This is a genomic window from Aliiroseovarius sp. ABM4_368 (assembly GCF_056161205.1).
This window is the reverse complement of record NZ_JBSWYR010000006.1, coordinates 55,754-113,424: the sequence shown is the minus strand read 5'-3', so window position 1 is coordinate 113,424 and position 57,671 is coordinate 55,754. Positions and strand designations below refer to the sequence as shown.

General features: G+C 56.2%; 46 protein-coding genes, 2 pseudogenes and 1 riboswitch (2 of these 49 running past the window's edge). Of the genes and pseudogenes, 21 read left to right on the top strand and 27 right to left on the bottom strand.

Annotated elements, in window-relative coordinates; translation table 11 throughout:
- Window positions 1-352, top strand: the 3' portion of a protein-coding gene (gene bfr, locus ACXAH3_RS15490) for a bacterioferritin (protein WP_474863056.1). The gene continues 134 nt to the left of window position 1, outside the view; 352 of the gene's 486 nt are visible here — the last part of the coding sequence; its start codon lies off the left edge, out of view; its stop codon occupies window positions 350-352.
- Between the two features lie 40 nt (window positions 353-392).
- On the opposite strand, the gene ACXAH3_RS15485 is transcribed toward bfr, so the two are convergent.
- The 8 genes from ACXAH3_RS15485 to ACXAH3_RS15450 all read right to left on the bottom strand — a co-directional run bounded on the left by ACXAH3_RS15485 (window position 393) and on the right by ACXAH3_RS15450 (window position 7,841).
- A complete protein-coding gene (locus tag ACXAH3_RS15485; protein ID WP_474863054.1) occupies window positions 393-1,388 on the bottom strand; it encodes a sterol desaturase family protein in 996 nt (331 codons plus the stop codon).
- Between the two features lie 44 nt (window positions 1,389-1,432).
- A complete protein-coding gene (locus tag ACXAH3_RS15480) occupies window positions 1,433-2,836 on the bottom strand; it encodes a DUF4856 domain-containing protein (protein WP_474863052.1) in 1,404 nt (467 codons plus the stop codon).
- A 142-nt stretch (window positions 2,837-2,978) separates the two neighbouring features.
- Window positions 2,979-3,794, bottom strand: a complete 816-nt coding sequence (locus ACXAH3_RS15475; protein ID WP_474863050.1) for a TonB family protein — start codon at window positions 3,792-3,794, stop codon at window positions 2,979-2,981.
- Between the two features lie 4 nt (window positions 3,795-3,798).
- Complete coding sequence (locus ACXAH3_RS15470; protein ID WP_474863048.1) at window positions 3,799-4,221, bottom strand: ExbD/TolR family protein; 423 nt, start codon at window positions 4,219-4,221, stop codon at window positions 3,799-3,801.
- Window positions 4,218-4,601, bottom strand: coding sequence for a biopolymer transporter ExbD (locus tag ACXAH3_RS15465; protein ID WP_474863047.1), 384 nt, complete (start codon window positions 4,599-4,601; stop codon window positions 4,218-4,220). Before ACXAH3_RS15465 ends, ACXAH3_RS15470 begins: the two co-directional genes overlap by 4 nt.
- On the bottom strand, window positions 4,591-5,241 hold the full coding sequence (locus tag ACXAH3_RS15460) for a MotA/TolQ/ExbB proton channel family protein (protein WP_474863046.1): 651 nt from the start codon (window positions 5,239-5,241) through the stop codon (window positions 4,591-4,593). Before ACXAH3_RS15460 ends, ACXAH3_RS15465 begins: the two co-directional genes overlap by 11 nt.
- Entirely contained in the window at window positions 5,241-5,702 is a 462-nt protein-coding gene (locus tag ACXAH3_RS15455) for a hypothetical protein (protein ID WP_474863044.1), read from the bottom strand. The genes ACXAH3_RS15460 and ACXAH3_RS15455 overlap by 1 nt, the downstream gene beginning before the upstream one ends.
- Before the next feature lie 9 nt (window positions 5,703-5,711).
- Entirely contained in the window at window positions 5,712-7,841 is a 2,130-nt protein-coding gene (locus ACXAH3_RS15450) for a TonB-dependent receptor domain-containing protein (RefSeq protein ID WP_474863043.1), read from the bottom strand.
- A 185-nt stretch (window positions 7,842-8,026) separates the two neighbouring features.
- On the opposite strand from ACXAH3_RS15450, the gene ACXAH3_RS15445 reads away from it, so the two are divergent.
- The 7 genes from ACXAH3_RS15445 to ACXAH3_RS15415 all read left to right on the top strand — a co-directional run bounded on the left by ACXAH3_RS15445 (window position 8,027) and on the right by ACXAH3_RS15415 (window position 15,070).
- On the top strand, window positions 8,027-9,076 hold the full coding sequence (locus ACXAH3_RS15445) for a hemin-degrading factor (protein WP_474863042.1): 1,050 nt from the start codon (window positions 8,027-8,029) through the stop codon (window positions 9,074-9,076).
- A complete protein-coding gene (locus ACXAH3_RS15440; RefSeq protein ID WP_474863041.1) occupies window positions 9,073-9,984 on the top strand; it encodes a heme/hemin ABC transporter substrate-binding protein in 912 nt (303 codons plus the stop codon). The genes ACXAH3_RS15445 and ACXAH3_RS15440 overlap by 4 nt, the downstream gene beginning before the upstream one ends.
- Before the next feature lie 6 nt (window positions 9,985-9,990).
- Entirely contained in the window at window positions 9,991-11,079 is a 1,089-nt protein-coding gene (locus tag ACXAH3_RS15435) for a FecCD family ABC transporter permease (protein WP_474863039.1), read from the top strand.
- Between the two features lie 6 nt (window positions 11,080-11,085).
- On the top strand, window positions 11,086-11,868 hold the full coding sequence (locus tag ACXAH3_RS15430) for a heme ABC transporter ATP-binding protein (protein WP_474863037.1): 783 nt from the start codon (window positions 11,086-11,088) through the stop codon (window positions 11,866-11,868).
- A 222-nt stretch (window positions 11,869-12,090) separates the two neighbouring features.
- Window positions 12,091-13,203, top strand: a complete 1,113-nt coding sequence (locus ACXAH3_RS15425) for a CobW family GTP-binding protein (RefSeq protein WP_474863035.1) — start codon at window positions 12,091-12,093, stop codon at window positions 13,201-13,203.
- A gap of 14 nt (window positions 13,204-13,217) precedes the next feature.
- Entirely contained in the window at window positions 13,218-14,429 is a 1,212-nt protein-coding gene (locus tag ACXAH3_RS15420; protein WP_474863034.1) for a GTP-binding protein, read from the top strand.
- Window positions 14,429-15,070, top strand: coding sequence for a DUF1826 domain-containing protein (locus ACXAH3_RS15415; RefSeq protein ID WP_474863033.1), 642 nt, complete (start codon window positions 14,429-14,431; stop codon window positions 15,068-15,070). The genes ACXAH3_RS15420 and ACXAH3_RS15415 overlap by 1 nt, the downstream gene beginning before the upstream one ends.
- A 16-nt stretch (window positions 15,071-15,086) precedes the next feature.
- Here ACXAH3_RS15415 and ACXAH3_RS15410 read toward each other — a convergent pair whose 3' ends face one another.
- The 4 genes from ACXAH3_RS15410 to ACXAH3_RS15395 are packed head-to-tail and all read right to left on the bottom strand — an operon-like array spanning window position 15,087 to window position 18,271.
- Window positions 15,087-16,112, bottom strand: a complete 1,026-nt coding sequence (locus ACXAH3_RS15410; protein WP_474863032.1) for a FecCD family ABC transporter permease — start codon at window positions 16,110-16,112, stop codon at window positions 15,087-15,089.
- 4 nt (window positions 16,113-16,116) lie between these two features.
- Window positions 16,117-17,070, bottom strand: coding sequence for an ABC transporter substrate-binding protein (locus tag ACXAH3_RS15405; protein ID WP_474863031.1), 954 nt, complete (start codon window positions 17,068-17,070; stop codon window positions 16,117-16,119).
- Between the two features lie 14 nt (window positions 17,071-17,084).
- Window positions 17,085-17,867 carry an ABC transporter ATP-binding protein gene (locus ACXAH3_RS15400; RefSeq protein ID WP_474863029.1) on the bottom strand — a complete coding sequence of 261 codons (783 nt, stop codon included), beginning with the start codon at window positions 17,865-17,867 and terminating at the stop codon, window positions 17,085-17,087.
- A complete protein-coding gene (locus ACXAH3_RS15395; RefSeq protein WP_474863028.1) occupies window positions 17,864-18,271 on the bottom strand; it encodes a DUF1636 family protein in 408 nt (135 codons plus the stop codon). Before ACXAH3_RS15395 ends, ACXAH3_RS15400 begins: the two co-directional genes overlap by 4 nt.
- Before the next feature lie 102 nt (window positions 18,272-18,373).
- Window positions 18,374-18,587, bottom strand: a riboswitch (cobalamin riboswitch).
- Between the two features lie 192 nt (window positions 18,588-18,779).
- Here ACXAH3_RS15395 and xylB point away from each other — a divergent pair.
- The 3 genes from xylB to ACXAH3_RS15380 are packed head-to-tail and all read left to right on the top strand — an operon-like array spanning window position 18,780 to window position 22,455.
- On the top strand, window positions 18,780-20,240 hold the full coding sequence (xylB, locus tag ACXAH3_RS15390) for a xylulokinase (RefSeq protein WP_474863026.1): 1,461 nt from the start codon (window positions 18,780-18,782) through the stop codon (window positions 20,238-20,240).
- A gap of 8 nt (window positions 20,241-20,248) precedes the next feature.
- A complete protein-coding gene (locus tag ACXAH3_RS15385; RefSeq protein WP_474863024.1) occupies window positions 20,249-21,160 on the top strand; it encodes an aldose epimerase family protein in 912 nt (303 codons plus the stop codon).
- Window positions 21,157-22,455 (top strand): cytochrome-c peroxidase, encoded by a 1,299-nt coding sequence (locus tag ACXAH3_RS15380; RefSeq protein WP_474863023.1) that lies wholly within the window; start codon window positions 21,157-21,159, stop codon window positions 22,453-22,455. Before ACXAH3_RS15385 ends, ACXAH3_RS15380 begins: the two co-directional genes overlap by 4 nt.
- 7 nt (window positions 22,456-22,462) lie before the next feature.
- Here the strand turns inward: ACXAH3_RS15380 and ACXAH3_RS15375 are convergent, their stop codons facing one another.
- Both ACXAH3_RS15375 and ACXAH3_RS15370 read right to left on the bottom strand, forming a co-directional pair.
- The gene (locus ACXAH3_RS15375) at window positions 22,463-23,983 is read right to left on the bottom strand and encodes a CRTAC1 family protein (RefSeq protein ID WP_474863022.1); all 1,521 of its coding nucleotides are present in this window, start codon (window positions 23,981-23,983) and stop codon (window positions 22,463-22,465) included.
- Window positions 23,980-25,212 (bottom strand): ROK family protein, encoded by a 1,233-nt coding sequence (locus tag ACXAH3_RS15370; protein ID WP_474863020.1) that lies wholly within the window; start codon window positions 25,210-25,212, stop codon window positions 23,980-23,982. Before ACXAH3_RS15370 ends, ACXAH3_RS15375 begins: the two co-directional genes overlap by 4 nt.
- Window positions 25,213-25,335: 123 nt before the next feature.
- Here ACXAH3_RS15370 and xylF point away from each other — a divergent pair, with 123 nt between their 5' ends.
- From xylF to xylA, 4 genes are all read left to right on the top strand, one after another.
- Window positions 25,336-26,355 (top strand): D-xylose ABC transporter substrate-binding protein, encoded by a 1,020-nt coding sequence (xylF, locus tag ACXAH3_RS15365; RefSeq protein WP_474863018.1) that lies wholly within the window; start codon window positions 25,336-25,338, stop codon window positions 26,353-26,355.
- Window positions 26,356-26,419: 64 nt separating this feature from the next.
- Window positions 26,420-27,712: a sugar ABC transporter permease gene (locus ACXAH3_RS15360; RefSeq protein WP_474863016.1), complete on the top strand. Its 1,293-nt coding sequence runs from the start codon at window positions 26,420-26,422 to the stop codon at window positions 27,710-27,712.
- Complete coding sequence (locus ACXAH3_RS15355) at window positions 27,712-28,479, top strand: ATP-binding cassette domain-containing protein (RefSeq protein WP_474863015.1); 768 nt, start codon at window positions 27,712-27,714, stop codon at window positions 28,477-28,479. The genes ACXAH3_RS15360 and ACXAH3_RS15355 overlap by 1 nt, the downstream gene beginning before the upstream one ends.
- Window positions 28,479-29,753 (top strand): xylose isomerase, encoded by a 1,275-nt coding sequence (gene xylA, locus ACXAH3_RS15350; RefSeq protein WP_474863013.1) that lies wholly within the window; start codon window positions 28,479-28,481, stop codon window positions 29,751-29,753. The genes ACXAH3_RS15355 and xylA overlap by 1 nt, the downstream gene beginning before the upstream one ends.
- 128 nt (window positions 29,754-29,881) lie before the next feature.
- Here xylA and ACXAH3_RS15345 read toward each other — a convergent pair whose 3' ends face one another.
- Complete coding sequence (locus tag ACXAH3_RS15345) at window positions 29,882-30,454, bottom strand: TetR/AcrR family transcriptional regulator (protein ID WP_474863011.1); 573 nt, start codon at window positions 30,452-30,454, stop codon at window positions 29,882-29,884.
- Between the two features lie 100 nt (window positions 30,455-30,554).
- On the opposite strand from ACXAH3_RS15345, the gene ACXAH3_RS15340 reads away from it, so the two are divergent.
- The gene (locus ACXAH3_RS15340; RefSeq protein ID WP_474863009.1) at window positions 30,555-31,121 is read left to right on the top strand and encodes a carboxymuconolactone decarboxylase family protein; all 567 of its coding nucleotides are present in this window, start codon (window positions 30,555-30,557) and stop codon (window positions 31,119-31,121) included.
- Window positions 31,122-31,139: 18 nt separating this feature from the next.
- On the opposite strand, the gene ACXAH3_RS15335 is transcribed toward ACXAH3_RS15340, so the two are convergent.
- Together ACXAH3_RS15335 and ACXAH3_RS15330 are read right to left on the bottom strand one after the other, a co-directional pair.
- Window positions 31,140-31,835, bottom strand: a complete 696-nt coding sequence (locus ACXAH3_RS15335; protein WP_474863095.1) for a hypothetical protein — start codon at window positions 31,833-31,835, stop codon at window positions 31,140-31,142.
- Window positions 31,836-32,083: 248 nt separating this feature from the next.
- The gene (locus tag ACXAH3_RS15330; RefSeq protein WP_474863007.1) at window positions 32,084-32,995 is read right to left on the bottom strand and encodes a LysR family transcriptional regulator; all 912 of its coding nucleotides are present in this window, start codon (window positions 32,993-32,995) and stop codon (window positions 32,084-32,086) included.
- A 210-nt stretch (window positions 32,996-33,205) separates the two neighbouring features.
- Between ACXAH3_RS15330 and ACXAH3_RS15325 the strand changes: the two genes are divergently transcribed.
- From ACXAH3_RS15325 to ACXAH3_RS15315, 3 genes and pseudogenes are all read left to right on the top strand, one after another.
- Window positions 33,206-34,873 (top strand): GMC family oxidoreductase, encoded by a 1,668-nt coding sequence (locus ACXAH3_RS15325; RefSeq protein ID WP_474863094.1) that lies wholly within the window; start codon window positions 33,206-33,208, stop codon window positions 34,871-34,873.
- 126 nt (window positions 34,874-34,999) lie between these two features.
- Window positions 35,000-35,432, top strand: a pseudogene (locus ACXAH3_RS15320) (CoA transferase); the annotation flags it as partial.
- Between the two features lie 48 nt (window positions 35,433-35,480).
- Window positions 35,481-35,990 (top strand): annotated as a pseudogene (locus ACXAH3_RS15315) (cytochrome c peroxidase); the annotation flags it as partial.
- Between the two features lie 150 nt (window positions 35,991-36,140).
- Here the strand turns inward: ACXAH3_RS15315 and ACXAH3_RS15310 are convergent.
- The 4 genes from ACXAH3_RS15310 to ACXAH3_RS15295 all read right to left on the bottom strand — a co-directional run bounded on the left by ACXAH3_RS15310 (window position 36,141) and on the right by ACXAH3_RS15295 (window position 48,083).
- On the bottom strand, window positions 36,141-43,601 hold the full coding sequence (locus tag ACXAH3_RS15310; protein ID WP_474863006.1) for a calcium-binding protein: 7,461 nt from the start codon (window positions 43,599-43,601) through the stop codon (window positions 36,141-36,143).
- Between the two features lie 32 nt (window positions 43,602-43,633).
- A complete protein-coding gene (locus ACXAH3_RS15305) occupies window positions 43,634-44,161 on the bottom strand; it encodes a hypothetical protein (RefSeq protein ID WP_474863004.1) in 528 nt (175 codons plus the stop codon).
- 376 nt (window positions 44,162-44,537) lie between these two features.
- Window positions 44,538-45,089 (bottom strand): recombinase family protein, encoded by a 552-nt coding sequence (locus ACXAH3_RS15300; protein ID WP_474863002.1) that lies wholly within the window; start codon window positions 45,087-45,089, stop codon window positions 44,538-44,540.
- Window positions 45,090-45,194: 105 nt separating this feature from the next.
- Complete coding sequence (locus tag ACXAH3_RS15295) at window positions 45,195-48,083, bottom strand: Tn3 family transposase (protein WP_474863001.1); 2,889 nt, start codon at window positions 48,081-48,083, stop codon at window positions 45,195-45,197.
- Between ACXAH3_RS15295 and ACXAH3_RS15290 the strand changes: the two genes are divergently transcribed.
- Window positions 48,082-48,807, top strand: a complete 726-nt coding sequence (locus tag ACXAH3_RS15290; RefSeq protein WP_474862999.1) for a cytochrome-c peroxidase — start codon at window positions 48,082-48,084, stop codon at window positions 48,805-48,807. The two genes, ACXAH3_RS15295 and ACXAH3_RS15290, sit on opposite strands and share 2 nt — an antisense overlap.
- A gap of 64 nt (window positions 48,808-48,871) precedes the next feature.
- Here the strand turns inward: ACXAH3_RS15290 and ACXAH3_RS15285 are convergent, their stop codons facing one another.
- The 4 genes from ACXAH3_RS15285 to ACXAH3_RS15270 are packed head-to-tail and all read right to left on the bottom strand — an operon-like array spanning window position 48,872 to window position 55,058.
- Window positions 48,872-49,828 carry an ABC transporter substrate-binding protein gene (locus ACXAH3_RS15285; RefSeq protein WP_474862997.1) on the bottom strand — a complete coding sequence of 319 codons (957 nt, stop codon included), beginning with the start codon at window positions 49,826-49,828 and terminating at the stop codon, window positions 48,872-48,874.
- Window positions 49,829-49,861: 33 nt separating this feature from the next.
- A complete protein-coding gene (locus tag ACXAH3_RS15280; protein WP_474862996.1) occupies window positions 49,862-51,685 on the bottom strand; it encodes an ABC transporter permease in 1,824 nt (607 codons plus the stop codon).
- Window positions 51,682-52,737: a quaternary amine ABC transporter ATP-binding protein gene (locus ACXAH3_RS15275; RefSeq protein WP_474862995.1), complete on the bottom strand. Its 1,056-nt coding sequence runs from the start codon at window positions 52,735-52,737 to the stop codon at window positions 51,682-51,684. Before ACXAH3_RS15275 ends, ACXAH3_RS15280 begins: the two co-directional genes overlap by 4 nt.
- A complete protein-coding gene (locus ACXAH3_RS15270; protein WP_474862993.1) occupies window positions 52,734-55,058 on the bottom strand; it encodes a DUF1989 domain-containing protein in 2,325 nt (774 codons plus the stop codon). Before ACXAH3_RS15270 ends, ACXAH3_RS15275 begins: the two co-directional genes overlap by 4 nt.
- Before the next feature lie 103 nt (window positions 55,059-55,161).
- On the opposite strand from ACXAH3_RS15270, the gene ACXAH3_RS15265 reads away from it, so the two are divergent.
- The gene (locus tag ACXAH3_RS15265) at window positions 55,162-56,202 is read left to right on the top strand and encodes a LacI family DNA-binding transcriptional regulator (protein WP_474862991.1); all 1,041 of its coding nucleotides are present in this window, start codon (window positions 55,162-55,164) and stop codon (window positions 56,200-56,202) included.
- 66 nt (window positions 56,203-56,268) lie between these two features.
- On the opposite strand, the gene ACXAH3_RS15260 is transcribed toward ACXAH3_RS15265, so the two are convergent.
- Window positions 56,269-57,063 (bottom strand): ABC transporter substrate-binding protein, encoded by a 795-nt coding sequence (locus ACXAH3_RS15260; protein WP_474862989.1) that lies wholly within the window; start codon window positions 57,061-57,063, stop codon window positions 56,269-56,271.
- On the bottom strand, window positions 57,060-57,671 hold the 3' portion of the coding sequence (locus ACXAH3_RS15255) for an ATP-binding cassette domain-containing protein (RefSeq protein ID WP_474863093.1). The gene runs 66 nt beyond the window's last position; the window shows 612 of its 678 coding nt (coding positions 67-678); its start codon lies beyond the right edge, outside the window — the gene reads right to left on this strand; its stop codon occupies window positions 57,060-57,062. The genes ACXAH3_RS15260 and ACXAH3_RS15255 overlap by 4 nt, the downstream gene beginning before the upstream one ends.

The following is a 57,671-nucleotide window of genomic DNA, read 5'->3' as shown; positions in this document are numbered from 1 at the left end:
CGAAGAAAGCATCGAAGAGATGGAACACGCGGACAAGCTGATCACGCGGATCATCACATTGGGCGGCCACCCGAATCTGCAAAAACTGGACCCGCTGCGCATCGGACAGAACGTTCAGGAAACGCTCGAGGCTGACCTTGCGGGCGAAGAGAGCGCGCGTGCGCTTTACAAAAAGGCGCGAGATATTTGCAACGATGCTGGCGACTATGTGTCTATGAAGCTGTTTGAAGAGCTGATGGCGGACGAAGAGGGCCACATCGACTTCCTTGAAACCCAGATCGAGCTTTATAACAAGCTGGGCGAAGCCAACTATATGCAATTGAACGCGTCGACCTACGACGAAGCCGAATAATCCGGAATGCGCGGGGCAAATTGTCCCGCGCGCTCAGGGTCTATTCTGCTGGGGTGGTCGTCTCAGGGGGGGCAAATCGGCGGCGCAATTTGCGATAGCGACGGCGCAACACACGGCCCATATCTGCAAATGGACGCAGATAGATATCCAGAATATTGGTAGCGCTGGCTTCGGTTTCGGGCAGGCCGAATTTGAGCTCTTTGTTGTGCTCGGACAGGTGGAGCGAGCCAAACAACCAATCCCACACAGCCAAGGCGGCCCCGAAATTCTTGTCGAAATGTTCTTCGGCGACCGAATGGTGCAACTGGTGCTGTGCAGGCGAAATCAGGATATGCTCAAGCCACGGCCAATAGCGAATGTCGATATGCGAATGTCTTAGGTTTGACCCGGTCACGTGGAAGACAAACACCAGCACATTCACGCCAAGCACGGTGTAAAGGTCCACCGAATCCCCAAAGAAAAACACGAAGGGCGCCATGACAGCGCCTTGGGCAAAGGCACTGCGCAGGCCATAAAGCACCCCCTCAAGCGGGTGGACGCGATAGACGGTGACGGGGGTTAGGGTCTCGGCCGAGTGGTGGACTTTGTGAATGGCCCACAGCATCGGCCAATGGTGCATCCAGCGATGAACCAAGTACTTGGTCAGGTCGTCGACCATGAACATCACTATGGAAAACAGCGCGACGATGGCGGTTTTGCCAATGATGGATGCAGACCCGGGTGACACGAAATCCAACCCGTGCAGGAAGTAATAGATCGCAGTCGCGATGGTCAGTTGGGTGATCAAAAGCGGTGAGATGAACAGCGAGAAGGCGCGGTTTATCACGAAGATCTTATAATCAGCCCGGGCAGAGCCAGAAAAGAAAATCCGCTTGCTAAACAGCTTGGCCAAGGTATGGCGCAGGCCTTCGCGGCGTACAATCAAAAGCCAAAGAAAGGCGATCAACAGAGACAGGAAAAGATAGCCGACAAAGATGCGTTTCTTTGGATCGGCGAAGTCGGAAAAGACCGTGGATATGTAGTCAAAGATTTCCAACGGAAGGATGCGGGCGGCATGTGAAACGCCGCCCGCCCAGTATCTTAGTCGGTTTCAGCGTTCGCCGCGGCACCCAGCTTTTCGGCCAGACCTTCAAGGTCAGCCAGCTGGTCGTTGGCGCGGGCCTCAAGGCCGAAGGTGTCCGACAGAAGCTGCTGAACTTTCAGCATGTTCAGCTGATAGTCGCTCCAGGTCATGCGACGCTCTTTGACGAAGTTGCCGTCGGCATCGACACCGGTGACATAGCTGTTGTCCAGCGTGACCGGACCGAACAGAGTCAGGTCGTTCAGCTTGACAGCGGTTTCGCCCAGATTGTTCTTGCCGGTTTGCAGCGCCATGACAAAGCCTTTCAGCTCGCCCCAGTGCTTGGCATAGTTGCGGAACGCCTTGGTTTTGGCTTCATCGTCAGCCGCTTCTTGCAGGGTGTTGATGTCCTTATAAACCGAACCGGCATATTTGAATGCTGCCTCGGCCAGCACTTTTTCCCAGTTGTCGGCGATGACAGCAGCGTAACCTTGCAACTGAGCCAATTGCTCGGCGGTCAGGTTTTCGCCCGCGGCTGAGGTGATCAGCTTACGACCGTCAACGAATGCGTTGAAGATGGTCGGCAGATATTGCGTTTTGTCGCCCTTGTCCGCACCAGCAGCATAGTAAGCCGGGCCAAACACGTACTCGGTTTTCAAGTCGATCATCCCGTCGCCATTCGCGTCGCCCAGCGACCCTTCAGCTTGCTTGGCAACGTTATAGTTGTCGTCAGCGCTCAGCTGGATCGAATGTGCAGCCGCACCCCAATAGCCAAATGCTTCGTCCCACGAATGTTCTTTTCCGGTATAATGCGCGCCGTCGCTATAGGGGGCGCCGTTCGGCTTGTTGTCGGCTTCCATCTTTTCATCAAGATAGTTGTCGACAGCTTGGTGGTAAGACACTGCGCCCATCGTGAATTTCGAGATCAGCTGACCCCAGTCATAACCTGTCTCGGCGTCAAAGCCGCCATTCGATTTGGCAGCGTGGGCGATCATGTTCTTGATCACGTCTTTGCCCGTCAGGTTGCCCGGCCAAGCCGCCATCGCACCGTTATAGAACTTGCCGTCCAGGTTTGCGCTGCCCGAAATTTCGCCCAGGGTGGACTGTTTGACGTCGATCGGGTCTTTGTCGGCAGGGGCGATAATCGCCAGATCAGGATTGCCGCCCATGAAATAGGCCAGCATCTGCGCTTCCAGATCAGCAGCGTTTGCGCCGCCGTCACCCTTGCCTGCCAGTTTTTTCAGGCTGTCATGCAGCACGTGGCGCGCGATTTGACCCGAATAAGAAACCGAGTTCGTCTTGTCGCCTTCATAGCCTTTCAGGGTTACTGGATACGGGCCATATGCGCTGTCCGCATAAGCGGCACCGGCAAGCATCATGCCCGCGATAAGGAAGGTGGTTTGTTTGAATTTCGATGTTCGCATCTTGGTTTCTCACTCTATCCGACAAAAAGTGTCGGGTTATATCCGAGTTATTTACTCGGTTAATGAGAGCGTGATGTCAAGGAAGCATTGCCAAGAGCCTCAAATATAGCCGCGCCGAACTGTGCGCACCCAGCCAAACGACTTACCTTCCGACATATTCAAAAGAATACTGACGCCGTGCCCCTTTCGGAGGCGGCGGGAAGGGGGCCGCCCGATGGACATGTTTCAAGGCGGCAGCATCCAGTTTGGCATTTCCAGACGATTGGACCAACCACACTTTGGCCACGCCTCCAGACGCCGCAACGGTGAACCCGACAACCGCCTTGCCGCGCCCTTTGCCTTGCTTTCTGGTTCGGTTCAGTTTGCGCCAAACTTTGCCCGGATAATTCGCCACGGCGGCGTTTCCAGCCTGCGCGTTGTTCCCTTTCGCCTGACCGCTAGTTTCCCGTTTGGCATCGCTGCGCCCATCACTTTGCCCTTTTCGTCCGGACTGATCCGAGTTTCCACGCGGTGTCGGTTTGGCGTCTGGTTTCGGTTGCTCGGTTCGCTTTGGCCGCTCGACTTTCGGCTTGGGACGTTCCTTTGGCACAGGTTTTGCAACTGGTTTCTGTACGGGTTTTTGAACCGGCGTTACCTTACGGGGCGTTGGTCGTACTGCGGGTTGGTTCTGAACCGGTGAAGGCGGGGTTGTCACCGGCGTTTGTGCCACCTCTGGTTCAACTGGTTTTGCATCTGTCTGATCAGACTTAACAGGCGTTGTGACATCGGGCGTAGCACTGGTCGGAGAGACCATTCCGGCGGCCATATCTGCGAAGCTGTTGCCCAGCATGGCGACTTGTTCGGGTGCCCCACCTGCCAGTTCGACGGGCTGCTCGCCTGCTCCCACTCCGAACCCGATCCCATGCACCCCGGCCGAGATCACGACTGTCACAGCTGCGAAAATGTGCTTGCGCGTCATCGGCTTAACCCTCGGCTTCCAGCCCGTGCTGGGTTACGATCCAAATGTCGCGGGCGCCCAGGCTGCGCAGTTCGTTGGCCACAGCCAGAAGGTCTGCGGCGGGTACGCGGCGATCAGGAACCAGACGCAGCCGGTCTGCGGGCGGCACATCGTCGTCGGCATCTAAGGCGGATTGGGAATGCTGCTGCCAATACGCATCCAATTCGATGACGCTGCCCTGATACGTCAGCGTGCCGTCCTCTGCGATCACCAGCGCGTCGGGCGCTTGGGCGGGGGACAGGTTTTTGACCTCGGGCAGCTCGATATCCCGATCAATCGGTGGGCTAAGCTGGCCAGCGATCAGGAAGAACACCAACAGAAGAAACACCACATTGATCAAAGCAATCGTGGGTTCGGATTTCCTGCGTTCGGGGCGTGGGCGTCTCATTGCAGCACCACAACTGTAAACTTGGGCACCGCCTGCATTCGCGCAAGAGCGTCCACGAAAAGTTGCGCCTGAACTTCTGGCCCCAAGGCCAACAGCCCGCGGCCCGGCTCGTCGCCCACGGCTTTGGTCAGGTCCGGTGTCAGGTCGGCGAAATCAATGGGGACGCCGTTCAGCGTAACCCCGTGTTGGGTCAACCGCACAAACTGCGTTTTGGTGTCTGCATCGGGCTGCACGTTCCCTGATCCAGATTGCATCAGTTGCACCTCTGCAAAGCGCGAAAAGGTCGAGCTGAGCATGAAGAAAAGCAACAGCAAGAAGATCACGTCAATCAAAGGGGTCAGGGTCAACCGCCCCCGGTTGAACCCCGCGTTACGCCGCATGATCCTGGGCTTTCACCTTGTATAGAACCGAATGAATGGCCTTATCAGCAAAGATACGTTCGTCCGAAATGCGCGTCTCAAGCCATGTCAGGAGAAGCTGCGTCGGCATGGCTACAGCCAGCCCAACAGCGGTGGTCATCAAGGCGACCCAGATCCCACCTGCCAGCAGGCTTGGATCCACCGACGACCCAGCATCCTGCAAGTTCTGAAAAGCTTCGATCATGCCCAGAACGGTGCCAAAAAGTCCCAGCAATGGGGCCACCTGCGCGATGGTATCCAGCAGGCGAAACCCTTTTTCCAATTGGGTCAGGCTTTCTTCGGACCGCGCGATAAGCCGTTGGGCCAAAGCGTGATTGTTGCCGTGATTTACGTTCTCTAGCGCTTCACCGACAAAGGTTTTCAGGTGGTTTCGGCTGGCGCTGACATCCTGTCTGGCCACATCCGGCTGGCTGCGATCCCACGCCTGCAAGGCAGTCTCAAGTGACTTGCGTCGCCCGACTCCGCGCGCGCGAAATTGTGCGACTTTGTAGATAACTGTCGCCAGCGACACGACCGACATCAGCAAGAGCAGCGCCACCACTGGCCCGCCAAGGGCCACGAACTCGGCAATCCGAGATTGGATGTTCAGAAGAAATTCCATCAGCCCAGTACCTCAAGCTTGGTTCGGCTGCTCAGCGTCAACGCATCCTGACATGCCGTAGGCGTGCTGCCATCGCATGTGGCAACGCCGTTGATCAGGATTTGCCCGATGCTGTCGCACGTGGTCCCAGCCATATCGAACTGGCGGACGCGCGGCTTGCTGGTGGGGAGGTCCTGAAAATCAAATAAGGAAAGAGTGATCACTGCGCCGTCGGGCCCGAACAACACGGTTTCCAGCACCACGGCGCTGAGATCCTGTTCGCTGCTGTTCATGGCGGTGAAGGTCAAACGACAAGCAGTATCGAGCTGCTCAGTGCTGTTCAACTCGATCGCCAGCGTGGTTTTAGAGTTTGGCGCCGGCACCGAGGTTTCCCCCAATGCCGGCCCTGCCACAGCGCTCCACAATATGGTTGTGGATACAAGCGCATTCTTGAAAACGGTCGATATGCTGTGGCGTTTCATGTTGTCCTCTTAGAAAGTTTTCGAGATGCCGAAGCTGATCTGGCGACCCGCGCTTTTCGCGCTGCTGGATGCAAGGTGGGTCTTGTAATCAAGGTCAAAGACGTTGTGTACACCGACGCGCAGCTCTGCCCCCTCCAATGCGCCATCATCGGGTTTCCAGCTGGCAAAGATGTCATGCACGGTATGTGCGTCCGAGGTCACAATGGCGGATGCGCCGGTGAAAGGATCAACCGTGGTATAGCTTGCATCGGTCGAATGCGACACGCGCCAGCTCAGCTCGACCGTATCCACGGGGCGATAGCCCAGCGTCAACGATATGTTGTCCGCCGGAAGGACGTTGGCAAGGTCGGCATTGATCGCGGTGGGGTCCGACAGGTTCTGACCGTTCAGCTTCGAATAGGCCAACGACCCGAAGACCTTTTCGCTGTCATAGGCGGCTTCCAGTTCAAGACCTTCGATGCGGGTTGCACCAAGGTTGATTTTGCTGGGAATGCGTCCGTTCACGACCTCAAGTCCCGAGTTCGTAGCGATTTGGCCAAGCATGTTGTTGCGGAATGCCACAGCCTTGAAGCTCAGCTGATCGCCCGAGGTGAAGACGTCATGGTTTTGGTAGGACAGGCCAATCTCGAAGTTCTCCGAGGTTTCGGTGTTCAAGTCGAACGAGGCCAAACCGTTGTTCGTGTCATAGATCTCATCCACGGTGGGAAGGCGTTCTGTGTAAGACGCAGATCCGAAGACCGCCCAGCTGTCGTTCAGCTTGTAATGCGCGGCCAAAGTTGCGGACGATCCGGTCTTGCTGGTGTCTTCTAACGCCGCAGCAGCCACTGTGTCTGCATTCGGAGAGGTGTCTTGCTTGTCCACACGACCACCGGCGATCACAGTCAGGCGATCATTCCAGATAAACTCGTTCTGTGCATAGAAGCTAATCGTTTTGGTTTCAGCTTCGGGATGGTACGAGAAGCCGGTTCCCGGAAGTGTCGGGATTGGCACAAACGGCGACACCCAAGTTTCCGAGATTTCCGCCGAACGAGTTTGCGTTGCGTGGCTCATCCCGAAGGTCAGGAAGTTCTCATAGTTTGCACCGCTCCATTCCGCGGTGTTCTCGACCTTCACCGTCACAGTTTCATAGGCATAGTCAGCAGGCGCGATGAAAGTGCCCTGAGCGTCGCTCATGTCTACGGCGGTGTTCGAGTACGACAACTGGACCGACAGGTCGATCAGATCGTTGGTTGCGGAATCAAAGCCATATTTCAGATAGGCTGTGGTGTCTTCGATATCGCGATCCGTGGTGCCCCAGCTGAGGGTTGAGTCCACCAAGTTATAGGGCTGATCATCCACAAACGAACGGGTCGTCAGATACGAGGCTTCCAGCGAATGCTCCATGGCATCGCCGAAGGTGTATGTCCCCTTGGCGATAGTGGTTTCCAGCGTTCCTTCGGTACCCGGAATGGCGACGCCGTCGCCATCTTCAAGCTCGGCGCTGTCTTGATAGTTATAGCCCGCCATGAACTCGAGATTCTCGGACGGGCGGAATGCCATAACCGAGGTCGAGGATTTGCCGCTGCCATTGGTCTTGTATTCAAGTTTCTGGAAGAAAGAGAACGTGTCATCCGGATCTTTAATAAAGTCCGACGCGTCCTTGGTTTCCATCGCGACGACGCCCGCGATTGCTCCTGCCCCATAAAGGGTCGAGCTTGCCGGCCCACGCAGCACTTCAACACGTTTGAAGAAGGACGGGTCGGTAAACATCGAGCCCATGCGGTACTGTTCATAATACTTGCCGACGCCATCAATGGTCATGACAATTTTCGGCTCGTCCGCCGATCCACCGGCGCCAATGCCGCGGATGTTCAGACTTTCCCCAAAGAAGCTTTCTGAACCCACGGTGGTCACGCCCGGCACGTTTTTGACGATGTCACCAATGGTGTCAGGAGATTCTTTCTCGATCTCATCTTCGTCGATCACGGTCACGGCTTGTGGCACGTCTATAGCCACTTTTTCAGCACCAGCGCCAAAGATGATCTGCCCCAAATTGGTCAGATAACCCGCGCTTTCTTCTTCCTGTGCATATGATGGTGTTGCCAGCACAGCGGCCAAAGCGACTGTGCCAAGCAAGACTGTGTTACGCGAAATCCTCATCGCAAACTTCCCCTTAGTTTTTCTTTAAAGCCGAGTCGCTGGCAGGAAGCTTGCGTCGAATTTGTCCTCGTGCTGCGGCAATTATTTAACTTGACTAAATTTGTCAACTAAAAGAGAACGTGCCGAAATCACAAATGCTCAGCCACGGTATTCCCCAGCAAGAAGCGCAACCACTAGGAACGCACATGCTGGATACCCAAAAGCCGTCCCCAGAACAGATCCGCCAGAAACGGGCGGATAATCCGAAAACCCGTGATCGGGACTTTGCCGAAAACCTTGGCATTACAGAAGCCGACCTGGTGGCTGCCTATGTCGGAAACGGTGTCACAGCGATCGAAGCGCACCCAGACAAGATCATGCCCGAAATCGAAAAGCTTGGGGACGTATTGGCTCTGACACGTAATCCGTCTTGCGTGATTGAACGTGTCGGCACCTACAATAACTACCACACTGGCCGCCACGCCGCGATGATCCTTGATCCCGAGATCGACCTGCGCATCTTCCCGAAGTTCTGGGAACATGCTTTCGCGGTCGAGAAAGAGACCGACAAGGGCATCAAACGCTCGATCCAGATTTTCAACGGAGTGGGCGACGCGGTGCATAAGATCCATCTGCGTGACGAATCGAACCATGACGCGTGGGATGGTATTGTCGCCACTCTGCGGAAAGATGCCCAAAGCGATACGCTTGAGTTGCGCGAAAAAGGTGCACCGGAAGCCCCGACTGCCGATCCCGCCAAAGCGGACGAGCTGCGCGCCGAATGGGACAAGATGACCGACACACACCAGTTCCAGAAGGTGCTGGTCAAACTGAAGATGAACCGCCTGGGGTCGTACCGAATTGCAGGCGCGCCTTATGTGCGCCCGTTGGCGGCAGGGTCGGTTGAACAGGCGTTCGAAAAGATCTCGGAAACTGGGGTTGGCGTCATGATCTTTGTGGGCAACCGCGGTTGCATTCAAATCCATGGCGGCGAGTGCAAGAACCTGAAGACCATGGGGCCTTGGTTTAACGTGCTGGATCCCCGCTTCGACATGCACCTGCGTTCGGACCACATCGCGGAAATCTATGCCGTGCGCAAGTTTGCCAATGGTGGCGAAGCCCTGTCGCTTGAGGCTTTCGACAGCGAAGGGCGCATTATCCTGCAGATTTTCCCTTTCCGTCGCGCCGCTGAAGAGAACGCTGTGATCTGGAAAGATATTCTGGACAGCCTGACCACGGACGAGGCCCAATCATGAACCGCTTCAATCGACATATGCGCCTGACACAATTGTTGCGCCCCGGCGTGCAGCTGGTCGCGCTTCTGACGCTTATCTTTGTTGCCCTCCCTGTGCACGCACACGATAGCCATCCCGATGCGTCGCGCGTCGTGTCGGTCGGCGGTGCCGTGACCGAGATCATCTATGCCCTTGGCGAGGAACATCGGATCATCGCGCGCGACACCACATCGGTCTATCCGGCCGAAGCGTTAGAGCTTCCCGACGTGGGCTATATGCGGCGCTTGGCACCGGAAGGCGTGCTTTCGGTCAATCCTGACCTGATCCTGACCGAACCCGGTTCGGGTCCGCCCGAAACGATCGAGCTGCTGAACGCGGCTCAGATCCCGTTCGTTCCTGTCCCCGGTCGCTATGACGCTGAAGGCATCATTGAACGTGTCACAACTGTTGCCCACGCGCTGGGGGTCGATGAAAAAGGGGCTGCACTTGTCGCCGAACTGACGGCCGAACTGGACCAGATCACAACGGCAAATGCCAATGCCACTTATAAACCCCGCGTTCTGTTCGTTCTGTCGATGCCGGGCGGGCGGTTGAATGTGTCCGGCACCAATACTCGCGCCGACGGGATCATCAACATGGCCGGCGCAGTAAATGCTGTGCAGAGCTTTAGCGAATACCGCATCCTAACGGACGAGGCGATTATCACCGCAGCACCTGATGTGGTCTTGATGATGAACCGCTCAGAAAACCATGGTGCGACCGAAGACACCTTGTGGTCTCATCCCGCGCTGAAACTGACGCCCGCTGGCCTGAACAAGGCGCTGATCAAAATGGACGGAGCCTATATGTTGGGCTTCGGGCCGCGCACGGCGAAAGCCGCTGCCGATCTGCGCCAGTATCTGGACGCTTTGCCGGGAAACGAGGGCTGATCCACGATGGCCGCCCTGCAAGAACAGTTCCCCGCCCGCAGCCCATCACGCCCGGCGTTCACCGACCGACGCACCCGTGCGCGGCGTATGGTTTGGGTGCAGCTTGCACTGTTGAGTGTGATGTGCGCCCTTAGCCTGAGTTTCGGAGCGACGGGGGTGTCGCCCCTGAACGCGCTGGCGCAGTGGGCACAGGGGCATGACCTGACTGTGCAAGAACGCGTTGTTCTGTTCGACATCCGCCTGCCGCGCATGGTGCTGGGTGTGCTGGTCGGCGCGTCTTTGGCGGTATCTGGCGCGCTGATGCAGGGGCTGTTTCGCAACCCGTTGGCCGATCCCGGACTTGTGGGCGTCAGCGCGGGTGCTGGACTGGGGGCGATCTCGGCTATCGTATTGGGCAGCGTCTTGCCGATCGGGATATTGGCCTATGTGGGCTACTACCTTGTCCCGGTTGCTGCGTTCCTTGGGGGCTGGGCCTCGACGCTGATCCTGTATCGTGTGGCGACGCGCAAGGGCCGTACCTCGGTCGCGACGATGCTGCTGGCTGGGATTGCGTTAGGGGCGCTGGCTGGCGCGGTTTCGGGCATTCTGGTTTACAAAGCCAACGACGCCCAATTGCGTGATCTGACCTTCTGGGGCATGGGATCACTGGCTGGGGCCACGTGGTCGAAAGTCATCACCTCCGCGCCGATCATTCTGCTGGCACTTGCTGCCGCCCCGTTCCTGTCGCGCGGATTGAATGGCCTTGCCTTGGGCGAGGCCGCCGCTGGCCATCTGGGCATCAATATCCAACGCGTGAAATCCATCGGCATCCTTTCCGTCGCTGCGGCCACTGGTGCTGCCGTGGCTGTGTCGGGTGGCATTGGCTTCATCGGCATCGTAGTGCCGCATCTGCTGCGCTTGGCCATCGGACCGGACCATCGCTTTTTGCTGCCCAACGCGGCGCTTTTGGGGGCGTCACTTTTGCTGGCGGCCGACGTGATCAGCCGCAACATCATTGCTCCCGCCGAACTGCCCATTGGCATCGTGACAGCTGTTCTGGGCGCTCCGGTATTCCTGTGGATCCTTCTGCGCGCCCGCGGCGTTCTGGATATGTGAGGCGACATGATAAACGCAACTGACATTCACGTCCGACTGGGCCGAAAAGAGATCTTACATGGGATAGATTTCATCGCTTATCCAGGGCAAGTCACGGCAATTGTCGGCCCGAACGGATCCGGCAAAACGACATTGATGCGCGCCTTAACAGGGGATGTGGATCACGGCGGCAAGATCACCATGAACGGGCAGGACGTGACCGGCTTGGCGGCTTGGCAACTGGCCAGCCAACGGGGCGTGTTGCCACAATCGACCCCCTTGGCCTTTCCTTTCACGGTGATTGAAGTTGTACGCCTTGGGCTGATGTCAGGTGTTTCGGCGCAAGATGACACGCTGCCCGAGCGTGCTTTGGCCCGGGTCGGGCTGACCGGCTATGAAGACCGATATTACCAAGAGCTGTCCGGCGGCGAGCAACAGCGCACCCAACTGGCCCGCGTTTTATGTCAGGTTTGGGAGCCAACATTGGATGGTGAACCACGCTGGCTTTATCTGGACGAACCTGTTGCTGCGCTGGACATTGCACACCAAATTCAAGTGATGAACATCGCTCGCGACTTTGCCAAAGCAGGCGGTGGCGTGATTGCGGTGATGCACGATTTGAACCTGACGGGGCTTTATGCAGACAGGATCGTGATAATGAAGGACGGTCGCGTCCTTGCGGATGGATGGACCGACGCGGTTCTGACCGGCCTGAACCTTTCGCAAGCCTATGATTGCCACGTGGATCTTGACCCGGCTGCGATCGGTTCGTCGGTGGTTCTGCACCCAGCGGGCGTGACGCTTTCATAAGACCTCTGTTTGTCCTGAGAGTGAATAAGGACAACCCAGAGCCCGCCAAATGCGATCTCGGCTTATTCAAGTCGAGACGCTTTTGGCACGCTGGACCTTCGCTAATATTGTAAAGTCGTCCCGCCAGCGCAGTGCTGTTGAGTGGGTGCGGTATTCGCATCAAGCTGTTGCGTTATATTATAACATAACTTAAAAAGCCTCCACACCAAAGGAGCACGCACTGTGGATTCGCGCTTACCTGTCACTTTGCTAACCGGATTTCTGGGAGCAGGAAAGACAACGCTTTTGAACGCTATCCTGTCGGATGCATCGTCAGGACGGATCGCCGTGATCGTCAACGAGTTTGGCGAAGCAGGGCTTGATCACGACTTGATGGCGACCTCCAGCGACGATGTCACGCTGATGCAATCGGGTTGCCTGTGCTGCACTGTGCGGGGCGAGCTGGGACACACATTCGGAAAACTGTTTCAGCGCCGTGAGGCGGGTGAATTTGACTTCGATCGGATCGTGATTGAGACGACAGGGCTGGCGGAACCTGGGCCGATCCTGCAAACACTTTTGGTCGAACATTTTCTGGCCGCGCGGACCCGCATGGATGGGGTCGTTACCGTGGTGGATGCCGCCAATGGCCCTAAGACATTGGATGATCAGTTCGAAGCCGTTTCACAGGTCGCGATGGCCGACTTGCTGGTTCTCAGCAAAGCCGATCTGGTAGGGCCCGAGCAGATCATCAGGGTCGAAGAACGCCTGCGGGGGTTAAACCCGACCGCGCGCATCCTGCATGCCGTCCGCGGTGAAGGTTTGGCCGGGAAGCTGTGGGGGCTGAGCGGGTTGCGCAAAGAGGCCGCTCCGGTCGATGTGTTGTCTTGGACAACTGGGCGCAAAGCGCCTGGCTCTCCGGTTCATGTGATGTCTCACGCATCGGGGCAGGGTGCATCTGCCGGTTTGACTTCAGATCCCTTTGCGAACTTGTCTGGGATGGCCGCGTCGCCGTCGGCCCCGGCATCCCATTCACGTCACGACGCCCGCATCGAAACGGCGTCCATCATCCTTGATGAACCCTTGGCCGATGCTGTCTTCGACAACTGGCTAAACACGCTGACCGCACAACGTGGTCCCAATCTGCTGCGCGTCAAGGGCGTGGTGTTCCTTGAAGGCATCGAGATGCCATTCGTTTTCCATGGGGTTCAAACCATCTTTGATCCTCCGCTGCCGGTCAAAGACTGGCCGTCTGACGATCGCCGTTCGCGTATCGTCGTCATTGCCCGCGACATTCCGCGTGCCGAGCTAGAGCACAGCTTGAACATGTTGCGCGCCGAACCTTCCCTTACATAAGCGAGTTAAATGCTATGAAAGATACGCCGATTAACGATACCCGCCTGCCTGTGACCGTGCTGTCTGGCTTTCTTGGGGCTGGAAAAACAACCCTTCTGAACCGTGTTCTGAACAACCGCGACGGGCGCCGCGTGGCTGTGATCGTCAACGACATGTCCGAAGTGAATATCGACGCCGATCTGGTGCGCGAAGGGACCGAGCTTTCGCGTCAGGAAGAAACCCTAGTCGAGATGTCGAACGGCTGCATCTGCTGTACCTTGCGCGATGATTTGCTGAAAGAGGTCCGCAACCTGTCCGAGGAAGGGCGCTTTGACTATCTGCTCATTGAGTCCACCGGGATTTCCGAACCGCTGCCCGTCGCGGCCACCTTCGATTTCCGTGACGAAGCCGGGGAAAGTCTGTCGGATGTGGCGCGACTGGATACGATGGTTACGGTGGTCGATGCGGTGAACCTGCTTCAGGACTTCTCGTCCCACGATTTCCTGACCGACCGCGGCGAAAGCTTGGGCGAGCAGGATGATCGCAGCCTGGTCAGCCTGCTGACCGAGCAGATCGAATTTGCCGATGTGGTGATCCTGAACAAGGTGGACGATGCTGGGCCTGAACGTACGGATAACGCCCGCAAAATCATCCGCGCCCTGAACGGCGACGCGAAGATTATCGAGACCAATCACTCGGACGTGTCCGCCGATGCCATTCTGGACACGGGCCTTTTCGATTTCGACACCGCGCATGAACACCCGATGTGGGCCAAAGAGCTTTACGGCTTTGCCAATCACACGCCTGAAGACGAGGAATACGGCATCAGCTCGTTCGCCTATCACGCCCGCGCGCCGTTTCATCCTGAACGGCTGCTTAAGGTGTTGAACGGCGATCTGCCCGGCGTGATCCGCGCCAAGGGGCACTTCTGGATCGCCACCCGCCCACAATGGGCGGCCGAGTTTAGCCTTGCGGGGGCGTTGTCCTCGGTCAAGCCGCTGGGGCTGTGGTGGGCATCGCTGCCTGAAGAGCGCCTGCCGACCCATCCCGAGGCGCAAGCCGAGATTGCCCGCAACTGGGTCGAACCCTGGGGCGACCGGCGGCAAGAGATCGTGTTCATCGGCACCGGCTATGACGAAGACGCCATCAAAGCGCGCCTGAATGCAGCCCTTATGGATGTGGACGAATTCCGCCCAGAAGAATGGGAGGATCTGGCCGACGCCTTCCCGCTCTGGGGGCAGCGCTGATGAATGTCACGGTGCTTGAGACGCTGATGCAAGATGCACCCCTTGGGGTGCATCTAACCGACACGGCTGAAGACCTGTCAGCTATCCATCGTCCGGGCGTTGCGGCCGCTGTTTGGCGGCGTCAGCCCTTACCGTCATTTCAAGATTGGATCGACGGTTTGGACGCCGCTCTTTTGCCCAAGACCCGCATGATCCTGCGCCCAGAGGCCATTCCGGATGCCGTCCGCCACATCTGTGACACGTCTGGCACGCCGGATTGTCCTGAACGGGATATGTTGATCGACGACATTTCGGCGCTTTCCCAACTCTTTTCCGAGTTGATGCGCGCGCGCTTTCTGCGGGTGCGTCTTGATGTGGTGACCACCAACGCCTGCCGCAAGTTCCATGTCGACGCGATCACCGCGCGGCTGGTCTGCACCTATCGCGGGACCGGCACGCAATATGGCACCGGTCAAGATGGCCGCGACCCCAAGCGTATCATCACAGTGTCCACCGGCGCGCCGATCCTGCTGCGGGGCACCCGCTGGCCAGAGCAGCCGGCCTCGGGCTTGCTGCACCGTTCGCCGCCCATCGAAGGAAGCGGCGAGACGCGTTTGCTGTTGGTGCTTGATCCTGTTGCTGACCCGGAAGACGAGGTCTGAGGCACGGCAGGTTCTGTTATCTTCGCGACAGCAGCAAGATGAAGAATATGCCGCCGATTAGGCCGGTGATGATCCCGATTGGGATGTCCTCGGGTGCCATCAATGTGCGCGCCGCGATGTCGGCCCACAGCAGGAAGATGCCTCCGAACAGGGTAGAGACGGGCAGAACGCGCGCATAGTCGCCGCCGACCAACATCCGCACGATATGGGGCACCATCAGGCCGACAAACCCGATCAGGCCGGAAAATGCGACCATGACGCCAGTGATCAGTGCGCCAGCCACGAAGACGGACAAACGGAACTTGGCGACCGAGATCCCAAGCGTTGTTGCGGTCTCGTCACCGATGGTCATGGCGTTCAGCTTTGACGACTGAAGCCAAAGCCAAGTCCCTGCCAGAGCAAGGATGATCAGCGGGTAAGACAGGTGCGACCATTGGGCCAACCCTAGCCCTCCGAGCATCCAGAAGACTACGGTGTGCGATGCGCGGGGGTCACCCAGAAAAATCAGGATGTTTGCGCCTGCCATGATCACGAAGGACACGGCAACGCCTGCCAGCACCAAACGGTCTGCCGAGGTCGCAGACGCCATGCGCGACACGCCCAACACCATGGCCGTCGCCATCAAAGCGCCAAGGAACGCCATGAACGGGACGGTCAGAAGCCCCATGAAAAGGCCCGTATGCATTAGCGCGGCCACCGCACCGAAGGCTCCTCCTGATGAGATGCCTAAAAGATGCGGATCGGCCAGCGGGTTGCGGGTGACGGCTTGAAGGGAAGCCCCGACGACCGCCAGCCCCGCCCCGACCATGGCTGCCAAAAGTGCGCGGGGAAAGCGAATTTCCCACACGATGGCGGCGCGGCCTGCGGACCATGTCGGTTCGGCGTCAGACAAACCAGTGCTGTTGAAGAACACGCCCCAGACCGTGTCGATGGGCACAGACACCGCGCCCACCGAGATTGCAATGGAAAGCGACAGCCCGAACAGAACTGCTCCGATCAGGAAAATGCCCGGAAGGGGCAAACGCTGTGTGGGCTGCCGCATCGCCTTATTGTCCTTGGTGAGTGCTGTGGCCCCAGAAACCGCTGGCCAGTTTCTTCACCGCATTGACGTTGCGCGGGCCAGGGGTGGCTTCGACATATTCCAGCACGACGAAACGGTCGTTCTTTACAGCGTCCAGATCGGCAAAGGCCGGGTTGTTCATCATGAACGCGCGTTTTTCGTCGGCAGTCACTTCACCATAGTTCACGATCACGACGACTTCGGGGTTGCGTTCCACCACTTCTTCCCAAGCCACGGTCGCCCAGCTTTTCTCGAAATCATCCATGATATTTTTGCCGCCTGCCGCTTCGATCAGCGCTGTCGGCATGGCGTATTTTCCAGCGGTAAAGGGCGTGTCTTCACCGCTGTCATAGACAAACACACGCAGCGGTTCGTCGCCGGTTTTCAGCTCGGCGGTGAACGCGTCCAGCTCGGCCTTATAGCCTGCCACCAGTTCCTGCGCTTTGGTGTTTTCGCCGAAGATCTTCCCAAGGTTAAGGATGTCATTATACATGTCATCCATGCTGACTTTCGGCTTGTCGCCGATATGGATGCAGCTTTCTGTCAACTCATAGACCTTGACGCCGAACGGGGCGAGCGTTTCGGGTGTTACTTCGCCGCCGACCTTCATGCCATAGTTCCAACCAGCAAAGAAGAAATCGGCGTCGGCCCCCGCGATCACTTCTTTCGACGGGTATTTCGTGGATAGCTCGGGCAGAGCTTCGACGCCGGCGCGCATCTCTTCGTCCAGAGTTTTCCAGCCAGAAATGCCGGTATAGCCGACCATGCGATCAGCCAAGCCAAGCACCAGCATCATCTCGGTCAGGTTTACGTCGTTGGACACGGCCGCCTTGGGTGGAGTGTCAAAAGTGACCTGTCGGCTGCAGCTGTCCACGGTGACTTCGGCAAATGCTGAAGTCGCCAGAAGGCTCATGCCAAGGGCATATGGCAAGTGTTTCATAGGGTTTCCCTTGTTCAGTTTGGAAGTTGGAATGAAAAATGGGGTTTGCGGCTGAGGCTGAGTTCTTCCAGCCGGGCCTGTACCATGAAGGTTTTCGAAACCAGTTCGTCTGACAGCACCTCCCCGGGGGTGCCGACAGACATCATGTGTCCGCCGCGCAAGACCAAGATTTGGTCGCAGACTTCAGCCGCAAGATTCAGATCATGCAGCGACGTTACGATGGTCAAATCCAGATCACGGATCAGTTGGAGCACCTCAAGCTGGTGCCGGATATCAAGGTGATTGGTGGGCTCATCCAGAACCAAGACCTGCGGTTCTTGCGCCAAGGCGCGGGCCACCATCACCCGTTGGCGTTCGCCGCCGGACAGGGTCGACAGGCTGCGATGCGCCATGCCGTGCAGATCCATGCGATCCAGCGCGGCCTCGATCACTTCTTCATCGCGCTTGCCGGGTGTGGCGAACCCCAGACGATGCGGCACGCGGCCAAGGGCGACGATCTCGCGGACATTCAGGGCGAAATCGGTAGGCTGCTCTTGCAACACGGCGGCGACCTTGCGGGCGACGGCGCGGGGGGCGAGTGTGGACAGCGTCTGGCCACCGATAGACACATGCCCGCTGAAGGGCAGGTTGAACCCATAGATCAGGCGCAGAAGCGTCGTTTTTCCTGCCCCATTCGGCCCAACAACGCCCAGCGTCTGGCCCGCAGGAACGTCAAAGCTGGTGTCATGCAGCAATAGTGGCGATTTTCGCGATGGTGCCCATGTGACGCCTTCGACCCGAAGCTCTGCGGCGCTCATGACACCAGCTCGGCAGTGTCTTCAATCGCCATGATGGTGGCTGGAATACGAGCAAGGGTGTTGCTGCGCAGCTTGCCGGGCCGGTCAACAGAGCTGCACCAACCATCGTGAAGGACCGCGTACTGGCTTGCGAAGTCCACAAGGTCTGAAATGTCCACGTCAGGGTCTATGTCGCCAAACAGATAGGTTGCTTTGCGCGTGCCGTGATAGGCGACCGTGCAAGGGCGATCGCAGCCCGCCATGCATGCGGTGCCGGAGATTTCAAAATCTTCGCCGATGGCGTCGCCCGCCGCCGAAATTGCAGCGCGCAGCTTTGCGATCAGTTCATAACCCGGCCGACAGGCCTGTCCCTTGTGTCTGCACGACGTGCAAACAGTAATTCGGTGTGTGGTAGTCCGGTTCATGACGCCCTCCGCGCGCTTGCAGGGAGGGAATGACACCAAATCTGAATGTGGCAAACGCCATCAAAGCCATATTGGCCTCCTTCCAGGACACCCCGCCCGGTTTGAGTTACGGTTCAGATGGCAGGTCTCCTGACTCGCGGCTTTGTGCTTGTCCCCAACCTTCCCAGAGCGTTGCTCCAGTGGCGTCGAGGGGATGCGCACCGCTTACAGTTGCGGGGGCAGTCACGGAATTGGCGCCGATTGGCTGTTCCTCACCGTGTTCCCTTTTCATCCGGCTTGCCTTTGGCGTGCCGAAACCATCGCGGCTGAAGGTGTCGAGAGGTGTGTTGGTTGTCAAGAGAGGAGTTTCGCCACGTGGCACATGGCTTTGCATCCGATACCCGTTGAGGCGGGGCAAATGGCGAATAGGGGTCGACATTCTTGAACGAAAACTGTGCATGGTCAAAGCATGGCGATTGACTCCGGGCACTTGGTCATTAATTTATGCGATAAAATAAATGAGGTAAAAATGAGTTTCATCGGTCTGGATCTTGGAACATCGGGTGTGCGCGGGATTTTGATTGATCATGCCGTCGTTGTTTTGGCCGAGGCTGAGGCGCCTTTGGAAACACAGCATCCGCACCATGGTTGGTCAGAACAAGATCCGGACAGCTGGATCACTGCCAGTCAGCGCGTCATGCGCGGGTTGGCTGACGCTGCCGGACCTGCTTTCCAAGATGTGAAAGGGATCGGGCTAAGCGGTCATATGCATGGTGCGACTTTGGTTGATGCCAGCGGGAAAGCCTTGCGCCCCTGCATTTTGTGGAATGATACGCGATCGGCATCGCAGGCTGCCGCACTTGATGAAAATCCGGTGATGCGCGATGCCTCGGCCAACATAGTTTTCCCCGGATTTACGGCGCCCAAGCTGGCATGGATCGCGGAACATGAGCCTGATGTTTTCGAAAAGGTTTCAAAGGTTCTGCTGCCGAAGGACTATGTGCGGCTTTGGCTTACGGGTGAGTATCTAAGCGACATGTCCGACAGCGCCGGGACATCATGGCTGGATGTGGGCGCGCGCAAGTGGTCAGAGCCTGCGCTGGCGGCTTCGGGCATGCGATCAGATCAGATGCCTGATTTGGTTGAAGGAAGCGCGGCTGGTGGGATGCTGCGCGATGCACTCAGGTCGGAATGGGGGATCAGCGGATCGGTGGTTGTCGCAGGCGGTGCTGCGGACAATGCGGCTGCAGCCTGTGGGATCGGGTGCTTGAATGAAGGGGCTGGTTTCGTGTCTTTGGGGACGTCCGGCGTTTTGCTGGCGGCGCGGGGTGGATTTGCATCTGCGCCGGAAACTGCGGTGCATACATTTTGTCACGCAGTGCCAGAGCGCTGGTACCAGATGGGTGTAATTCTATCAGCGACAGACAGTTTGAACTGGTTGGCGCGGAACACTGGTGAGCAGCCCGCGGCCCTGTCCAAGGCGCTGCCGGACAAGATCAACGGACCATCTTCGGTACTTTTCCTGCCGTATCTTTCAGGCGAACGGACGCCGCATAATGATGCGACAGTTCGGGGTGCATTCTTGGGTCTGGACATTGCGACGGATCAGACCGCTTTGACCCGCGCCGTGATGGAGGGGGTCGGATTTGCATTGCGGGACAGTCAAGCGGCTTTGGCGCAAACGGGGGCTGATCTTAAGACGGTCTTTGCTGTAGGCGGGGGCGCTCGGTCCCGGTTTTGGTTAGAGACATTGGCGACAATGATGGATTTGCCGCTTTCGGTTCCAGCAGCCGGAGAACTTGGGGCGGCTATGGGCGCCGCGCGCTTGGCGATTTGTGCGGCGACCGGTGCAACACCTGATGAGGTCATGAGCCCTCCGGCGGTTGCTGATGTCATTGAGCCGCGCCGCGACCTGACGGCTGCCTATGATGCGGCCTATGCCAGATACCGTGCCGCCTATCCTGCGATCAGCGCGATCGCCGCGTCTTGAAGAATCCGATGCAAACCGTTGACTTGCGGCATGGACCGATGCGTGTTCGATTGCTGTCTTACGGGGGCGTGACACAAGGGTGGTGGCACGATGATGTTCCCTTGATCCTCGGCTATGACGATCCAAAAGACTATCTGTCGGACCCATACTATGTCGGGGCCATTGTCGGGCCTGTGGCAAACCGTATTGCTGGGGCGCGGTATTCGCTGGGTGGCACGGATGTAAAGCTGATGGCCAATGAAGGGGTCAATTCATTGCACTCGGGTGTCGAGGGTATCTCGGCCCAATATTGGAGCCTGTCAAAGCTAGATGACCGAACCGCCGACCTGACCTATGTTGCAGCGGACGGGGAGGCCGGGTTTCCGGGCAAAGCTCGTTTCGTGATCAGGGTCGTATTGTCGGACACCAGTTTGACCTATGAAATGCGGGTCGAAGTTGATCGCCCGCGTCCGGTCAGCCTTGCACAGCACAACTATTATACCTTGGGCGAGAAGTCGGGTGCTGATCTGAAGCTGACAATGCCAATGGAGCGCGTCTTGTCGCTTTCCGCCGCGGGCATTGCCACCGGAGAGATTGAAGGCGTTGCAGACGCGGCGCTCGATTTTCGGACAGGGCGGCGTTTGCGAAGCTTCCCTGATGGGATTGACCGGTTCTTCATTCGGCCCGAAAAAGCCAAAGGCCTGCAACATATCGCCGAGCTTTCGGCGCCGTCTGGGTTGAAGCTGCGGGTCGCATCGGATCAGCCGGGGGCGCAGATATATACCGGGCATGGATTGGGTGCCCCGTTTGAAGCATGGGGCGGCATTTGCGTTGAACCCTCTGGCTTCCCGAATGCGGTCAACCAGCCACATTTTCCATCCACGATTTGCACACCCGCATCGCCATATGTGCAAAAGCTGGTCTTAGAGGTCGGCGAATGAGGAACGTTGTCCAAACAGCTCTTGTCGTTGCCTGTCTGGCCTTCAGCAGTGCGTCGGCGCAAGAACTGGGGCAAGCGCCTGCTTTCCGGGACCGTGATCCGGCGCGCGTCGCATTGGGGCAACTTCTGTTTTATGATCCGATCTTGTCGGGCAATAAGCAGGTCAGTTGTGCCAGCTGCCACCATCCCCGTTTTGGAACAAGCGATGGGCTGTCGCTGTCTTTGGGCGATGGCGCCACAGGGCTGGGGCCGGATCGGGTGGCAGATGCCGACAATTACCCAGAGCAACGTATCCCCCGCAATGCGCCTGGGCTGTGGAACCTTGGAGCGTCCGAGTTCACTGTGTTCTTCCATGATGGGCGGCTAGAAGTGGATCACAGCCAGCCCAACGGTATCCGCACACCTTTGGGATCTGATATGGTCACCGGGTTTCAATCGGCGCTATCGGCGCAGGCGATGTTCCCTGTTCTGTCAGCAGACGAGATGGCGGGACATTACTCGGAAAACGATGTAAGCAAGGCAGTCCGACAGGGGCTTTTGGCGCAGGATGGGGGTGCGTGGGATGTCATAGCCGCCCGCGTGGAAGCGATACCGGAATACGCAAATGCGTTTGAACAGGTTGCTCCAGGGCAGGATGTGACCTTTACCCAGATTGCCAATGTGATCGCGGATTTCATTGCGCATGAATGGCGTGCTGATAACGCGCCTTTTGATCGTGCGATGCGCGGAGAGGCATCGTTGTCGAAGCAAGAGGCGCGGGGAATGGATCTGTTCTATGGCAAGGCAGGATGCAGCAGCTGTCATTCGGGTTGGTTGCAGACGGATCACGAATTTCATGCCATCGCCATGCCTCAGATCGGCCCGGGCAAAGCGGCACGGTTTGAAAGCCACGCTCGCGATGAGGGTCGGATACGGGTGACAGGGCGCGCCGAGGACGCCTTTGCCTTTCGCACCCCGTCCTTGCGCAACGTGACCCTGACAGCGCCCTACGGTCATTCCGGAGCTTACCCATCGTTAAAAGAGGTGGTGCGCCACCACCTTGATCCTGTTGGGTCGCTTTATGCCTACCATTTGAACAAGGCGGTGATGCCGCAGTTGGAAGGGGCTGTTGATGACCGGATCCAAATGTCAGAGGCGGATCTTGAGGCGATTGCAACAGCGAATGAGCTGTCACCCCAATCTTTGTCAGACGCCGATGTCGACGATATTCTCGCCTTTCTGAAGACCTTAGAAGACCCGACCGAGCGCTTGGGGGTTCCCGACAGCGTGCCAAGCGGGTTGCCTGTCGAGCGTTGAAAGCGTGTTAGCGGCTGAGTGTCACGGCCTGATTGGTCGAAACGCTCTGCCATTGCCCTTTGGTGCCATCGGGCCAGATGGCGCGTAGTTCAACATTCTGTGCGTCGCCCAATCCGAAGTGCTCTGGCACTGATTGCCCGCTGACATGACCACCGCCAATTGTGATTTCACGGTGAAAAAGGCCATCTTTGGTGCGAACTTCGACAAATCCACCCACGGCGTTCGTGTTCGGGCCGGTTTGGCGCAGCAAGACCGTCAACCAGTTTCCGGGGTCAGGGGTGACATTCTGAAAGACCTCCATGTCCGAACGCCGGTTGACGACGACAAGATCAAGCAGGCCATCTAGGTTCAGGTCAACCAAAGCTGCCCCTCGTGAACGGTCCATGGTGGCGACACCTGCTTTGTGTGCCACCTCGGTGAAATGGCCGTCAGCCAGTTGTATCAACAGTGAATTGGGGTCTTCCATCGCCAGACCGGGCATCTGTTCGACATTTCCCTTGGACACAAAGATGTCGTCGCGCCCGTCATTGGTAACGTCACCAAACTGAGCGTGCCAGCCGGTCGAAGGCCGCCCATCATCTCCAACGTGAGGGCGGTGTGCAGTGGCCCCGAATTCGTAGGTGACATCACGCCACGCGGGCCCCCCAGCTTTTGGGTCGAACTGTTGCAATTTCTGGTCACCCATCGAGGTTAGATATACCTCGGGGAAGCCGTCTCGGTTCAAATCGCGTGAAGCGATGCCCATGCCCCAGATCGAGTAGGGCAGCCAGCTTTCGTCGGCTGTGTACAGGCGAGGGACGGCTTCCATCGCCCACATCTGTTCCTGCCCGCCTTTTACGTAATAGTGACGGTCGTTGCTGATCCGCAAATCTGCTTGGCCAGTGCGGCTCCAGTCCGAGAACAGGATCGACAACGCGCAAAAGCCGGGCTTAAGCGCATGGGGCGTGCCATAGACATTGCCATGAGGGCGAAAAAGCTGCGTCGCATCACAGGCTTCGAACGGTCCGTCGGGGTCGCTGCGATCAACATAGGCCCCGAATGCAAGCGTCGGAAGGATCTGGCCATCTTCCCAAGTGGCCGAAAAGGCCGTTGTCCAATGGGCGCCGAAAAAAAAGGCAAGGTCGTCGAAAGGTTCGAATTGGCAATTGCCAAGACCTCGCAAAAGCACATCTTTGCCCACCCGCAGCACGGCAAGATCCAGCATGCCGTCGCTGTCAATATCCAGCGGATAAGCCCCAGTCACAGATGTTAAAGACAGGGCATCCGGGGTATCGACAGTGAAGGCCACGTCACCCGACGAGGTGTTCAAAAACAACTGCGCCGCATTTGCGCCACCCGCGGCATATAACTCGGGCAGGGCGTCGCCGTTGCAATCGAACACTGCGACGCCACCGCCGACGAAATGCTCCCACCCACCTGCGTAAACATGCGGTGCAATCTCGACAGGTTGGAATTTAGGCAGGCCTCTTTCGGCAAGGGCCAGCACGGGTAAGGAGATCGCGATAGTTGCCGACACAAGCAGCTTCATTCCGAAAGCTCCTTTACCTTCAGGGTCGAGACATGCTCGATCCCCATCGCGGCCGCCCCGCGGGCCCACATCAGGTCATCCCAATGATGAATGCGGATATCGGGGAAAGGGGCGTCGACCTCGACGATGTTGTTGCGCACAGTTTCCAAAACCATCTCTGAATGAAGATGTGAAATGCGGTGTTCGGCACCTGCTACAATAATCCGCTCTGGGTCAAAGAGATTGATGAGGTTGGACAATCCCATACCAAACATTTGCCCGGCTTCATCAAGGATAGAGGCTGCTTTCGTGTGTCCATCCACGGCGCCTTGGACCAAGGCCCTAACGGTTGGGAAAGCGTCAGCCGAGATTTCGTCGGCAGCGCGACGAAGCAGCCCGGAACTGCCAACATAAGCTTCCAGACATCCATTTTGGCCGCACTGGCAGGTTGCGCCATTCAAAGCAACTTTGGTGTGACCGAACTCGGCCCCGCATCCGCGTTCACCCCGGTAAAGCCGCCCGCCCAGAACAATGCCCAAACCGACCCCGTGTTCCACCGTGACAACCAGAAAATTGCGCAGCCCCTTGGCTTCCCCGAACAGTTGCTCGGCCTTTGCGACCAGATTGGCGTCATTGTCCAGAAAGGCCGGGCAGGGGAGGTGTTGGTTTAAAAGCTTGCCTAAATCGACGTTGCGTTGCGTGAAAGATGACGACCAGTGCACGAACTGGGTTTCGGCATTTACCTGTCCTGCGAGCCCAATCGAAATGCCCGAGAGCTTTTCGATGCTGCACCCTATCTGAACATAGGCAGCATGCAGTGCGTCCCGGATCGCCAAAACAAGGGTTTCTGGCTCCATCTGCGGTCGCGACAAAGGCACCTCAAGCCTGGTGATCTCGGTCCCATCGAAATCGAGGATCAGAATAGACATTGTGTCCCGCGCGACCTTAATGCCCGCAACGTGGAAGTCTCCGGTTTTCAATCGAAGCGCAACACGTGGACGACCGCGTTTTGCTGAGTCCGGATTGTCTGTCGCGGTGACTTCTTCAATCAGGCCACCTGCCATCAGGCCCGACGTAACAAATGTCACCGTTGCCGGACTTAGACTTAAGGCCGCAGCGATGTCGGTACGTGACGCATTGCCTGAAGCCCGGATGCAATTCAGGACGCGCAGACGAGTCACTGCGCGAGCATCCAATGCGAAGGTCTCGCTTAAATGATGGGGCCAGAATGCGCCCGATTCTCTTTTCATTTCACCAGTCTACATTCAACTTGCCTGACCTGCCGATTATTTTTTTCGACAAGTAAAAAAATTATGCTACCAAAGTTGTAGGCTCTTCGAATCGCTAGCATGAGCCACCTATGGGAGGAAACAATGAAATATCTATTTGGAATGTCCGCGGCTGCGGCCTTGATGGGATCTGTGGCTTTCGCAGATGATAATGCGATCACTGTCGGCGTCAGCTGGTCTAACTTTCAAGAAGAGCGCTGGAAAACTGATGAGGCGGCCATTGTTGGTGCATTGGATGCGGCAGGCGCGACCTATGTGTCCGCCGATGCACAATCTTCTTCGTCCAAGCAGCTGTCAGACGTCGAAAGCCTGATTGCGCAGGGGGTCGATGCCTTGATCATCTTGGCGCAAGACGCACAGGCGATTGGCCCAGCAGTTCAGGCCGCTGCGGACGAAGGAATTCCCGTCGTCGCCTATGACCGTTTGATTGAAGACAGTCGCGCATTCTATCTGACTTTCGACAACGTTGAAGTTGGCCGGATGCAGGCGCGTGCGGTATTTGCTGCACAGCCTGAAGGCAATTTCGTAATGATCAAAGGCTCGCCGACCGATCCGAACGCAGACTTCCTGCGCGGTGGTCAGCAAGAGATCATTGATGCGGCTGTCCAAGCCGGAGACATCACCATCGTAGGCGAAGCCTATACCGATGGCTGGTTGCCCGCGAATGCGCAACGCAACATGGAGCAAATCCTGACTGCAAACGACAACAATGTTGATGCAGTTATTGCTTCGAATGATGGCACGGCAGGTGGTGTTGTGGCTGCCCTTACTGCTCAGGGTATGGAAGGTATTCCAGTCTCGGGTCAGGACGGCGATCACGCTGCGCTGAACCGCGTCGCACTGGGCACACAGACCGTGTCGGTGTGGAAAGATGCACGTGACCTTGGTGCAGCTGCAGGCGAGATCGCAGTTGCCCTTGCCAGTGGTGAAGCGGCCGGTGACAGCCAAGAATGGACGTCCCCCGGTGGCACAACCATGACGGCCCGTTTCCTTGAGCCTGTTCCGATCACTGCCGAAAATCTTTCGGTTGTTGTCGATGCCGGCTGGATTACGCAAGAGGCTCTTTGTCAGGGCGTGACCGACGGTCCCGCACCCTGCAACTGATCCCTGATGGCCCCGGTGAAAAACCGGGGCCATACCTTATTCGCGCTTTTTAAGAAGGTCTGACATGGCTGACGTGAAAATTGCGCCGATCCCCAAAAAAGGCAAAGGCAACCTGTTCCAGAAACTGGAATTGGATATGCGTCTTTTGGGTATGATTGGAGCGCTGTTCATTCTCTGCATCGGGTTTAACTGGTTTACTGATGGCCGGTTCCTGACGCCCCGCAATATTTTCAATCTGACGATTCAGACCGTGTCTGTGGCGATCATGGCCTGCGGGATGGTTTTTGTGATCGTTAACCGCCACATCGACCTAAGCGTTGGTGCGCTTTTGGCGACGACCTCGGCTGTCATGGCGATGATGCAGACGCAAATCTTGCCTGACCTTTTGGGGCTTGGTCATCCGATGATCTGGGTTCTGGCTGTTATCTCGGGTCTTCTGGTGGGCACTCTTATTGGTGCGTTTCAGGGCTGGATGATCGGCTATCTGACCATCCCGGCGTTTATCGTCACGCTGGGTGGCTTTCTGGTTTGGCGCAACGTGGCGTGGTATTTGACCAGTGGGCAGACGATTGGTCCGCTGGACCCGACGTTTCTGATTTTCGGCGGGACCAATGGAACACTTGGAACCACATGGAGTTGGGCTTTCGCGTTCGTGGCTATGGTCGCCGCCGTCTGGGCAATGTGGAATGCACGCCGGGCGAAGTCTGCACATGGTTTCCCTGTGAAGCCGATTTGGGCCGAGTTCACGCTTTACGGGATCATCATCGCTTCTATTGCCGGCTTCATTGCTGTGCTCAATTCCTACCTTATCCCGGAACGTCGCTTACAGCGGTTGTTCGAAGAACGCGGAGAGGTACTTCCAGAGGGGCTGACAGTCGGATACGGCCTGCCCATCTCGGTCCTTATCCTCATTCTGGTGGCCGTCGTCCTTAGCGTGGTAGCGAAACGAACAAGGTTCGGGCGCTATATTTTCGCAACTGGCGGCAACCCTGATGCCGCCGAGCTTTCGGGCATCAACACGCGCCGCCTGACCGTGAAGATCTTCGCTTTGATGGGGTTCCTATGTGCCTTGTCTGCGGTCGTCGCATCTGCGCGTCTGTCGAACCATTCCAATGACATCGGCACGCTGGACGAATTGCGGGTCATCGCGGCTGCTGTCATTGGCGGCACTGCGCTGTCCGGTGGGTTTGGTACTATCTATGGCGCGATCATTGGCGCGCTGATCATGCAATCCTTGCAGTCTGGAATGGCCATGGTCGGCGTCGACGCGCCGTTCCAGAACATCGTGGTCGGCACGGTCCTTGTGCTGGCTGTGTTGATTGACATCATCTATCGCAAACGTGTGGGGGCAAAGTAATGACAAAGCAGACAAAAGCCCCCTTGGTCGAGATGAAGAACATCTCGATCGCATTTGGCGGGATCAAAGCCGTGGACGACATTTCTGTTGATCTTTATCCGGGCGAAGTCGTCGGCCTGCTGGGGCACAACGGCGCCGGCAAGTCGACTTTGATCAAAGTTCTGTCAGGCGCTTACGCCAAGGACGAGGGTGAGATTTTCATCAATGGCCAGAAGGTCGAGATAAACTCTCCGCGAGACGCACGCGCCAACAACATCGAGACGATCTATCAGACGCTCGCGCTGGCCGACAATTTGGATGCGGCATCAAACCTTTTCCTTGGGCGAGAATTGATGACGCCTTTCGGGTTGGTGGATGACGCCGCAATGGAGGCTGAATGCCGCAAGATCATGGGACGCCTGAACCCGAACTTCCAGAAGTTCAATGAACCGGTTTCGGCCCTGTCCGGGGGGCAGCGTCAGTCCGTGGCGATCGCCCGAGCGGTCTATTTCAACGCCCGTATTCTGATTATGGACGAACCCACAGCTGCCCTTGGGCCGCACGAGACACAGATGGTCGCAGATCTGATCCATCAGTTGAAGGCGCAGGGCATCGGGATTTTCCTGATTGATCATGACGTCCATTCGGTGATGGAGCTGTGCGACCGGGCCAGCGTGATGAAGAACGGTCAATTGGTCGGCACGGTCGATATTGGAGAAGTCACAGATGATGATCTTCTCTCAATGATTATTCTGGGTCGCAACCCAAACGAAAAGGCGGACGCATAATGGCCACTGGTTTCTTTGATGGGGTCACACCTGCAAAATTCCACCACTACAACCCGGATGAGATGGTCATGGGCAAACGGATGGAGGATCACCTTCGCTTTGCAGTGGCTTACTGGCATTCCTTTGCTTGGGAGGGGCAGGACCCCTTCGGCGGTCAGACCTTCATTCGCCCTTGGCATCCCCAAGATGACATGGGCCGCGCAAAGATGAAGGCCGACGTCGCGTTCGAGATGTTTGACCTTCTAAACGTCCCGTTCTTCTGTTGGCATGACGCGGATATCCGCCCTGAACAGGGAAATTTCGCGGACAATCAAAGAACCTTGGACCAGATCACCGACTATATCGGGGAAAAGATGGAAGCCTCAAATACAGGGCTTTTATGGGGGACGGCCAACATGTTCAGCGATCGCCGCTGGATGGCGGGTGCTTCAACCAATCCGGACCCAGATGTCTTTGCTTTTGCCGCTGCGACCGTCAAATCCTGCATGGATGCAACGCACAAGCTTGGTGGTCAGAATTACGTCTTATGGGGTGGTCGCGAAGGTTACGAGACTTTGCTGAACACTGACATGGGGCAAGAGCTTGACCACATGGGACGCTTCCTGTCGATGGTGGTCGACTATAAGCACAAGATCGGTTTCGAGGGTCAGATCTTGGTCGAGCCTAAGCCGCAAGAGCCGTCAAAGCACCAATATGATTTTGATGCGGCGACCTGCGTCGGCTTCTTGCGTAAATACGGACTTGAGAACGAGGTGAAGCTGAACCTCGAGCAAGGACACGCGATCCTTGCAGGCCATTCGTTCGAGCATGAGATCGCCGTCGCAACGTCCGAAGGGATGCTGGGGTCGATTGATATGAACCGAAATGATTATCAGTCCGGCTGGGATACGGATCAATTCCCCAACAACGTGCCCGAGGTGGCATTGTGTTATTATCACATCTTGAAGGCCGGTGGACTGGGGCAGGGTGGCACCAATTTTGATGCCAAACTGCGGCGTCAATCGCTGGACGCGCAAGACCTGATTGACGCCCATGCTGGTGGAATGGAAGTGTGCGCCCGGGGGCTGAAAGCTGCGGCGAAGATGATCGAAGACGGTGGGCTTGAGCGCGCGTTGGAAGATCGTTACGCCGGTTGGAAAACGCCCGAAGCGAAAGCCATGCTGACCAGCGATCTGACCTCTATTACCGAACGTGTTCTGGCGGAAGGGATCACGCCTGATCCTCGGTCCGGTCGGCAGGAAGCGCTGGAAAACTATGTCAATCAATTCGTCTGAGCGTTTGCTGCCAGCCCGCTCGTGGATCTGAAGTCGCGTGGTGAAAGTTCGGATTGGGCTGCTTGCGCTTGAGCGTCCCAATCTGTCAAATACTGCACGCCGTAGAAGTGACGGGCGTGCAAATTGTATTAAAGCACGGTCAAACCACTTGCGATCTCTGATGCGATTGCGTCGGCGTCTACACCCTCGCGTTCGGCAGAGACCCTCAAGCCCAAAAGATCGGACTGATACCTGCGGGCAAGCACCTTGGGATCATGCGAAGCATCAATGACGCCCGCTGACTGAGCTTGCTGAAACAACTCCTCAAATTGTGCCTCCATCTTCAGCAGATGCAAATTCGCGTCATGCGCCAAAGGATGGTTATGTGCATGAAGCTCAAGAAGCGTCTTTGACAGCATGCAGGCCTTGGCGGGGGCGGCATCGTTCTGGACGACCATCTGCGGAAACCGCTGAAGCGCTTTGATCGGCCCGTATTCCTGGGCCAGTGCCTTCAGGCGCTTTCGCCCATCGGTCGCGTATTTTTCCATGGCGATCTTGAACAAAGCATCCTTGGAGCCGAAGGCCGCATAAAAGCTGCCCGGTTTCATCTGCAATTCAGCCTCGAGGTCTTTCAACGACGTGCCCGCCCACCCGCGTTTCCAAAACAAGTCGCGGGCGCGTTCGATCAGCTCGTCTCGGTCATAGTTCGGTTTGCGCGGCATCTGTTCACCAATTCTTGAATGATTGCTCAATTATATACTTGAGCGATCACTCAAGAAAGGGTAAACCGCACATATCGCAATTTTCAAAGGATGCGCAGACATGAATTTCCCTTCCCATGATATGGACACTGCTCCTGAGGCCTCCAAACCGCTGTTGGAGAATTCGCAAAAAGCCTTCGGCCGGCTGCCCGGCCTGCATAAAGTTCTGGCAGAAAGCCCGCAGGCTTATGAGGCGTATCAGCTTCTTCATAAGCTGTTCACCGAAACAGATTTCGACGCAGACGAGCTGACCGTTGTATGGCAAGCCATCAATGTCGAGCATTCATGCCATTACTGCGTGCCGGCCCACACAGGTATCGCGAAGATGATGAAGGTTTCGGATGAAATCACGAACGCATTGCGCAATGAGACGCCGCTGCCAACAGCAAAACTTGAAGCGCTGCGGACGTTCACGATCCAAATGGTGCGCCAGCGCGGAAACGCCACTGATGAACAGATCGAGACCTTCTTTGCCGCAGGTTACAGCCACCGCGCTGTGCTTGATGTGATCTTGGGCATCGCTCAGAAAACGATGTCGAATTACGTTAATCATGTTGCAGTAACGCCGGTTGACGAAGTGTTCCACCCGCTGAAATGGGAACGCGGTGATACACCCCTTGAAGTTTGATATTCAGAAGGCGCGCTTTCACGTAAGTGAGGAGCGCGCCTTGCAAACCAGGCTTTTCCACAGACCAGCATAGTTATGTAAAGATTTCACAGGCACTGTCGTCTCTGCTTGGTTAAGCAGTGGTGAGGTATGTTCGTCACTAAACAACATGGCAGCTCCGATACTTGTGCCTGTGACGGCCGCGTTTGTAAGGACGGCGCGCGCGGTTAAGGCTTGCAGCATGGAAAGGTATTCGGCGTTTCGTGCGAAGGGCCCCTCGACAATTGTCGGGCCGTCACCGCAGACGAGCTTCAGGCAAGCGTCCGTCATCAAGGCCAAATAGAACGACAAGGCCACCGAGCGCATGCCTGATCCGACAACAGGTTCGTCGCCATGCCAGTGCATCCGAAGCCCCTGGAAAGGGCCTGAATCCGTTTCGACTGACGGCAAGAGCATGCGATTTCCATCCAGAACGGCAAACACGTCTTGTTCGCTTGGAACAACCTGCTGGCCTTGCTGGATAACTTCGAACTCTCGTCCCCCCATGAAGCGTGCGCTGGCCACTGCTTGCGCGCGCGCGTTGACGTTGACGAGGGTATCGCGGGCAGGGTCAAGCTGAACCGGCTTGCCGTTGTTCATTGACATGACAATCACCCATGTCCCAGTCGACACGACGGAAACGGGCCCCTCCTGCGAAACGACATGAGGATAAAGCGAGGCGTTAGAATCGTGGATGCCGACGCAAACTGGTGTGTCGGACGCAAGGCCTGTCGCCTTGGCAATTTCTGGTAAAATCGACCCAAGGACATCACTCGGACGGGGCTAAACACTCTGCGCCGGATTGGACGACTGTGAATCCGCTGATTTCCTTCAATGTGACCAGTTCTAGCTTCGCTGGTGCGACTGAAGTTTTCGAAAATGACGACGTGCGACCCGGCTATGTTGCGCGTCGTTTTCATTCATTTTGGAACACCGCCAATCAGTCACCAAGAGCTTTGCAGCAGATTGAATGTCTCGGACAGGACCGGGCTATCCTTGCGGCGTTCTAAGGCAACGAAACAAAGACAGGCAGGCACTGAAACTGAATTGCAGACCGCAAGACCGAAGGATTGTTTTTGGTGGAGCGCGATGGAATCGCGACACAGGCTTAGGCCGATGCCAGATCGCACCATTTCAAGCATCGACGCCTCTTGGTCTACACGCGCCACGACTCCAAGACGATCAGCCGGATCCGTGTAGATTTTGGACAATAGGCGATAGTGGACGGACCTTTCAGGCGTGCCGATCCAAGGCAGCTTTGCCAGCGCAGGCCAATCAGCATCCTCGATCTTCTTTTGCCACCCAACTGGGCCGATTACGCGATAGGTGAAATCGGCAAGTTTGATCGCATGTATTGGCTCTTCACTGTCCAATCCCATCAGGGGCAGATCGTCCGGTCCGCACAAATAGAAACCTGCATCTATCTGGCCCCGTTTCAGCCATGTCATAACGTCGCCGCTGACACCGTGGGTCAGTTCCGTTTCAATGTCCGGGTGCTCGGTGCGCAGGCGCGCAAGCATCCGACCAAGCCGAATAAATTCCGGATCAACAATCGTTCCGATCCTCAGCTTGCCGCTGACCCGACCAGACCTTTGGCGGGCACTGCGCTGGAAATCACTCATTGCATCCAGAACTTGTTCGGCTTTTGACAGGACCGCGGCGCCGTCATGGCTGATTTGCAGGCCAGTGGGTGTTCTGTTGAACAGCGTGATTCCTGTCTCTTCCCCAAGCCGTTTGATTTGGTGGCTGATGGCTGGCTGGGTCAGGTTCAGCACCTCAGCAGCGCGCGAAACGCTTCCTTCCCGCGCCACAGTCACGAAGGCCAAGATGGTGTTAATGTTTGAAAATCGGTCCATATAAAAATTACTAATATTGCGTTGTGCGATTTGTCATTAGGTTTTTTCGCATCCATCGCCCACAGATCATTGAAAGCAGCGTTCTGGGAGGAAGCGCAACCGAACCCCGAACCTTTCACGACCATGCCGAGTGTCGTGTGCAGGCGTGACGGTTCGATGCTCTTTCAGCACGCAGATCGCAACGAAACGACGGATGGGTGGATGATCAAGATGTCAGAAGGTTTGAACGGGTTCGACTATGTGGTGATTGGCGGTGGCTCTGCCGGGTGCTTGATGGCCAATCGCCTAAGTGCCGATCCAGCCAATAAGGTGCTTCTTCTGGAAGCCGGGAAGCCGGACACATATCCTTGGATACATATCCCCGTCGGCTATCTGCACTGCATCGGAAATCCGCGCGCCGACTGGATGTACAAGACCGAGCCTGACAAGGGCCTGAACGGGCGCAGTCTTCTTTATCCACGCGGCAAGACGCTGGGTGGCTGTTCGTCGATCAACGGCATGATCTATATGCGCGGGCAAGCGCGTGACTATGACAACTGGGCCGAGTTGACGGGTGAAGCAGCTTGGAACTGGGAAAACTCGCTTGCCGATTTCAAAGCGCATGAAGACCACTACAAGCTAGATGATGGTGCTGATCCGGCCACGGGTGACAACAGCAGGTTTTCAGACATGCACGGGCATGGCGGTGAGTGGCGCATCGAAAAGCAGCGTCTGCGGTGGGATGTTCTGGACAGCTTCGCGGATGCCGCCGAAGAAAACGGAATCCAGAAAACAGATGACTTCAATAGCGGCGACAACGCGGGCGTTGGTTATTTCGATGTGAACCAGCGATCCGGCTGGCGTTGGAACACGTCCAAGGCATTTTTGCGCCCTGCCAAGACGCGTAAGAACCTGACCATCTGGACGGAAGCGCAAGTCGAAAAGCTAACATTTGAAAAAGGGGCGGACGGTGCGCTGCGTTGTGTTGGTGCCAAGGTTCACCGTGAGGGCAAACCTGTCACTGTGACCGCTGCCAAAGAAGTTGTGCTGTCTGCCGGTGCCGTGAACTCTCCTCAGATCCTACAACTGTCGGGGATCGGCCCCGCGGATTTGCTGAAAGAGCATGGTATCGACGTGGTGATGGATCAGCCGTTTGTTGGCGAAAACCTGCAAGACCATCTGCAAATTCGCGCTGTGTTCAAAGTCAAAGGCACGCGCACAATGAATACGCTGGCCAACTCTATCGTTGGTAAGGCCAAGATCGGACTGGAATATCTGTTCAAACGGTCTGGACCGATGAGCATGTCCCCCAGCCAATTGGGCGCGTTTACCCGGTCTGACTCTGGCCGCAGCCATGCCAATCTAGAATACCATGTGCAACCGTTGAGCCTTGAGGCATTCGGCGAAGACTTGCACGACTTTCCTGCCATGACGGTCAGCGTGTGCAACCTGAACCCGACCAGCCGTGGACACGTTCGGATCACTTCATCCGATTTCCGTGATGCGCCCAAGATTGTGCCGAATTACTTGGACACCGAGGATGATCGGAAGGTCGCCGCAGACAGTCTGCGTCAGGTGCGCGAGATTATGGCTCAATCCGCGATGGCGCCCTATGAACCCGAAGAATACAAGCCCGGTATTCAGTATCAAACTGATGAGGATCTGGCCCGTCTTGCAGGTGATATTGCCAGCACGATCTTCCACCCCGTTGGCACGGTAAAAATGGGCCGTGATGATGACCCCACTGCCGTTCTCGACCCGCATTTGCGCATGAAGGGCGTCGCGGGCCTGCGCGTGGTGGATGCATCCGTCATGCCTGAAATCACCAGTGGCAACACCAACTCGCCCACGATCATGATCGCCGAAAAAGCCGCTGGTTGGATCTTGTCCGGCCAGTAACCCGATATCCCTCTGAAATCTTGACGTCTTATAGGAGGTCACATGCGTAAATCGTTTTCCAACTTGCCGCTTACCGGCGTGAAAGTCGTTGATTTTGGTTAATGTATTGCAGGCCCCGCCGTTGCGATGTTGCTTGGGGACTTGGGTGCCACGGTTGTTCACATTGATCCCCCGGCTGGTCCGATGTGGGACAGCCCTGCGAACGCCACGTTGAACCGCAACAAGGTGATCGTGAACCTTGATCTGAAGTCCAAAGTAGGGTTGGAGCAGGCGCGCGCTTTGTGCTGAGGCCGATATCATTGTCGAGAATTTCCGGCCCGGAAAGATAGCGAAGCTTGGCTTTGATTTCGCGGCAATGCGCGAAGAACGTCCCGAGCTGATTACGATTTCGGTGCCGGGGTTTGCGTCAAACGATGCAGAGCGTCGGGAATTGCGGGCCTATGAAAGCATCGTCGCGGCAAGTTCGGGTGTGTTCACTGATATGGGCTTGAACCGTGTGCTTATGGGGTTGAACCCATCGTTTTCGCCGTTGCCACTGGCGTCTGCATATGCGTCACAGATCTCTGCTTCGGCGACGGTTCTGGCGCTGCAGTCACGACAGGTGACCGGGCTGGGCGAAGGCGGGCAGGGGCTGGGTCCGAAACGCGTGTCGGGTACGGGGGCGGACAAGATCGTCAAACGCGTGCCACGCAATGCGCCCGCGCTTTGGAACCTTGGTGCCAAGTCCATCAGTGTCTTGATGCATGACGGACGGATCAACGCGGACCCAATCTATGGCAACGGGTTCAACACTCCGGCTGAAGAGTGGCTGCCTGATGGGCTGGCATCCGTGCTGTCCGCGCAGGCGTTATTCCCGATGACCTCCAGTGTCGAGATGGCCCGAAATGTTGGCGAGAACGAGGTTATCGGTGCAACCCGTGACCGCATCGATGCCGCATGGCCGATCATTGCCAAACGGGTCCGTACGATTCCGGCCTATGGCGACGGCTTCGTTGCGGCGTTTGACGATGTTGGGACCTCGGAAAACGTGACGATCACACATATTGCGGATGCGTTGGCACAGTTCATGGTGCAGGATTTCACATCTTTCGACAGTCCATTTGATGCCTATCTGGCCTGAGGGGCCCGAAGCTGCGATATCGGACAGAAAAAAGAACATAGATGGAACGTTGGTGTGGATTTCGCTCCAAATCGATAGCGAGAGTAAAGTCAGGGGAGCGCTCTGCGCTCCCCTGACTGACTTTTGGACAGAATGGTAAACCTGTCTTCAGAGGAACCAATCCGGATGCGCCGCCTCAAGGCTCGCGGTTGCGTGAAGCGTGATCTCATCCCCGGATCCGTACTGGAGGGTTACCTCGTCCTGACCAGCGACGACAGTCAGGTCATTGGGCAGTTGGGCGAAATCAACCAATAGTCCATCGATGATGAGTTTGTCCGAGCCGACCTCAAAATCTGTAATCTGATCGAGACCATCGCCCGTCACGAAGTGGAACGTGTCCGCATGAGAGCCACCGGTCAGAATATCGTTTCCTGTGCCCCCGGTGAGTTGATCTGCACCATGACCACCTCCATGCAAGGTATCATCACCTGCACCGCCGAAGAGCCGATCATGCTTTATACCGCCATCAAGTGAGTCATTGCCATCACCACCATAAAGCCAATCGTGGCCGTCATCTCCGTTTAACGTATCGTTGCCACCATCTCCGTAAAGGTAGTCATTGCCACCAGCACCATTGAGCGTGTCATTACCACCAGCGCCGTGGATGTCATCGGCACTGCCATATCCCGTGACGAAATCGTCACCAGCGGTCCCCGTATAAATCACCTGCGCGAATGCCAAAAGATCCGCTTCCGTGACTCCAGTCAAAGTGAGCACATCCCCAGCGCCATAGTGGAATTCGTACCCAGTTGCTGTCTCAACACCCGTTACACCAGTAGGTAGGTTGGTGAAATCTGCAACATCCACTCCATCAATAACCAATGTGTCGGTTCCGGCTTCAAAATCCGTGATCTCATCCAACCCATCGCCGGAACTGAAGTAAAATGTGTCTGCATGGGAGCCACCGGTCAGGATGTCATTACCGGTACCTCCGGTCAGGAAGTCCGCCCCGTGACTACCACCATTCAGTACGTCATCTCCTGCTTCACCATAGAGCCGGTCATTCCCCACACCACCATCGAGAGTGTCATTGCCATCGCCGCCATAAAGACGGTCATGACCATCATCTCCATTCAAAGTATCGTTTCCGCCATCTCCATACAGATAGTCATTGCCACCAGCTCCACTGAGAACATCATCTCCGTTGGCACCATGGATATCGTCGGAACTGCTAAGTCCATTTACAATGTCGACACCTGAAGTACCCGCGAAGATAACCTGAGCGTTGGCCAGCAGAATGGCCGCTGTAATCCCAGTCAGGGTCACAACATCTCCCGACCCGTAATGGAAATCAAACCCACTTGCCGTTTCGACACCAGTGATCCCGGCTGGGAGGTTGTTCGGATCCATTATCTCATGCCCATCGATGATGAGCGTATCCGTTCCTGCCTCGAAATCCGTGATTTCGTCTAGGCCGTCTCCGATGCTAAAGTAGAACGTATCCGCATGAGAGCCACCGGTCAGAATATCGTTTCCTGTACCTCCAGTGAGTAGATCTGCACCATGGCCACCACCATTCAGAATATCATCACCTGCGCCGCCATAGAGGCGGTCATGACCCGTGCCGCCATCAAGCAAGTCATTGCCGTCGCCGCCGTAGAGGCGGTCATGATCGGCATCTCCGTTTAATGTGTCGTTTCCACCATGTCCGTAGAGATAGTCATGCCCGTCGCGGCCTTCGATAATGTCATCTCCTGCGCCACCGTCCAAGGTTTCTGCGTCAGGCCCTCCGACCAGGTGAAGCGTATTCAGCAAGTCGGGATAGGCCGCGATCAACGCTGGGGATGTGATGATCGTAATCGTATCGTCTACGCCAAAGCTCAGCACCAGATTGCCATCGATGACTGAAACCGTAACTCCCGCTGGAGGGTTCGCGAGATCCACAATCTCTTCGTCGTCGATGAGTATCGCATCAACACCCGGCTCGAAGTCTGTGATGATACTTTGCCCGTCACCAGGGTAAAAATAGAACTCGTCCGAACCCGATCCACCAATCATGGTGAAGTTGCCAGGTCCCATCTCGAAATCATCATCACCTGCCCCACCGTCGATGATGGAAATACCGTCAGCTATTGATTCACCTTGCGCGTCGGTTTCGTCATAAGTGAGCCAATCATCGTCCGGCGTCCCATTGAAAATACCATTTGGTACGAAACGACCACCATCGCGGATCCGGATTGTGTCGCCGTTTCCATAATGCAGTAGCAAGTCATAGTAGTCGTAAGAGAAGGTAACCCCTGATGGAAGGTTGGTGAAATCGGTTATTTCGACTCCATCTATGACAATTCGGTCATTCAGAGTGTGATCTACGATCTCATCCTGGCCATCTCCGGTACTAAAATGGAAAGTAACGACATTACCGCCACCGCCGCCCGCCAGGCTGTCGATATTCCGGAGAATGTCGTTTCCTAAGCCGCCTGTGACATGACTAAACTCAGCGCTTGCTGTGATGATATCATCAAAATCCGATCCACGAACGCGTTCAATCCCGGTGTAGCTGTCATCCTTGGCGATGCCTGAGCTGCGACTGGTATCGCCAAGGTTAATTCGCAGACCAGACGTGGCACGGCTAAAGTCGATGGTGTCTTCGCCGCTTCCCCCATCGTATTTATCCTTACCGCCTCCGGCGAAGAAGGTGTCTTGCCCATCACCACCTGATATGATGTCGTCACCAGCCCCATCATAGATCAAATCGTCTCCGCCCAAACCACTAATGGTCTGGTCGAGATCATGGACCGAAACGCCGTTCCCGCCGGTATACGCCGTATCAATGAGATCATCCCCGTCAGTGCCGACGATCTCACTGACCGCCGCATAGCTCTGCCAGGCAGTCAGATCAACGCCGGTCAATGTCAGTGTATCACCACTTCCATATGTGACTACTACGTCTGCTCCCGACTGCGACAAAGCTATACCGTTTGCGGGTTGATTGGGGTCCAGAACCGCGCCATCGATTTCGATCTTGTCTTTCACAAGCTCGAAATCTGTCAGAATATCAGTGCCATCGCCGGTGTCGAACTGGATGACGTCACGCCCCGCGCCCGTCTTGATAGTATCATTCCCGGTGCCGCCCTTGAGTAGGTCATCGCCACCTCCTGCTTCGAGATTATCGTCGCCTGCATCTCCAAAAAGCTGGTCGCTTCCTGAGCCGGCTTCAATGTGGTCATTTCCGTCACCACCTCGGAGAGTATTGTTTCCAGAGAAGCTGCCATTGTCATAAAGCCGATCATCTCCTGCCCCTCCAATCAGAGTATCATCGCCACTATAACCTGCGAGATAATTGTCCTCTGAATCACCGATGATTATGTCTGCGCCTCTCGTTCCGAGGACGTTTTCGACCCCACTAATTTCTTCAGAAGCAAATATGGGATTGTTGAACTCCACAAATCCTAAGGACAGATCAACATATAGCCCTTCAGGGTACCTCTCAACTGAATTATCATCGAGGGATATAGCGTCGTCGTAGAAGGTTACAGTATCGACGCCTTGTCCACCGACGAAAACATCGCGCCCAGTTCCTCCACGTAAAAAGTCATCACCATCGCCACCAACGAGAACATCATTCCCGCTTCCTCCAGATAGGTCGTCATCGCCATCGCCCCCATCGAGAAGATCATCGCCAGTTCCCCCGCTCAATGAATCATTATCTCGCCCAGCGTAGATAGTATCGTTGCCGCCTTGGCCATTCAATCTGTCGTCACCATCGCCACCAAGAACAACATCGTCACCCAACCCAGCATAAATGAGATCATTTCCCCCTTCACCGATAAGAGCTTCGCCATCATCCGTTCCGTTGATAACATCATTACCATCTCCCCAAGAGACACGTTGCGCAGAAACGAATTTCCAAGCTTCGAAGGAAATGCCTTCCAGTACAACCGCATCGTCTCCGCCGAACATGATGTATGTATCGCCGTTGATTTCCTCGATGGATATCCCGGCAGGTGGATCGTTGGGGTCGACATAGACGCTATCGATGATCACAACCGATTTCGCGATATTGAAATTGGCCACACTGGTTTTCGCAGCAACATCTGCGTCCGACGTGGCAAGAACCAGATTGTTTTCAATATGCAGTGAGTTTGGATTGCTCGCTTTGCCATCGATCACGATTGTGGCAGTGGCCGATTTAGGGACACCTGACGAGTCTGTGGCCGTGTAGGTCAACGTCTCGGTAGCTGTTTCGCCTTCGTTGAGCCATGCATATGCACCCGCCTGATCAAGTGTGATGCTGCCATTTGGTAACAAGGTTATAGTTGCACCAGAATCCAAGCGAATGGTGTCACCCGAAGACATTGCTATACCATTCACCTCGAGAATGTTTATCGCATCCCCATTGAACTCAAGATCATTCGCCAGCAAACTGATGTCAGAGACTTGGCCTTCTTCTACCCGTTCGAAATCGTCAATGACGCCAAACTCCGTTTGCAGAGGCCCTGCCAGCTCGGCATAGGTCAGCGTGACATCGTCAAACTCGATAAACTCAACATCATCGTGAACAATGTAGCTCCTACCACTTTGGGAGATCTTCAGACCTTCATCCACAAGTTCAATCGTGGCCATTTGACTTCCGGCGCTAACCTTCGCTGTATCGATACCGACGCCACCGATCATCACATTGTGACCATTTCCACCGATCAACAGATCATTTCCTGCGCCGCCAATCAGCGTATCGTCGCCATCTTCACCATCAAGAACGTTATCATTTCCGTCGCCAATAACGGTATCGTTGCCTGAACCAGACCGAACGTTTTCGATGTCAATCAACGTTGTGACTTCATCGGTGAGGTTGCCAACATAGATCGTATCTGCGCTGGGAACATGGGAACTGACTACTGCAAACCCGGCTTCGAGGTCGACCAGGCTGTCCCCTGGCAGGCGGAGTTCTAGGGTGTCAGTGCCCTCACCACCGTCGAGTACATCGGAGCCATGGCTTACGAAAGCGTAGTCTATGAAGCCGTAGCCTTCCCCCGCACTTATGAGCGTATCATTACCTTTACCGCCCTTCAGGATGTCATCACCGCCACGACCATTAAGAACATCATTGCCATCACCGCCATCCAAAAGATCGTCACCAATAGCACCAACAAGAGCGTCGTTGCCACCTTCTCCGTACAGTTCATCCCCCATATTGGGAACCAAGTATCCATCTTCTAGACTTTCGCTGGTTGACTGAATGCTGTCGTTTCCATTTCCGCCGTGGATGACGTTGGCTTCCCGATCGCCGATCAAAAGGTCATCAAAATCTGAGCCAATCAGGTTCTCGATGGAAATTAGTTCATCCTCACTCGGTGCATAGAAAACGCCTGGCCCTGCAAGCCAAGCATTTACACCAGCAGTGGCGGTTTCATAGCTTGCCGTGTCATTTCCGCTACCGCCATCGAGAATGTCATTTCCAGCGCCGCCATCCAAAATATCATCGCCAGCCCCTGTGCGAATGGTGTCATCGCCACCGTATCCACTGACGTGATCCGAACCGATCGTACCATAGAGGTCATCATCGGCAGCAGCATCACCGTCTACTGTGTTTTCGATAACCGCGCGCTCTTCCGTCAAAGCACCTTCGGCATCAAAGGCGGTATCGCTCAACTCGGAATTTGTGAAGGTGTAGAAATTGGTGGTCGGATCAAGGATGGAACTTGACCAGTTGAACATGCCATCATCAAACTGGATCGCAAACGGCATATCGATCGATGCTTCGATGCTGAAGAGGCCGCTACCGTTCGAGCCCTTGGTTTGATACCCGATTACATTCTCGATGGTCAGGCTGCTGGTGCCGTTGACGATGATCTCAAAAGTACCAATGGTCTGATAGTGATCGACAATTTCGGCGTCGGGATCAAAGAACCAACCGGCGAAAAGAGGGTCGAAATCCCCAACTTCACTACCGATATAGGTTTCCTCGTAGCTATAGTTGACCGTTATGTCATCCTTGCTAATGCCTTCAAAGATCACAAGGTCGACGCCATAGCCTGAACCGGCGATCAGGTCGTGCCCAAAGTCAGGCGCGTTGCCACCATTGTCTTCGTTCAGGGTGATCGTAAGGCTATCATTCGCGCTCGCAATCGTCGAAACCCGATCAGTGACAAGATAGACATCGTCCCCGGCGCCACCATAGAACATATCCGTCCCGCCGGAGTGAACCAGAACATCTGCCCCGTCGCCCCCACGCAACTCGTCATTGCCGTCGCCGTCATAGGCCAAGCTTCTGCGCGCAAAGGTCTCGGCGCTTTCATCTTCGTGGATGCCGCTATCTGCGCCGCGGTCGAACAGCCAGTCTGCACCTTCACCGCCAAGGAGTACATCGTCACCCTCACCACCGTGAAGATCGTCATGGCCCTTTCCACCATCCAGAGTGTCAACGGTACCGTCTTCGTTGTCGCCTCCGCGCAATGTATTGCGCGTATCGCTGCCCGTGATGGTGTCGGCGAAGTCTGTGCCTGTAGCATTATCGAAATTGGCAAGCGTCAGTGTTGAGCCATGGGAAGAAACAACGCCCGCAGTGCCATCAACTCCTTCGAGAGTAACCGCAAATGCTTCGTCTAAAGACGAGCCATCCAACAAATGCCCCTTTTCGAGGGCGTTATCCGCCTCAAAGGTATAATTGCCGTCTATCTGCAGGTCATAAAACGCCTTGTCAAACTCAATGATGTTCGCCTGGTTGTTAAGCTTGATTGTCTCGAAATTTGTGAAAAGATCTTGCCACGCAGAAGGTTCAGAACTGTCTACAACACTGAAAACGGCTGCTTCATCACCGGTAGCCTCACGATGCACACTAATTCGGACTCCTGTCCCGAGGCCTTCATATGAAAGGGTGTCGTTATCTGCGCTCCCGTCTGCATTCTCGCCACCGTCAAGAACATCACTTCCCGTGGAACCAATAACGGTATCATTGCCCCCAAATCCACTCAGTATGTCATTGCCAGACCCGCCTTCAATTATTGCCGAATTCTGTGGGTTAGTTGTAAAGTAATCCGACCAACCACTTGGCAAGGCAGCAACCAAACTCGCGTCAAGTCCAGAAGTGTCCGTTAAATCAAAACCCGAAAATAGCTCTATGTATTCAGTGACTGGGGTGCCGTTACCATCTTTTGGATCAGAGTCACCACCTGTCGCCAGATACTCAAGCCTAGTAGGACCAGTTCCTACGAGATGAGAACCTGTAATAAGGCCGCTGACACTAAGCTCCACATCATTAAGAGTTTGGTCGCCCCAGAATTCCAAGTCTGTACGTCGTATGAGTTGCCATTGCCTCTGAGCCCATTCAGCAAATGCAAGATCTTGGAAAAACGCTGCATCGCTGCCAATGAAGTCATCAACGCTATCGACCCCAAGATCGATAGCTTTCTGAGACCAAACCCATGTTGTCGGATTAGTGCCACTCTCAGAAGTTATCCATCCAATATCCTGTAGCGCGATTTTTTCAAATTGGTAAGACCCCAGTCTAACTGAACTCTGGAAACTGTAATCATTGTTACTCTCCCTTAAACCGACGGCCTGCATGAAGCCTGATAGATTCTTAGATGCCAACCCATCAATGAATGCCTGAGTTTCAGCTAACGTCGCCATGCTATTTCTCCCAATAATTGGATTTTTTGAAATTATCTCGTCTTGAGTTCCAGCAGATCGAACAGATGATCATGAGCCTCGCCAACCAACAATTCTGGTGACGAATTTTCAAAACTCAGATCGACATGACCATCACTTGCAGTATGCAAAAAGATGCGCTCGTTGCTCACCGCAATCAGAGTGCCTGAATAACCATCCTTCGCAGTGGATTGTTCAAGGTCGTTAAAGATGATGTAGTTTGCACATCCTAGTGAGCCGCACCAATCGGCGTTTTTCACCCTCACGAACAGGTCCAAATGACCGTCCGAGTCAAAGTCGAACCATGCAAACTGGAAACCACCTCTGCTCCAGTCCCGCGCTGAAGGATGAATCCGTTGGTCTACATGTGAAAAGTCAGGGCAGTACCTAGAGAACTCAGCCAGGGCGGAAGAGCAGGTTTTGTCATCGCTCACCTCAGCTGACAAAACCAATTCCCAAGAGATTTGTTCTGAAGCAGAAGCGGGAAAAGCTGCAAGCAAAAAGAGCGTGGCGGATAAGGTTACGTTTTTGTTTAATTTCAATGTATTAACCTCCTTGAGTGACGACTACGCCAGCAATTGGCCGGGCCCGACATCTGCTTTTGCTGGTTGAAGCGTGGGGAGTGCCACCGTCGCGACGATTGCGAACAGACATGCTCTGATCCATTTCAGAGATTCATTCGCATGTAGTTCCGGGCCGTTATTAGATGAAGGAAACTTCAGAATGCACTTCAATTGATCGATCATCTTATCACTCAATACCTTCAATACTATGTAGATGCAGAAGGGGCATTTTCCACCTTTGGTTATCCAATATCTCAGAGTTGTCAATGCTTTTGACTGGGACTGTGGCGTGGTTCACCTGCTTCGTGCTGTATTGCGCAATAGGCGGCGTGCGAGCTGAAACGCTCCGGATGACTCAACCAACATACTCCTTGAGATACCGATAGACCGTCGCCTTTGAGAGACCATATTCGGCCATGAGGTCTTTGATCAGCACCCCACGCGCACGTTGGTTTCGTAGCTCCTTGACCTGCTCGCCCGATAGCGCTGGCGGCTTACCAAACCGGACACCGCGATCTTTGGCTTTCTTGATCCCGTCCATCTGCCGCTCGGCGCGGATCTCGGTCTCGAATTGCCCGATGGCGCCCAGCATGTTGAAGAGAAGGCGGCCGGTTGCATCGGACGTGTCTATGTTCTGATCGAGAACAACAAGATCAACGCCCTTCTCGCGCAAAGTCTCGGCAATCTGACAGAGATGCAGCGTGGACCGCGCCAGCCGATCAATGCGCGTGACGATCAACTGGTCGCCCTCTCGCACATAATTCAGGCATTCCTTCAGCTGAGGGCGCGCATCCGTGGTCCCGCTGCGCTTTTCCTCAAAGAGTTTGCCGCAGTCACTCAGCTTCTCCCGCTGCACGTCCAAAGATTGTCCGACGGAACTGACACGAGCATATCCGACTTTGGCCATGGGGTCTCACATTTGCTCAGGTGTTTTGCGACCACCATATTGAGACATTGAAAAAGACATGGCAAGCACATGGTCTCGATATGTTTAGTTTTAGAGACTAAGCCATCACGCCGCCTGCCTGCCAAAATCGATCCGCCTGTCCAGATCCACATCGAAGCGTCCATAGGGGTTAATGTGCGAATAGATCAATGGCGTGAGACCGCGGTAATCGCGCGCGGACAGGCGGTTCGCCCAGGTCGGCTCGGAGAGCACCGATTGCACCATACGTGTGTTCACATAGACCAGCGACGCCTGAAGCAGATGCAGCGCATGGGCTGAGATTTCCTGATCGGCAATCCGGTTGCTGGAAATCTCGCCGCCCTTGCCGAAGAACACAAAGCCATTGGCGCTGTTCCAGTTCTCCACCACATTCAGCCCCTCATGGATTTCCCGGCGGAACGCCTCTGATCGTAGATAGCGGCATAGGAAGATTGTTTTGATCGCGCGGCCGAGTTCCGCAAGCGCTTTATAAGTCGGGTGCATTACATCGGCGCGTGCAAAGCGGCGCAGAATGGCTTCTGGATCTGCCGTTCCGTGCTGCATGGCCGCGGCATACTTGACCATCTCATCATACTGGCGCTCGATCTCGCCCCAATTGATCGTGCCGGATAGGATGGGCAACAGGTTTGGAAGTTTCGCCCGCATGCCAGAACTCGGTATCGACAGCTTCTGTCTCGCGATCGCTTTCAGTCGTGGGGCAAGCTCAAAACCGAGAAGGTGACAGAACGCAAACCCAATGGCGCTTTGCCCATGACTGTCCACATATTGGCGCTGGATTTCCATATCGGTGCAGTGCCGGAGAACACCTTCGATCATGGATGCCACTTCAGAAGATGAACAGCGCTTCAGCTGCGAATAGATACAAGTTGCTTGCTGTGCGACGTGCCAGTAGATCATCACACCGCGCCCGCCATAGCGGGCATGCCATTCTGTCATCAGATTGCGGTCCCAAGCCCCGAACTTGGTAGAATCTGACGCACAGGCTGTCCCGGCCTCACCCCAGACAGACGGATTGCGCACTTTCAGCGTTGCATCGGACACCTTTGCGCTTGCCGCCCGAAGGGACGCCGGATCAATGTAGCGGCGCCGGATATGTTTCAACTCATCATAGCTGATACCAGGTGTACCAGCGGCCACGCGTTTCAAACCGGCATTGGTGCCCAGACCATAAAGACAGAGAAGAAGTCGTTGATCGCGGATATGCCGCGGCAGTGCTTCTCGGCTGGCTGACGTTTCAAACGCATCCAGAAAGCCGGTATCTAGAGCCGTTTCTTTCAATGCATCCAGCAGCCCCGTCATCGGCCACCGCCGATTGACCTCGGATTTGAGGCCGATCAGACCCTTGGGTTCAGGCGCAGGTTTGAAAGGTGTGATGCTGATCCGATTGTCACCTGACCACCGCAGCCGGACCTTGTCATTGTTGGGCAGCGTGGCATTCAGCTGAAGAAGCTCCTGCTCCACTTGCGTGCGAACGGATTGGGTAAACGCCTTAGCGTCCTGAGTGAGGTTCAGCCCGCTGTAATAGGCTGCGCGTTTCTCGGGAAAGTCCTTTGGTAAATCCTTATCCGGATTGCGATAACGATCGGCACCCTCGATCCAGATTTCCTTGGCCCGAATACGCTCCCGCAGCTGGCTCAGAATGCAGAGCTCATAGGATATGACATTCAGGCGATCTCGTTCATCCAACACAGTTGCGCGCCATTTGCGTGGGATTGATCCTTCTGGAGCCAGCGACGCTGGAGCAACGCGACGCCCTTCTTCGTTAAGGCGGACAATCAGAGCCAAAGCGTCCAGGATCGGCCGCCATGCAGTGTTGTTCGAGTGGAACTGCAAAACAGAGAGGAGTGACGGCAACATCGGGCGGTAGTGGCTCGAATATGACCCACGCATTACCGTCTGGATCTGAATATCCAATGTCCCTTTGGCCCGGTGCTCATCAATGATGGCCTTCAGTTTGGCTGCACCAGCAATGGGAAAAATGACATCCGACACTTTGCCATTCGGCGCCATCATTGCCGCCGTCGCAATATCCACCAGCAACCGTTCTTTGCCATGTACCTTGTTAATATCGGCAGCGATCTTGCCGATCACCTTACGTTTGGATCGTGTACCAATGCGATGCACAACCTCAATCAACAAATCCACCAGCCCGTCAATCAACTGGGAACGGCGCGACATCAGATAGATCGCCAGCAAGCCCAAGCGCTTCTCTTTGGAATGGCGACGCATCTCAGACGCCGTCTCGCCCTCAACGCGGCGCGCCAGGGTGTTGATCCAAGTGGGGTCAATGTCAGAGAGTAAATGATCTGGTAAGGTAAGTCCCTGAATAAAGGCGAGCCGGTCGGCCGCCGTGAGCACGTTTTCCAGTGTCGCATCGCCAATGTCAGCCTTCAGCTGTTGAAAGCCATGATCGCCAAGCGGGTCACAAAGGCTCGCTTCCAAAGCTGCGATGGCGTGGTGAGTAAGCTGGTCGAAGAGCCTTAAGTAGTATCGTTCAAGGAAGGTTCCTCGTGCTGAGCGGATGACGCGTGTGAGCGCCTTTTCGGCCGGGGCAATTATCTGTTTCTCCAGAAACCAAGTACTTCCGCGCTCAACCATGCTGGCAACAGATCCGCCTTCAGGCAGAATGTTGGTAGAAAGCCAAATATCAAAACCAGCAAGATCACGAGAGGTCGGCCGTGCAAAACCCAGATGTTGACCAACTCGCTCCCGATATCGGCGCGACTTTCGATCATCGAATGCGCTGGCGGGGACCTTCGCCGGTTGCTCGATCTGGGATGCCACATATTCAACGGCTTCCTTCGGCGCAGATGTCCAGGTTTCTATGAAACGACCCGTGTTTCTGAGATGGCAGAGTTGCAAGGCGGATTCGAGACGCAGCTGAGGTGATTGTTCCGCCAAAAACAGTAGATCTGCGAACGATAGGCTCCAAAGCTCTGAGGTGGATTTAGGCATGAGCATCTCCAAAACAATTCGACGTCCGGCACTCAAGCATCTTTCAGCCTACAAAAACATCACCGTTCACAAATGTTCCAAAAAATGTCCGGTTTCGCAGCTTCGGGCCCCTCAGGCCTATCTGGCAGGAGACGAAACCGCGCTGGCACCGCAGCAGCGCGAAGGGATGCAGCTGTTCTTCGGCGATGCCGGGTGTAGCGCCTGCCATGCTGGGCCGCTCTTTTCTGACCAGCAATTCCGTGCGCTTGGGCTGCCTGCATTCGGGCCGGGGCGGACGCGGAAGTTCGACCCCTATGCGCGCGATGTGGGCCGAATGGGTGAGACTGACGACCTGAAAGACGCCTATCGCTTTCGCACGCCGATGTTGCGCAACGTGGCGCTGACCGCGCCTTACGGACATAACGGTGCCTATCTGACGCTGGGCCGGATGATCCGGCACCACATGCAACCCGAAGCGGCGCGTAAAGGATGGGAGCCAGCAGATCTGACCCTTCCAGACGTCCCGTGGCTGGCCGACATAGATTTCGTCATCCAACAAGACCGGATCGAAATGGCACGTCAAGCGCAAGCGCTAGAAATTGCAATCGCGCCGCGCAGTGACTCGGATATTGCCGCCCTTGTCGCCTTTTTGGAAAGCCTGACGGGTGCGGCAGCCATGGCGCAAGCCAGCCGCGTGCCCGATACCGTGCCCAGCGGATTGGCGGTTGATCGGCCAAAGAACTAGACAGGTACTGCGCAAAAAAAGGCCGCGCTAAATGCGCGGCCATCCAGTGCGGGAGAATTTGTGCTTATCCGTTGATCCAGCCGTTCACGATTTCTTGGTTGTCGTCGATCCAGTCCTCGGCCACCTCTTGCGGGTCGCGCTTGTTTTCGAACATTTCAACGATCCAGCCGTTGATCTCGTCCCCGGTAAACTGGACGCGTGAAAGCATTGCAGCAACTGCCGGGTTGCGAGTTTCAAGAGACTTCGAGTAGGCGACATAGATGTCGTTCGATGCGATCAAACACTCGAAAGTCGAGGCTTCAAGCCAGTCCTCAGCGTCAAGATTGACGTCTTCGCAACCGTCGAATCGTTCGGGTTCTTCAAGTGCGGTAAGGTCGTATTTCACGTGGATCGCTTCGGGCGTCCAGTAGTAGAAAAGCTGCGGTTTGCTTGAGGCATAAGCAGCTTCCAGCCCGGCTTTGAATGTATCAGATGAGACGATGTTCGGCTCCCACAGAGCGTCCAGTCCGTAAGATTTGAACTTGATCTGCCAACGCTTGGTCGACGCCCAGGTGACATCTCCGGCCCAATATTCACCCTTGCCGTTCCCATCTGTGTCAAACATCGCGGCAACTTCTGGGTCATTCAAATCCTCAATCGAAGTAATGCCCTTTTCGGCCATATAGGTTGGCACATAGATGTTCGACGTCCCTTTGTAGGGCTGGTTTGTGGCAACTGTCTGTGAATCGTCGATATACTGGTCCCACATTGCCTGGTTGTTGGGCATCCAGAGATCGGTATGCACGTCGATCGATCCGTCGCCTTTGTCCATACCTGCGAAAATAATGGCGTGTTGGTTCATACCCGATACAATCTCGGCCTCACCCTCCATCGGACCATTGATAATTGCCATAAGCACATTGCCAATTGCACGCGCACCGTTCCAGCTCAGGTCGCTCAAGGTGATCTTTTCCTGAGCCATTGCGGCACTTCCGCTCATAACGGCTGCAGCGACAATTGTGGATCTTATGATAGTTTTCATGTCATTTCTCCTTTGTTGGGTAAGTTTGGTGTTTCAAATCCGGCTAAACGAGTTTCGGATTCCGCGTAAAATCCGGTCAATAACCATCGCGACAAGCGCAATGGCAATCCCGGCCAGCAAGCCTTTGCCTGCCTGTGCATCTCCGAGCGATGCCGTGACAATTGCACCCAGACCCTCGGCTCCGATGAAGGCCGAGATCGTCGCCATGGACAGCGCCAGCATGATGGTCTGGTTTAGCCCGGCCATGATCGACGGGATGGCCATGGGCAATTCGACTTTGCGCAGAAGCTGGCGTTCCGACGACCCGAAGGCCAAAGCGGCTTCCTTGGTGCTTTCGGGAACTTGACGAATGCCAAGCGCGGTTAGCTTCACCATCGGTGGGATGGCAAAAACCACGGTCGCGATGACGGCTGGGGGTTGTGAGATGCCAAAGAACGCGACTGCTGGCACAAGATAGCTGAGCGATGGGATGGTCTGCATCACGTCCAAGATCGGTTCGGTTATGAACCGCGCGATCTTATTCTTGGCCATCCATATCCCGGCCGGAAGTCCGACCAATATGCAGATCGCCGTGGACACGACAACCAGCGCCATCGTTTGCATTGCGACCTGCCACAGTTCGAACACAGCCAAGAAGCCAAGGGACGAAGCGACAAAGATGGTCGTTCCCTTGCTTGTAAATGCCCAGCTCAGCGCGATGAACAGAAAGGCGACGACTGGCCAAGGGGTCTGCATGAAGGCGACCTCGACCCGGATCAAGGATTGACGCAGCACATGAGTGACCGCATCAAAGATCCCGGCAAAGTTGGCCCGCAGATAATTGATCGACTTGTCGATGCTTTCCGAGCTGTAGGTGAAGATATTCACCACGCGGCCCTCGACCGGGTCTTTCACGATGCGGATCACTTTGGTGGCGCCTTCGTCGCCTGCGGCAATGGCCTCTTCATCGGGCACGCTGCGGAAGACCACGTCCTCGGGCGGGTCGATCCGGGCGACGGTCGGGAAATCGTCGATGAACCAGCAATCGAATTTGTCACGCGCAGTGATGGCGCTGAACTCCTCGACGGATGAGACATCACGTTCGGTCTGACGCAAATCTGCGCGGATGGCAGAGCGGCGCGCGTTTTGTTCGTCGGTGCGGTCTGAGATCGCGTCCAAGCTTCCTTTCTCAGCCTTCAAGTCATTTGCAAGGGTGGTTAGCCCCGGCAACAGATCGGCCACGTTCTGCGCACCATGCTGCGCCAACAGCGCCTCGACCGCTTCACCCGCGCGAATATTGTTCAGACAGGCGCGTTCGTCCAGCCGTTGCTGGGTCGCGCGATAGATGGTCAAGGGGGCGACCAGCGCGATGATCACCGCGGCAATGGCAACCCGCTTCATCTCGATCCCGCTGGCCACGCCCTTGTCGGTGCGCCAGCGTGTGTATTGCGCGTAATAGAACCTGTTCGCGCTGCTTCCCATCCACAACCGCCCGGCAATTAGGGCGATCACCCCAACGGTCCCGAAACTTTGGATCCAGCGCGAGTACCTCTCGATCAGGGTCACGTTGTCGGCGGCATTGGCCTGCGCCTCGGCCAGAAGCGGCGAGAATTTGACCACCTGCATCAGGCAGACGATGGCAAACACATCCAGTGCCAACGAAATCCAGAACATCAGCCAGACGCCGCGCAGGGCAGCCCAGAACCATGGCAGCAGCAATCCCCAGATGTTCATATGCCAACGGGGAAGTTTCCCGCGCTGCAACTGTTCAAAGACCGGCGTGTAATAGCCTGCGTTTTCAACCGCGAAAGCCTCGACCGAGACGTCGCGATCGTCGACGATGCGCTGTTCAGCGCCTGTTCCTGCGTGGGTGCTCATTCGTCCGCACTCCCCTGTAGTCCGTGCAACAATGTGGTCTTGTCGACCACGCCAACGACGGCCCCGTCAGATTTGATCAGGACTGGCAGATCGGATTGGGTGGACAGGCCAACCAACGTGTCCAAGTCCTCCTCGGGCCGGGCTTCGGGATAGGACAGGCTAAGGTCCAGCGCCCCGCGTTTGGCTTGGTATTCATCTAGCGAGACCATGATCTTTGAGGCAGACACCAGTTTCAGTCGCGAAATTCCCGCAACGAAATCAGCGACATAGTCGTCAGCCGGGGCGGTCACGATGTCCTCGGCTGTGCCGATTTGGACGATTTCGCCATCCTTCATTATGCCGATGTGATCGCCCATGCGGATCGCTTCATCCAAGTCGTGCGTGATGAACACGGTGGTCTTTTTCAGGTTCGCGGATAGACCCAGAAATTCGTCCTGAAGGTTGCGGCGGATCAGCGGGTCGAGGGCCGAAAACGGCTCGTCCATCAACAGGATTTCGGGGTCAGCCGCCAGCGCGCGGGCCAGCCCGACACGTTGCTGCATCCCGCCCGAAAGTTCCGAGGGCAACCGGTCGCCGTACCCGTGCAGGGACACTGTTTCCAGCGCCTGATCGGCCAACTGCCCGCGGTGATAGGCATCCATCCCGCGTAGCTCTAGCGCGAAGCCGATATTGTCGCGCACAGACCGATGCGGCAGCAGCGCCATGTTCTGAAACACCATCCCGATCTTCGTCCCGCGCAAAGCGCGCAGCGCGTCAGGCTTCATTTGGCCAATGTCTTCGCCCAGAATACGGATCGAACCAGCCGAGGGTTCGATCAGCCGGTTGATATGGCGCACGAGGGTCGACTTTCCGGACCCCGAAAGCCCCATCAAACAGAAAATTTCGCCTTTACCGACCTTGAAACTGGCGTCTTTTACACCGACGACAGCGCCGAACCGTTCCAGCACCTCGGGCTTACTAAGGCCCTCGGCCCTGATGGCGGCCATCGCCTCGTCCGCGCGGTCACCGAAGACCTTCCAGACACCATCAATTTCGACAACAGGTTCGCTCATGCGCGGGCCCTTTCGCGTTTGGGATCAAAGAATGGGATGTTGCAGACAGTGGCGGTCAGCCGTTTCATATGACCGTCCATCTGCCCTACTTCTAACGTGGTGCCGTTGTCGGCATGTTCGACCGCAATCCGAGCCATCGCGATGGCGCATTCGAACATCGGGGATTGCGTGGCCGAGGTGATCGTCCCCACCACCCGTTCGCCCGCATAGACATGCGCGCCGTGGGCCGGGACGTCGTTGCAATCGAACTTCAGCCCTTTCAGCACCCGGCGCGGGTCGCGGGCGTTGCGTTCCAACGCGGCTTTGCCGATGAAGTCCGATTTCTTCAGATCGACGGCGAAGCCAAGCCCGGCCTCGTGGGCGTCGATCCCAGCTGCGAACTCCGCCCGCGCGGCCAATCCTGCTTCGATGCGAATGGTTTCCAGTGCCGCGGATCCCATTGGCGCGATGCCAAATTCCTTGCCCGCTTCCATGATCGCATCCCAAAGCGCGGGCGCGTCTGAGGCTGCACAGAACAGTTCGTATCCCAGCTCTCCTGTATAGCCCGAGCGGGCGAGCATAAACGGTGCGCCATCGCGGTCGTTTAAACGGGCGATGGTGACTCCGAACCATTTCAGATTGTCCAAAGTTGGATGAGAGGGCTGGGTGAAGACGATCTTCTGCAAAACATCACGTGATCGCGGACCCTGAAGGGCCAAATTCGGCAGCGCCCCGTCCATCCCGTGAATGCGCACTTGCAGGCCTTCTTCGCGGGCGATGTCTTCGAAAACACGGGCGCTTTCTTCACTGCCACAGCACCAGCGGAATAGGTCGTGTCCGATGCGGAACAAGGTGCCATCGTCGACCACCGTGCCGACCTCGTCGCAGATCAGCGCATAGGTGCCACGCCAAACCGCCAGACGGGATACGTCGCGGGTCATGGCACGTTGCAACAGACGTTCGGCATCCGGGCCGACAATGTCGTACTTGCGCAAGGACGACATATCTTGCAGTGTCACGTTTTCCCGGCAAGCCCAGTATTCGCCGACCGTCCCGACGCTTGGAAAGCTGACCGGGGCCCACAGATCGCGGGCCGGTGCGAAATGGGTGGTCAGTTTCGAAGTAGCGGGATGAAAAGCGCTTTCCTGACTAATCGACATGGGCGCATCTTCCTTTTCACGATAGGCAACAGCACGCCGGATTGGCGTGTCAGGACGATAGATGCGCACATGCACATCCGTAGGGTTCCACCCGTTTATCGGGTCCAGATCATCGGGGCAGGCGGTGCTTACACAGACCAACCCATCAACCGCTTTCATCGCCACGTAATCGCCAGGGCGGGAATAGCTTTCTTCGGTGTGAATCTGTTGCGTGTGCGCGTCGATCCAGGTGTTCCAAAAGAAGTTGATCGCAGGCCAAGCGGGGCGATAGGCAACCCCGAAAGGGTCCAGCGCCATCGAGATATTGTCCGAGCAGTTTACGTGGCCGGGATATCCCCGATCCTCGTATCCGCGTGCGGTGCAGGCCATGCCGAACGTGTCATGTCGCCCGCAGGTGTCTTGCAGAACGCGCATCATCGGGCGCAGATCTTGGTCATAGAATTTGTCAAACAGGCCGGGTCCGGGATAGGCGCCGCGCACCATAGACCGGGTCGCGGTGCTATCGATGCCACGTTCGATCCCTGTTTCCAACGCATCGCGGCGCAAGGCCATGAAATCCGAGCATTGCTGACCTTCAACGTCGATGATTTGAAGAATTTCGCCGGGGTTCAGTTCGTATGCTTGTGCCGTCCCGCGCTTCACGGTGAATTCATCGCGCGTGTCACCCAAAAGGGGGGGCAGGACCGCGCGCGCGCCGGCATGCTCCGGCTTGACTGCATATTCGATCACGCCCTCCGAGGACGCGCTGACAAGATCCGCGCTGTCTTGCGGGTGGATCAGCCAGACCGAGCACCGAGCCGTGGCTTTCAGCACCACCAGATCGTCAACCTGGACTTCTGCCGGGAATAACGGTGCAGATTGGTCGCCGCCGTGGTTCGAAATCCACGCTAAAAGAGGGGCACTAGAAAACGCGCTGGCCGCGACCTGTGTGCCCTTTACCAGCCCCAACAGCTTTGGCGATTGCTGCCCGGTCTCGCTGAATACCAAAACGCGCAGGGATTGGTCTTCAGCGAGGGGACGCAACGACAGCAGATCCTGAGCACCAAGCTTCAACAGCTTTGCTTCACGGGGCGCGATACGGGCACGCAGTGTTTCAGATTTTGCGGGAAAACCGGGGAATGCCCGGCCAGCACCGGCAAAGCCGATGTTGCTGAAGCTGCGATGTATTGCCTTGTCCAACATGGAACCCCCAGGCTCAGACCTCTAATGTAACTAGTTACACAGCAATCAAATGCATTGAGTCAAGGATTATTGTAACTGGTTACATTTCGTGTTTATGTGGGCCATGGCTCAACGGCGTGAAAAGAAGCGGGCAAATCTTCGGGATGTGGCAAAGGCGGCTGGCGTATCCGTGGCGACGGTGTCGCGGGTGATGAATTCGCCCGATGTGGTGCAGAAAGAAACGCGCGAACGTGTCGAAAAAGCCATTACCACGCTTGGATTTCACCCCAGCGCCGCCGCCCGAGCGATCAACAGCGGGCGTACCAAGATCATCGGCGCACTGGTGCCGACGCTAGACAGCGACATCTTTGCGTTGACCATCGAAGCGATCGAAAAGCGGCTTGGGGATTTCAGCTTCTCGCTGGTGGTTGCCACAACGGGCGAAGACCCCGACATGGAAGCACGCAAAGCAAAAGAACTGGTTGATATTGGCGCAGAGGGGCTGATTCTACCCGGAATTTCACACAGTGACAAACTGTATGCGTTGCTGGAACGGTCCCGGGTTCCTGCGGTCGTAATCTCGTATTTCGAGCCAAGTTTCCGTTACCCAACCATCGGTTATAACAATTACGAGGCCGCACGACTGGCGTTGGATCACCTGTTGGACCTAGGCCACAAACGCATTGCTGTCGTCCACGGACCAACTGCACAGAACGACCGCACCCAGCAACGGGTCGCGGGCGCGTCGACAAAGGCCGATGGAGTCGCGGTCAGCTATATCGAGACCGACCTGACGGTCGCGGGTGGCACGGAAGCGGTCAAGCAGGCCAGCGCTCAGAACAGTAAAGTTGACGCGTTCCTGTGTGTCTCGGACGTGCAGGCGTTCGGAGTGCTGTTTGAATTGCAGCGCATGGGGGTCTCGGTTCCTGATGACGTGTCGGTCATGGGGCTGCACGATTTGCCAAGCGCGTCGTTCATCACCCCCACCCTGTCGACCATCCGGTTGCCTGCGCGGGAAATGGGATACCGCGCCGCCGAGGGGCTGGCGAAATGGGTGCTGGATGACATCAGACCCAGCCCGATCTGTTTGCCCAACACGCTGAAACTGCGCGAATCTACGGGGCCGGTTCCAGCAAAAGGCATTCAGTGGACGGACAGCACCTGACAAAGCCAGGATAGAGCCCCAATCTGCCTGCGCGCGTGTGGCGCGCAAGCAGGGTTCAAGCTTCTATCACTCGGCGTTGAAAACGAACAGCGTTTCGCCGTTAATCTTATAGTCGTTGATCAGCGCTTTTGCCGTGTCCGACACCAACCATTCTTCCAGCTTGGTGGCCAGATCGGTTTTCACATGGGGATGCTTTTCCGGGTTCACAGGCAGATAGGCATACTGGTTGAACAAGATCGGATCGCCCGAATACAGCAGCGCCAGATTGCCTTTGTTGCCAAAGTTCAGCCAACTGGCTCGGTCTGCCATGATATAGGCGTCCATCCCTGCGGCTGTGTTCAAGGCTGCCCCCATTCCCGCACCAACCGCATTGTACCATGCACCTTCAGGCGTGATGTCCGCCCCTGCCCACAGGCTAAGTTCCTTTTTGTGCGTGCCGCTGTCATCGCCGCGACTGACGAAGGGGGCTTGGGCTGTCATGATCCGGGTCAACGCGTCTGCTGCGCCTTCGGCATCCGCGATCTTCGCGGCATCCAAGGACGGACCGATGAAAACGAAGTCGTTATACATGATTTCACGGCGGTGGGTGCCAAAGCCGCCAGCCAGAAACTTATCCTCGGCTTTGCGGGAATGGACAAGGATGGCGTCTACGTCGCCTGCTTCGCCTAGCTTGATGGCTTGGCCGGTGCCAACGACCAGAAGCTGAACGTCGATCCCTGTGTCTTCTTTGATCTGGGGCAGCAAAATGTCCGACAGGCCCGAGTTATGGAACGAGGTCGTGACCGCCAGCTTCATCTCGTCCGCAAGGGCGCTGGTCGCCATCAGGGCAGTGGTTAAGGCGGCAATAATAGTCCGTTTCATTCGACAATATCTCCTTTTAGGAATGCTTTGGCTTGTGTACTGGCTTTGCCGCCGAAAAACGCTTCGGCGGGGCCGAGTTCGTGGATGTTTCCTTTCAGAAGGAACAATACCTCGGTGGCTAGACGTCGGGCCTGACCCATGTCATGTGTGGACATAATCAGCCGGGTGCCAGCGGCGGCGGCCCCGGTCAGAATCTCTTCGATTTCACGCGTGGCCCGCCCATCGAGCGAGGCACAGGGCTCGTCCAGGAACAAAAGCTCGGGCTGGGTGATCAGGGCGCGAGCAAGGGCCAGCTTTTGCCGCTCGCCACCTGACAGATGCGGCGCTTGGCGATCCAGCATGTCGCCAAGCCCGACCTGTTGGGCGGCCAACGCAGCTCGGTCACGCGCCTCGGCGCGCGACTGACCGGCCAGCCGCAGCGGATAGGCCAGATTGCCCAAAACCGACCGACGCATCATGATCGGGTGTTGGAATACAAACGCCTGATGGGCCCGCGCGTCTTGTGCCGGGCAGGCCCAGCGGATGCTGCCGCCCCCCAGCCTAGCGATCCCGTGCATCATACGCAAAAGTGACGTTTTACCAGCGCCATTGGGACCGATGACAATGGT

Excerpts from the sequence above, each read along its gene's own strand:
- ACXAH3_RS15450 (WP_474863043.1), bottom strand. The coding sequence starts at position 7,841 with ATGAGGATTTCGCGTAACACAGTCTTGCTTGGCACAGTCGCTTTGGCC.
- ACXAH3_RS15460 (WP_474863046.1), bottom strand. The coding sequence starts at position 5,241 with ATGGAATTTCTTCTGAACATCCAATCTCGGATTGCCGAGTTCGTGGCC.
- ACXAH3_RS15260 (WP_474862989.1), bottom strand. The coding sequence starts at position 57,063 with ATGAAACGGACTATTATTGCCGCCTTAACCACTGCCCTGATGGCGACC.
- ACXAH3_RS15375 (WP_474863022.1), bottom strand. The coding sequence starts at position 23,983 with ATGAAGCTGCTTGTGTCGGCAACTATCGCGATCTCCTTACCCGTGCTG.
- ACXAH3_RS15355 (WP_474863015.1), top strand. The coding sequence starts at position 27,712 with ATGACAAAGCAGACAAAAGCCCCCTTGGTCGAGATGAAGAACATCTCG.
- ACXAH3_RS15440 (WP_474863041.1), top strand. The coding sequence starts at position 9,073 with ATGAACCGCTTCAATCGACATATGCGCCTGACACAATTGTTGCGCCCC.
- ACXAH3_RS15400 (WP_474863029.1), bottom strand. The coding sequence starts at position 17,867 with ATGAGCGCCGCAGAGCTTCGGGTCGAAGGCGTCACATGGGCACCATCG.
- ACXAH3_RS15470 (WP_474863048.1), bottom strand. The coding sequence starts at position 4,221 with ATGAGACGCCCACGCCCCGAACGCAGGAAATCCGAACCCACGATTGCT.
- ACXAH3_RS15430 (WP_474863037.1), top strand. The coding sequence starts at position 11,086 with ATGATAAACGCAACTGACATTCACGTCCGACTGGGCCGAAAAGAGATC.
- xylF (WP_474863018.1), top strand. The coding sequence starts at position 25,336 with ATGAAATATCTATTTGGAATGTCCGCGGCTGCGGCCTTGATGGGATCT.
- ACXAH3_RS15360 (WP_474863016.1), top strand. The coding sequence starts at position 26,420 with ATGGCTGACGTGAAAATTGCGCCGATCCCCAAAAAAGGCAAAGGCAAC.
- ACXAH3_RS15300 (WP_474863002.1), bottom strand. The coding sequence starts at position 45,089 with ATGGCCAAAGTCGGATATGCTCGTGTCAGTTCCGTCGGACAATCTTTG.
- ACXAH3_RS15275 (WP_474862995.1), bottom strand. The coding sequence starts at position 52,737 with ATGAGCGAACCTGTTGTCGAAATTGATGGTGTCTGGAAGGTCTTCGGT.
- ACXAH3_RS15340 (WP_474863009.1), top strand. The coding sequence starts at position 30,555 with ATGAATTTCCCTTCCCATGATATGGACACTGCTCCTGAGGCCTCCAAA.
- ACXAH3_RS15435 (WP_474863039.1), top strand. The coding sequence starts at position 9,991 with ATGGCCGCCCTGCAAGAACAGTTCCCCGCCCGCAGCCCATCACGCCCG.
- ACXAH3_RS15380 (WP_474863023.1), top strand. The coding sequence starts at position 21,157 with ATGAGGAACGTTGTCCAAACAGCTCTTGTCGTTGCCTGTCTGGCCTTC.
- ACXAH3_RS15270 (WP_474862993.1), bottom strand. The coding sequence starts at position 55,058 with ATGTTGGACAAGGCAATACATCGCAGCTTCAGCAACATCGGCTTTGCC.
- xylA (WP_474863013.1), top strand. The coding sequence starts at position 28,479 with ATGGCCACTGGTTTCTTTGATGGGGTCACACCTGCAAAATTCCACCAC.
- ACXAH3_RS15465 (WP_474863047.1), bottom strand. The coding sequence starts at position 4,601 with ATGCGGCGTAACGCGGGGTTCAACCGGGGGCGGTTGACCCTGACCCCT.
- ACXAH3_RS15420 (WP_474863034.1), top strand. The coding sequence starts at position 13,218 with ATGAAAGATACGCCGATTAACGATACCCGCCTGCCTGTGACCGTGCTG.
- ACXAH3_RS15295 (WP_474863001.1), bottom strand. The coding sequence starts at position 48,083 with ATGCCTAAATCCACCTCAGAGCTTTGGAGCCTATCGTTCGCAGATCTA.
- ACXAH3_RS15310 (WP_474863006.1), bottom strand. The coding sequence starts at position 43,601 with ATGGCGACGTTAGCTGAAACTCAGGCATTCATTGATGGGTTGGCATCT.
- ACXAH3_RS15410 (WP_474863032.1), bottom strand. The coding sequence starts at position 16,112 with ATGCGGCAGCCCACACAGCGTTTGCCCCTTCCGGGCATTTTCCTGATC.
- ACXAH3_RS15455 (WP_474863044.1), bottom strand. The coding sequence starts at position 5,702 with ATGAAACGCCACAGCATATCGACCGTTTTCAAGAATGCGCTTGTATCC.
- ACXAH3_RS15330 (WP_474863007.1), bottom strand. The coding sequence starts at position 32,995 with ATGGACCGATTTTCAAACATTAACACCATCTTGGCCTTCGTGACTGTG.
- ACXAH3_RS15370 (WP_474863020.1), bottom strand. The coding sequence starts at position 25,212 with ATGAAAAGAGAATCGGGCGCATTCTGGCCCCATCATTTAAGCGAGACC.
- ACXAH3_RS15285 (WP_474862997.1), bottom strand. The coding sequence starts at position 49,828 with ATGAAAACTATCATAAGATCCACAATTGTCGCTGCAGCCGTTATGAGC.
- ACXAH3_RS15325 (WP_474863094.1), top strand. The coding sequence starts at position 33,206 with ATGTCAGAAGGTTTGAACGGGTTCGACTATGTGGTGATTGGCGGTGGC.
- xylB (WP_474863026.1), top strand. The coding sequence starts at position 18,780 with ATGAGTTTCATCGGTCTGGATCTTGGAACATCGGGTGTGCGCGGGATT.
- ACXAH3_RS15415 (WP_474863033.1), top strand. The coding sequence starts at position 14,429 with ATGAATGTCACGGTGCTTGAGACGCTGATGCAAGATGCACCCCTTGGG.
- ACXAH3_RS15280 (WP_474862996.1), bottom strand. The coding sequence starts at position 51,685 with ATGAGCACCCACGCAGGAACAGGCGCTGAACAGCGCATCGTCGACGAT.
- ACXAH3_RS15480 (WP_474863052.1), bottom strand. The coding sequence starts at position 2,836 with ATGCGAACATCGAAATTCAAACAAACCACCTTCCTTATCGCGGGCATG.
- ACXAH3_RS15290 (WP_474862999.1), top strand. The coding sequence starts at position 48,082 with ATGAGCATCTCCAAAACAATTCGACGTCCGGCACTCAAGCATCTTTCA.
- ACXAH3_RS15445 (WP_474863042.1), top strand. The coding sequence starts at position 8,027 with ATGCTGGATACCCAAAAGCCGTCCCCAGAACAGATCCGCCAGAAACGG.
- ACXAH3_RS15395 (WP_474863028.1), bottom strand. The coding sequence starts at position 18,271 with ATGAACCGGACTACCACACACCGAATTACTGTTTGCACGTCGTGCAGA.
- ACXAH3_RS15475 (WP_474863050.1), bottom strand. The coding sequence starts at position 3,794 with ATGACGCGCAAGCACATTTTCGCAGCTGTGACAGTCGTGATCTCGGCC.
- ACXAH3_RS15265 (WP_474862991.1), top strand. The coding sequence starts at position 55,162 with ATGGCTCAACGGCGTGAAAAGAAGCGGGCAAATCTTCGGGATGTGGCA.
- ACXAH3_RS15345 (WP_474863011.1), bottom strand. The coding sequence starts at position 30,454 with ATGCCGCGCAAACCGAACTATGACCGAGACGAGCTGATCGAACGCGCC.
- ACXAH3_RS15405 (WP_474863031.1), bottom strand. The coding sequence starts at position 17,070 with ATGAAACACTTGCCATATGCCCTTGGCATGAGCCTTCTGGCGACTTCA.
- ACXAH3_RS15385 (WP_474863024.1), top strand. The coding sequence starts at position 20,249 with ATGCAAACCGTTGACTTGCGGCATGGACCGATGCGTGTTCGATTGCTG.